This window comes from Candidatus Binatia bacterium, from assembly GCA_026415395.1.
In the GTDB taxonomy this organism is placed as follows: domain Bacteria; phylum Desulfobacterota; class Binatia; order HRBIN30; family HRBIN30; genus HRBIN30.
In genome coordinates, this window is sequence record JAOAHD010000021.1 from 1 (window position 1) to 56,085 (window position 56,085).

The 56,085-nt window shown below is 58.9% G+C and carries 54 protein-coding genes and 1 pseudogene (1 of these 55 only partly in view); 26 read left to right on the forward strand and 29 right to left on the reverse strand.

The annotated features are described in order from the left end of the window. Window positions 1-308: 308 nt before the first annotated feature. Window positions 309-545: a hypothetical protein gene (locus N3C12_15245; GenBank protein MCX8073782.1), complete on the forward strand. Its 237-nt coding sequence runs from the start codon at window positions 309-311 to the stop codon at window positions 543-545. Window positions 546-599: 54 nt separating this feature from the next. Here N3C12_15245 and N3C12_15250 read toward each other — a convergent pair whose 3' ends face one another. Continuing rightward, window positions 600-1,106, reverse strand: coding sequence for a universal stress protein (locus N3C12_15250; protein MCX8073783.1), 507 nt, complete (start codon window positions 1,104-1,106; stop codon window positions 600-602). 39 nt (window positions 1,107-1,145) lie between these two features. Between N3C12_15250 and N3C12_15255 the strand changes: the two genes are divergently transcribed. From N3C12_15255 to N3C12_15280, 6 genes are all read left to right on the forward strand, one after another. Continuing rightward, window positions 1,146-1,865, forward strand: a complete 720-nt coding sequence (locus tag N3C12_15255) for a hypothetical protein (protein MCX8073784.1) — start codon at window positions 1,146-1,148, stop codon at window positions 1,863-1,865. Then, window positions 1,858-3,576 (forward strand): cbb3-type cytochrome c oxidase subunit I, encoded by a 1,719-nt coding sequence (locus N3C12_15260; protein ID MCX8073785.1) that lies wholly within the window; start codon window positions 1,858-1,860, stop codon window positions 3,574-3,576. The genes N3C12_15255 and N3C12_15260 overlap by 8 nt, the downstream gene beginning before the upstream one ends. Before the next feature lie 8 nt (window positions 3,577-3,584). After that, complete coding sequence (locus N3C12_15265; protein MCX8073786.1) at window positions 3,585-4,145, forward strand: cytochrome c oxidase subunit 3; 561 nt, start codon at window positions 3,585-3,587, stop codon at window positions 4,143-4,145. 387 nt (window positions 4,146-4,532) lie between these two features. Next, entirely contained in the window at window positions 4,533-6,323 is a 1,791-nt protein-coding gene (locus N3C12_15270; protein MCX8073787.1) for a PQQ-binding-like beta-propeller repeat protein, read from the forward strand. Between the two features lie 38 nt (window positions 6,324-6,361). After that, complete coding sequence (locus N3C12_15275; protein MCX8073788.1) at window positions 6,362-7,045, forward strand: hypothetical protein; 684 nt, start codon at window positions 6,362-6,364, stop codon at window positions 7,043-7,045. 96 nt (window positions 7,046-7,141) lie between these two features. Further along, on the forward strand, window positions 7,142-8,509 hold the full coding sequence (locus N3C12_15280) for a TrpB-like pyridoxal phosphate-dependent enzyme (protein ID MCX8073789.1): 1,368 nt from the start codon (window positions 7,142-7,144) through the stop codon (window positions 8,507-8,509). Here N3C12_15280 and N3C12_15285 read toward each other — a convergent pair. After that, window positions 8,449-9,981 carry a wax ester/triacylglycerol synthase family O-acyltransferase gene (locus N3C12_15285; protein MCX8073790.1) on the reverse strand — a complete coding sequence of 511 codons (1,533 nt, stop codon included), beginning with the start codon at window positions 9,979-9,981 and terminating at the stop codon, window positions 8,449-8,451. The two genes, N3C12_15280 and N3C12_15285, sit on opposite strands and share 61 nt — an antisense overlap. A 166-nt stretch (window positions 9,982-10,147) precedes the next feature. Between N3C12_15285 and rfbC the strand changes: the two genes are divergently transcribed. Further along, on the forward strand, window positions 10,148-10,702 hold the full coding sequence (rfbC, locus tag N3C12_15290; protein ID MCX8073791.1) for a dTDP-4-dehydrorhamnose 3,5-epimerase: 555 nt from the start codon (window positions 10,148-10,150) through the stop codon (window positions 10,700-10,702). A gap of 1,532 nt (window positions 10,703-12,234) precedes the next feature. Here the strand turns inward: rfbC and N3C12_15295 are convergent. Both N3C12_15295 and N3C12_15300 read right to left on the reverse strand, forming a co-directional pair. Beyond that, window positions 12,235-12,948, reverse strand: coding sequence for an FKBP-type peptidyl-prolyl cis-trans isomerase (locus tag N3C12_15295; protein ID MCX8073792.1), 714 nt, complete (start codon window positions 12,946-12,948; stop codon window positions 12,235-12,237). Window positions 12,949-12,997: 49 nt separating this feature from the next. After that, complete coding sequence (locus tag N3C12_15300; protein ID MCX8073793.1) at window positions 12,998-14,179, reverse strand: RNA polymerase sigma factor RpoD/SigA; 1,182 nt, start codon at window positions 14,177-14,179, stop codon at window positions 12,998-13,000. 248 nt (window positions 14,180-14,427) lie between these two features. Here N3C12_15300 and N3C12_15305 point away from each other — a divergent pair, with 248 nt between their 5' ends. The 5 genes and pseudogenes from N3C12_15305 (at window position 14,428) to N3C12_15325 (ending at window position 18,579) form a co-directional block, all read left to right on the forward strand. Continuing rightward, a complete protein-coding gene (locus N3C12_15305; GenBank protein MCX8073794.1) occupies window positions 14,428-15,303 on the forward strand; it encodes an ACT domain-containing protein in 876 nt (291 codons plus the stop codon). 170 nt (window positions 15,304-15,473) lie between these two features. Then, window positions 15,474-15,758, forward strand: a complete 285-nt coding sequence (locus N3C12_15310; GenBank protein ID MCX8073795.1) for a hypothetical protein — start codon at window positions 15,474-15,476, stop codon at window positions 15,756-15,758. A gap of 250 nt (window positions 15,759-16,008) precedes the next feature. Beyond that, window positions 16,009-17,421 carry a 3-isopropylmalate dehydratase large subunit gene (gene leuC / locus N3C12_15315; protein MCX8073796.1) on the forward strand — a complete coding sequence of 471 codons (1,413 nt, stop codon included), beginning with the start codon at window positions 16,009-16,011 and terminating at the stop codon, window positions 17,419-17,421. An 11-nt stretch (window positions 17,422-17,432) separates the two neighbouring features. Further along, window positions 17,433-18,053 (forward strand): 3-isopropylmalate dehydratase small subunit, encoded by a 621-nt coding sequence (gene leuD / locus N3C12_15320; GenBank protein MCX8073797.1) that lies wholly within the window; start codon window positions 17,433-17,435, stop codon window positions 18,051-18,053. A gap of 28 nt (window positions 18,054-18,081) precedes the next feature. Beyond that, a pseudogene (locus N3C12_15325) lies at window positions 18,082-18,579 on the forward strand (GAF domain-containing protein). Between the two features lie 202 nt (window positions 18,580-18,781). Here the strand turns inward: N3C12_15325 and N3C12_15330 are convergent. The 6 genes from N3C12_15330 to N3C12_15355 form a co-directional block, all read right to left on the reverse strand. After that, window positions 18,782-19,585, reverse strand: a complete 804-nt coding sequence (locus N3C12_15330) for a TlyA family RNA methyltransferase (protein MCX8073798.1) — start codon at window positions 19,583-19,585, stop codon at window positions 18,782-18,784. 9 nt (window positions 19,586-19,594) lie between these two features. Next, on the reverse strand, window positions 19,595-20,488 hold the full coding sequence (locus N3C12_15335; GenBank protein MCX8073799.1) for a polyprenyl synthetase family protein: 894 nt from the start codon (window positions 20,486-20,488) through the stop codon (window positions 19,595-19,597). Between the two features lie 4 nt (window positions 20,489-20,492). Beyond that, window positions 20,493-20,735, reverse strand: coding sequence for an exodeoxyribonuclease VII small subunit (gene xseB, locus N3C12_15340; GenBank protein MCX8073800.1), 243 nt, complete (start codon window positions 20,733-20,735; stop codon window positions 20,493-20,495). 16 nt (window positions 20,736-20,751) lie between these two features. Continuing rightward, entirely contained in the window at window positions 20,752-21,972 is a 1,221-nt protein-coding gene (xseA, locus tag N3C12_15345; GenBank protein MCX8073801.1) for an exodeoxyribonuclease VII large subunit, read from the reverse strand. A 13-nt stretch (window positions 21,973-21,985) separates the two neighbouring features. Then, window positions 21,986-23,137, reverse strand: a complete 1,152-nt coding sequence (locus N3C12_15350) for a hypothetical protein (protein ID MCX8073802.1) — start codon at window positions 23,135-23,137, stop codon at window positions 21,986-21,988. A gap of 106 nt (window positions 23,138-23,243) precedes the next feature. Beyond that, on the reverse strand, window positions 23,244-24,602 hold the full coding sequence (locus N3C12_15355) for a S41 family peptidase (GenBank protein ID MCX8073803.1): 1,359 nt from the start codon (window positions 24,600-24,602) through the stop codon (window positions 23,244-23,246). A gap of 97 nt (window positions 24,603-24,699) precedes the next feature. On the opposite strand from N3C12_15355, the gene N3C12_15360 reads away from it, so the two are divergent. Next, complete coding sequence (locus tag N3C12_15360) at window positions 24,700-25,428, forward strand: hypothetical protein (protein ID MCX8073804.1); 729 nt, start codon at window positions 24,700-24,702, stop codon at window positions 25,426-25,428. Here N3C12_15360 and N3C12_15365 read toward each other — a convergent pair. The 8 genes from N3C12_15365 to queA all read right to left on the reverse strand — a co-directional run bounded on the left by N3C12_15365 (window position 25,376) and on the right by queA (window position 33,362). Then, window positions 25,376-26,080, reverse strand: a complete 705-nt coding sequence (locus N3C12_15365; protein MCX8073805.1) for a class I SAM-dependent methyltransferase — start codon at window positions 26,078-26,080, stop codon at window positions 25,376-25,378. The genes N3C12_15360 and N3C12_15365 overlap by 53 nt on opposite strands. 40 nt (window positions 26,081-26,120) lie before the next feature. Then, window positions 26,121-26,309, reverse strand: coding sequence for a helix-turn-helix domain-containing protein (locus N3C12_15370; protein ID MCX8073806.1), 189 nt, complete (start codon window positions 26,307-26,309; stop codon window positions 26,121-26,123). A 231-nt stretch (window positions 26,310-26,540) separates the two neighbouring features. Then, on the reverse strand, window positions 26,541-28,253 hold the full coding sequence (gene recJ, locus N3C12_15375; GenBank protein MCX8073807.1) for a single-stranded-DNA-specific exonuclease RecJ: 1,713 nt from the start codon (window positions 28,251-28,253) through the stop codon (window positions 26,541-26,543). Window positions 28,254-28,275: 22 nt separating this feature from the next. Then, window positions 28,276-29,193 carry a protein translocase subunit SecF gene (gene secF / locus N3C12_15380; protein MCX8073808.1) on the reverse strand — a complete coding sequence of 306 codons (918 nt, stop codon included), beginning with the start codon at window positions 29,191-29,193 and terminating at the stop codon, window positions 28,276-28,278. A 13-nt stretch (window positions 29,194-29,206) separates the two neighbouring features. After that, window positions 29,207-30,811, reverse strand: a complete 1,605-nt coding sequence (gene secD / locus N3C12_15385; protein MCX8073809.1) for a protein translocase subunit SecD — start codon at window positions 30,809-30,811, stop codon at window positions 29,207-29,209. Next, window positions 30,808-31,161: a preprotein translocase subunit YajC gene (gene yajC, locus N3C12_15390; protein MCX8073810.1), complete on the reverse strand. Its 354-nt coding sequence runs from the start codon at window positions 31,159-31,161 to the stop codon at window positions 30,808-30,810. The genes secD and yajC overlap by 4 nt, the downstream gene beginning before the upstream one ends. Continuing rightward, a complete protein-coding gene (gene tgt / locus N3C12_15395) occupies window positions 31,158-32,309 on the reverse strand; it encodes a tRNA guanosine(34) transglycosylase Tgt (protein MCX8073811.1) in 1,152 nt (383 codons plus the stop codon). The genes yajC and tgt overlap by 4 nt, the downstream gene beginning before the upstream one ends. A 3-nt stretch (window positions 32,310-32,312) precedes the next feature. Next, the gene (queA, locus tag N3C12_15400; protein ID MCX8073812.1) at window positions 32,313-33,362 is read right to left on the reverse strand and encodes a tRNA preQ1(34) S-adenosylmethionine ribosyltransferase-isomerase QueA; all 1,050 of its coding nucleotides are present in this window, start codon (window positions 33,360-33,362) and stop codon (window positions 32,313-32,315) included. A gap of 231 nt (window positions 33,363-33,593) precedes the next feature. Here queA and N3C12_15405 point away from each other — a divergent pair, with 231 nt between their 5' ends. The 4 genes from N3C12_15405 to N3C12_15420 all read left to right on the forward strand — a co-directional run bounded on the left by N3C12_15405 (window position 33,594) and on the right by N3C12_15420 (window position 37,611). Beyond that, window positions 33,594-34,271: a TetR/AcrR family transcriptional regulator gene (locus N3C12_15405; protein ID MCX8073813.1), complete on the forward strand. Its 678-nt coding sequence runs from the start codon at window positions 33,594-33,596 to the stop codon at window positions 34,269-34,271. A gap of 26 nt (window positions 34,272-34,297) precedes the next feature. Then, window positions 34,298-35,371: a ferritin-like domain-containing protein gene (locus tag N3C12_15410; GenBank protein ID MCX8073814.1), complete on the forward strand. Its 1,074-nt coding sequence runs from the start codon at window positions 34,298-34,300 to the stop codon at window positions 35,369-35,371. A gap of 98 nt (window positions 35,372-35,469) precedes the next feature. Further along, window positions 35,470-36,951: an FAD-dependent oxidoreductase gene (locus N3C12_15415; protein MCX8073815.1), complete on the forward strand. Its 1,482-nt coding sequence runs from the start codon at window positions 35,470-35,472 to the stop codon at window positions 36,949-36,951. 111 nt (window positions 36,952-37,062) lie between these two features. Further along, window positions 37,063-37,611 (forward strand): O-acetyl-ADP-ribose deacetylase, encoded by a 549-nt coding sequence (locus N3C12_15420; protein ID MCX8073816.1) that lies wholly within the window; start codon window positions 37,063-37,065, stop codon window positions 37,609-37,611. A gap of 368 nt (window positions 37,612-37,979) precedes the next feature. Here N3C12_15420 and N3C12_15425 read toward each other — a convergent pair whose 3' ends face one another. Further along, window positions 37,980-39,245 carry a DUF1329 domain-containing protein gene (locus N3C12_15425; GenBank protein ID MCX8073817.1) on the reverse strand — a complete coding sequence of 422 codons (1,266 nt, stop codon included), beginning with the start codon at window positions 39,243-39,245 and terminating at the stop codon, window positions 37,980-37,982. 252 nt (window positions 39,246-39,497) lie between these two features. On the opposite strand from N3C12_15425, the gene N3C12_15430 reads away from it, so the two are divergent. Further along, on the forward strand, window positions 39,498-41,495 hold the full coding sequence (locus N3C12_15430; GenBank protein ID MCX8073818.1) for an ATP-binding cassette domain-containing protein: 1,998 nt from the start codon (window positions 39,498-39,500) through the stop codon (window positions 41,493-41,495). Between the two features lie 70 nt (window positions 41,496-41,565). Here the strand turns inward: N3C12_15430 and N3C12_15435 are convergent, their stop codons facing one another. From N3C12_15435 to N3C12_15445, 3 genes are all read right to left on the reverse strand, one after another. Then, on the reverse strand, window positions 41,566-42,918 hold the full coding sequence (locus N3C12_15435) for a WS/DGAT domain-containing protein (GenBank protein ID MCX8073819.1): 1,353 nt from the start codon (window positions 42,916-42,918) through the stop codon (window positions 41,566-41,568). A 137-nt stretch (window positions 42,919-43,055) separates the two neighbouring features. After that, a complete protein-coding gene (locus N3C12_15440; GenBank protein ID MCX8073820.1) occupies window positions 43,056-43,259 on the reverse strand; it encodes a dodecin family protein in 204 nt (67 codons plus the stop codon). A gap of 52 nt (window positions 43,260-43,311) precedes the next feature. Beyond that, on the reverse strand, window positions 43,312-43,515 hold the full coding sequence (locus N3C12_15445) for a dodecin family protein (GenBank protein ID MCX8073821.1): 204 nt from the start codon (window positions 43,513-43,515) through the stop codon (window positions 43,312-43,314). A gap of 200 nt (window positions 43,516-43,715) precedes the next feature. Here N3C12_15445 and N3C12_15450 point away from each other — a divergent pair, with 200 nt between their 5' ends. From N3C12_15450 to N3C12_15465, 4 genes are all read left to right on the forward strand, one after another. Beyond that, window positions 43,716-44,372: a class I SAM-dependent methyltransferase gene (locus N3C12_15450; protein MCX8073822.1), complete on the forward strand. Its 657-nt coding sequence runs from the start codon at window positions 43,716-43,718 to the stop codon at window positions 44,370-44,372. A gap of 65 nt (window positions 44,373-44,437) precedes the next feature. Further along, complete coding sequence (locus N3C12_15455; protein MCX8073823.1) at window positions 44,438-45,454, forward strand: TIGR03617 family F420-dependent LLM class oxidoreductase; 1,017 nt, start codon at window positions 44,438-44,440, stop codon at window positions 45,452-45,454. A 34-nt stretch (window positions 45,455-45,488) separates the two neighbouring features. Continuing rightward, complete coding sequence (locus N3C12_15460; protein MCX8073824.1) at window positions 45,489-45,875, forward strand: nitroreductase family deazaflavin-dependent oxidoreductase; 387 nt, start codon at window positions 45,489-45,491, stop codon at window positions 45,873-45,875. Between the two features lie 41 nt (window positions 45,876-45,916). After that, window positions 45,917-46,801 carry an NAD(P)-dependent oxidoreductase gene (locus tag N3C12_15465; GenBank protein MCX8073825.1) on the forward strand — a complete coding sequence of 295 codons (885 nt, stop codon included), beginning with the start codon at window positions 45,917-45,919 and terminating at the stop codon, window positions 46,799-46,801. A 207-nt stretch (window positions 46,802-47,008) separates the two neighbouring features. Here N3C12_15465 and N3C12_15470 read toward each other — a convergent pair whose 3' ends face one another. After that, window positions 47,009-48,172, reverse strand: coding sequence for an acyl-CoA/acyl-ACP dehydrogenase (locus N3C12_15470; GenBank protein ID MCX8073826.1), 1,164 nt, complete (start codon window positions 48,170-48,172; stop codon window positions 47,009-47,011). Between the two features lie 114 nt (window positions 48,173-48,286). Next, on the reverse strand, window positions 48,287-49,417 hold the full coding sequence (locus tag N3C12_15475; protein MCX8073827.1) for a CoA transferase: 1,131 nt from the start codon (window positions 49,415-49,417) through the stop codon (window positions 48,287-48,289). An 80-nt stretch (window positions 49,418-49,497) separates the two neighbouring features. On the opposite strand from N3C12_15475, the gene queG reads away from it, so the two are divergent. Beyond that, window positions 49,498-50,655 carry a tRNA epoxyqueuosine(34) reductase QueG gene (queG, locus tag N3C12_15480; GenBank protein MCX8073828.1) on the forward strand — a complete coding sequence of 386 codons (1,158 nt, stop codon included), beginning with the start codon at window positions 49,498-49,500 and terminating at the stop codon, window positions 50,653-50,655. Between the two features lie 107 nt (window positions 50,656-50,762). Here the strand turns inward: queG and N3C12_15485 are convergent, their stop codons facing one another. From N3C12_15485 to N3C12_15505, 5 genes are read right to left on the reverse strand one after another with little or no spacing between them, the layout of a single operon-like run. Then, window positions 50,763-51,026: a DUF3553 domain-containing protein gene (locus N3C12_15485; GenBank protein ID MCX8073829.1), complete on the reverse strand. Its 264-nt coding sequence runs from the start codon at window positions 51,024-51,026 to the stop codon at window positions 50,763-50,765. Between the two features lie 39 nt (window positions 51,027-51,065). After that, entirely contained in the window at window positions 51,066-53,291 is a 2,226-nt protein-coding gene (locus N3C12_15490; GenBank protein MCX8073830.1) for a hypothetical protein, read from the reverse strand. 16 nt (window positions 53,292-53,307) lie between these two features. Beyond that, the gene (locus tag N3C12_15495; protein MCX8073831.1) at window positions 53,308-54,153 is read right to left on the reverse strand and encodes a hypothetical protein; all 846 of its coding nucleotides are present in this window, start codon (window positions 54,151-54,153) and stop codon (window positions 53,308-53,310) included. After that, window positions 54,134-54,481, reverse strand: a complete 348-nt coding sequence (locus N3C12_15500; GenBank protein ID MCX8073832.1) for a hypothetical protein — start codon at window positions 54,479-54,481, stop codon at window positions 54,134-54,136. The genes N3C12_15495 and N3C12_15500 overlap by 20 nt, the downstream gene beginning before the upstream one ends. A gap of 28 nt (window positions 54,482-54,509) precedes the next feature. Next, window positions 54,510-54,983, reverse strand: coding sequence for a GspH/FimT family protein (locus tag N3C12_15505; protein ID MCX8073833.1), 474 nt, complete (start codon window positions 54,981-54,983; stop codon window positions 54,510-54,512). A gap of 360 nt (window positions 54,984-55,343) precedes the next feature. On the opposite strand from N3C12_15505, the gene N3C12_15510 reads away from it, so the two are divergent. Together N3C12_15510 and N3C12_15515 are read left to right on the forward strand one after the other, a co-directional pair. After that, window positions 55,344-55,940 (forward strand): molybdenum cofactor guanylyltransferase, encoded by a 597-nt coding sequence (locus N3C12_15510; protein ID MCX8073834.1) that lies wholly within the window; start codon window positions 55,344-55,346, stop codon window positions 55,938-55,940. A 94-nt stretch (window positions 55,941-56,034) separates the two neighbouring features. After that, a protein-coding gene (locus N3C12_15515) for a hypothetical protein (protein MCX8073835.1) crosses the window boundary here: on the forward strand, window positions 56,035-56,085 show its 5' end (the start). It continues 552 nt past the right edge of the window; 51 of the gene's 603 nt are visible here — the first part of the coding sequence; the start codon lies at window positions 56,035-56,037; the stop codon falls past the right edge of the window.

The following is a 56,085-nucleotide window of genomic DNA, read 5'->3' on the forward strand; positions in this document are numbered from 1 at the left end:
CCAACACACTGACACCGACGGAGACTGCGACGCCGACGAATACGGCGACCCCAACAGAGACCGCGACTCCATCCCGGACGGCTACACCGACGTCGACACGGACGCCGACGCCGACACGGACACCGACGCCGACTAATACGCCTACACCGACAAACACGCCGACTGCGACCCAGACGGCGACTCCGACCAACACACTGACACCGACGGAGACTGCGACGCCGACGAATACGGCGACCCCAACAGAGACCGCGACTCCATCCCGGACGGCTACACCGACGCCGACACGGACGCCGACCAATACACCCACGATTACGCCCACCTTCTCGCGATTTGAGAACGAGGCGGGCGACTTTGCCTGCAGCGATGGCTTCGACAACGACGGCGACGGGCTGGTGGACTGTGCAGACCCGAGCTGTGCCACTAGCACGCGGTGCGCCGCTCCGGTTCCGGTCGGTCAGGGTCCGTGGACGGGCGTTATGGCCGGAGTGCTCGCGCTGTTAGGCGTCAGTGCACTCTTGGGCTTGCGCCGCCGCTGGCAAAGCTGAAGACTCGATCCGGTGAGATCTGTGGGGTCCGCCGCAGGTGCCGGACCCCACAGATCATTTGTTCGGACGAGGCACGACGAACAGCGGGCAAAGGGCGTGGCGCACGATTTTTTCTGCCACGCTGCCAATTACCAGATGAGCGATTCCACCACGGCCGCGGGTGGAAAGCACAATGAGATCCGGGTGGATCTCGTCCGCCACCGCACGCAATTTCTCGTAGGGATCGCCGTGGCGAATGTGGAGAACGCGGGTAACCGACGCGGGCAAGCAGCGTTCTGCCACGGCCCGCAGTAAAGATAGGGCTTTGGCTTCTGCGGCGTCGACAACTTGCAGCGGTGGCAGTGCATGGGTGTCGTACAAGTCGTCGAGCGGGTTCACGATCACATGAACCAGGTGCACGGTGCCCCCCGTCGTTTGCGCAAACCAAGCCGCGTGGTGTGCTGCGACGTCGCACTCCGAGGAGAAGTCCACGGGGAGGAGAATCCGTTCGAAATGACCGACTTGCACCACGGGCATTCCGTTACTTGCGATGCGCCGCCATTGCAAGCGGAGCACCTGCATTGAAGCGGGCGCTGCTCTTTGGCAGTGTGCTTCTCCGGCATGGTTGGCTTTTGGTTGGATGCGCGTTGGAGTCTCGGCTGGCCCGAGACAGCTTCGAGCCTCGCGCCACGCGTGGACTCCTTGTTTCTTTGGATCGCGGTTGTCGTAGGCGTTTGGTTCCTGCTGTGCGAGCTGACTTTGATAGTGTTGCTTTGGCGTGCCCGTGCTCGAAGCCGGCAGCGTTCCCTGCCCATCCCACCTCGAGGGAATGAGGGATGGTGGATTGCGGCGCTCGCTGCTGCGGTGTTGGCGTGCGATTTGGCGATCGAAGCTTATGGTCATTCCATTTGGACCGGTGCGGTTGCCGGAGCCCCGCGCGGTGCCTTACCGGTGAGGGTGGAGGGCCGCCAATTTGCCTGGACGGTGCAGCATCCCGGTGCCGACGAGGAGCTGGGAACTGCGGACGACGTCGAACTGCAAAACGAGTTGCACGTCTTGGTGGGGAAGCCGGTGGAACTTCGGCTCCGTTCGGTCGATGTCATTCACAGTTTCTTCCTGCCCTCGATGAGGCTCAAGCAGGACGTTGTTCCCGGCTTGGAGGTCCGGCGTTGGTTTTTGCCGACGCGCGAAGGAACGTTTCCGCTTGTGTGTGCCGAGCTATGTGGCTTCGCTCATTTCCGCATGGGCGGCCACATAGTCGTTCATGATCCAGCCGGTTACGAGCGGTGGCTGAACTCGGCAACGCAAGTGCAAGATTCAGTGGGCTCTGCTGATGGGTAGCCACCAATCGGGTGCGGAGGGAGAGCGAATCGCTCCCTCGCTGCACGGAGAAAGCCACACGAGTTGGGGACAAGAGTTTTGGTGGCGGTGGGTGTTTTCTACCGACCACAAGGTGATCGGCTTGCAGTACTTGGCCATTGCCGTGGTGATGGCCGTTGTCGGCGGGTTTGCGGCATATTTGATGCGCTGGCAACTTGCCTTTCCTGGGAGTACGGCGCCTTTTTACGGGGTGATCGACCCTGCCCCGTACAATGCGTGGCTTACGATGCATGGCACGATCATGATGTTTTTCGTGGCCATGCCGTTGTTGCTCGGTGCATTCGGGAACTACCTGGTCCCGTTAATGGTGGGAGCCGCCGACATGGCGTTCCCGCGCCTCAACATGGTGTCCGTTTGGACGCTGGCCATCGCCAGCGCGATTCTCCTGGCCTCGTTTTTTGTCGAAGAGGGGCCGGCGGCCGCAGGGTGGACGAACTATGTGCCCTTGTCATCGGACCCGACGTACACCGGCGTGGGACTCGGTTTCGACTTGTGGTTGGCAGCAGTGTTCGTGGACTTCGTTGCCGTGCTCATGAGTGGGATCAACGTGCTCACCACAGCGTTCAACATGCGGGCGCCGGGGCTCACGCTGATGAGGTTGCCGTTATTTGTGTGGACGCAGATGGTCGCGGCGATTTTATTTTTGTTTTCCGCCGGCCCGCTCATGGGTGCGATTCTCATGCTGCTGTGTGATCGTCACCTCGGGACGGCGTTTTTCGTCGCGGAAAAGGGCGGTAGCCCACTGTTGTGGCAGCACCTGTTTTGGTTCTTCGGCCATCCTGAGGTGTACGTGATTCTGCTGCCCGCTCTGGGCATTTTTCTCGAAATTTTCCCGACCTTTGCCCGGCGACCGGTGGCGGCTTACCGGCTGATCGTCCTTGCCCTGTGGGTGAGTGCCGCGCTGAGTTTCGTGGTTTGGGCGCACCACATGTTTGTGAGCGGCCTTGACGTGCGCCTCGCCCTCCCGTTCAGTATCACCACGATCATCATTTCCGTTCCCTTTGCGGTGGTGGTGTTCGCCCTGATTGCGACGTTGCGTGGCGGCGTGTTGGTGCCGTCGACGGCGATGCGCTTTGCGGTTGGCGCAGTCGCCACCTTTATCGTCGGTGGGGTCACAGGGATTTTTCTCGGCTCTCCGGCGCTCGACATGTATCTGCACGACACGTACTTCGTCGTCGCGCATTTTCATTACACGTTGTTCCCCTCGGTTGTTCTCGGTGGTTTTGCGGGCCTTTATTATTGGTTTCCGAAAATGACGGGTCGCTTGCTCGACGAGCGCGTGGGTGCCTGGCACTTCTGGCTCACGTTCGTTGCCTTCCAAGCGGTGTTCGTCCCTCTATTCTACGTTGGCGTTCATGGGCACATGCGGCGAGTGTACGATCCCTCGTACTATGAATATTTTCGCCCCCTGATGCCCTTGCACGAGCTCTCGACGGTTGCGGCGATTTTTTTGCTCGCTTTTCAGCTTCTTTTTCTGGGAAACGTTGCGTGGTCCCTGCGGCGTGGCCGAAGTGCTGGAGCTGACCCTTGGGGTGGAACGACGTTGGAGTGGGCGGTGTCGTCGCCGCCCCCGAGTGAAAACTTCTCACAACCGGTTCGCGTTGTCAGAGAGCCTTACGCCTACGTGGATAACGACGGAACGCGGCAGCCGCAGCCGCAGTGGCCTCGGTGAGGGAGCGCATGGAATCTGCCCACGCACCAGCAGGGCTATGGGTGGGGAAGCCCAGCATCACGGGCGTGGCTTGGTTTCTGGCTTCTGAGGCGGCCTTGTTCGGTGGTTTGTTGGCCGCCGTGGTGTATCTTCGGGCGGGGGATCCGGCGTGGGCGGAAGCCGCAACGCACGTATCCCGAGTTGCAGCCGCTGCAGCTACCGCCTGCTTGGTGGTGGTGACGTTGAGCTTGGCACGAGTGGTGGAGACATCTCGGCTGCGGAGGGGCTTCCTGGTTACAGCTATGATCGCCGCCGGGCTGTTCGTTATGGTCAAGGCGATCGATTACTGGACGCACTGGGTTGCCGGTTCTCGACCGCAGGAGAGCGTGTTTTGGGCGAGCTTTTATTTGCTCACTGGGCTCCACGCTCTGCACGTTGTCGGGGGGCTCGGTGCTCTCCTCTACTGTGCGTGGCTACCCTCGCGAGAACGATGTGAGGCGGCGCTGACTTGGACACTGGGTGTCCGTTTGTACTGGTACCTCGTCGACGCTGTTTGGGTGTGCTTGTTGCTCTTGTTTTACCTCTTTTAAATGCGGCCTGTTGGTGAAAAGGTTTTGCCCCCAGGCGTTCGAACAGCGGCGCGGGCAACCCTCTTGGCCCCGAAGGATTGCCCGCGCCGCTTGCGGCCGTTGCCCGCTGCCCCCGATGGTCTGTCTTGCAACGGCGCCACTGTTACTCGGGTGCCTTCAGAACGGTCAAGGCATTTGCTGTGCTAGTTCAAGCACAACCTATCTGTCTGCATGTTTAGGCTCTGTGCTTTTGGGGCTTTGCAACGTTGGGTCAAAGCTGCTCGTCAGGAGCGTTTTCCCGTTGTGAGTGCAAACGCGATGGTTGCAACTGGGACACGAGGCTGGCTGTTGACCAACACAGCCAGATAGGGTAGCGCAACGCGCGTGCCGGCGCGTTGGAGCGAACGATTGATTCAATTTGGCTGCGGCGCTCTGATCGTGGTGTTCGTGGGTTGCGGCAGCGACAGCGAGGCACCCGGTGGATCGACCAGCGGCGCGCAGTTAGCGGATGGCTGGCCGATGTACGGCCGGAATGTTGAGCGGACTTTTTACAACGATGCTGAAGCGCGCATCACGCGCAGCAATGTCGCCTCGATGCGGCTTAAGTGGCGGTACCAAACGGGTGCCATTGTTACTGCTTCACCTACAGTGGCTTGGGTGCACGTTCCTGGAGAGGGCCGGATCAAGGTGGTGTACGTCCCGTCCTGGGACGGTTTTTTGTACGCGTTGCGGGTGAGCAATGGGTCACGACTGTGGTCGTTTGCGATGAAGCCGCACCCGGGGGCGTCGTACCCGCAAGCTTCGTCGCCAACGGTGGCACACGTGGCTGGGGAAGAGCGGGTGTATGTCGGTGGCGGCATGACCATGTACTGCTTGGCGGCGGCGACCGGTGAGCTGCGCTGGTCGTTCGATGCGGGCACTGGCTGCACGACTTGCGGCCCGCGGGTGGAGCGCAATCAGGTAGAGTCGTCGCCGGCTGTGGTGGAAAACCTTGTGGTGTTCGGCATGGACGTGAACGATCGCGCGCCGGGCAAAGGGGGCGTGTTTGCCGTAGATGCAACCGAGGGTCACCTGGTTTGGTATTTCGACGTCGATACTGGCCAGACTTGTCGCCCGTTTGCCTCTGATCGCGTTCGCAAGTTCGACGGTTATCATTCCGCGGAAGAGCTCGGACTTCCTCCTGACTTCTTCACCACCCGGCCCGGCTGTAACTTTAACCGCCGCTGGACAGCGTGTGGCAACGTGTGGTCCTCGTTCGCCGTCGACACTGCGCGCCGGCTTTTGTTTACCGCCTCGAGCAATTGCGACACAGATAACGATCCCGACACGGTGGAGCCTGCGCCGCCGATGCCGCCATTTGAGGAAGCGATCTTTGCGTTGAGTTTCGACGGTGCGCCGGTCTGGCGGTGGCGGCCCCGCGAGGTGGACAATGCCGACCTCGCTTTCGGTGCGGTTCCTAATCTGTTCACCATTCGGTTTGGCGGCTCGCAACGCGATGTGTTGGGAGTGGGCAACAAGGATGGTACGTACTACGTCCTCGACCGAGAGGGGGTGAATAAACTCACGGGGCGCATCGAACCTTATTGGGCACAGCAAGTTGTCCCGGGAGGGGCGATTGGTGGAATCATCGGCAGCGCCGCGGTTGGCGGCGGGGCGATCTTTTTCTCCACGGCAATTGGCGAGTCGTTCAACCGCCCACAGCGCCCGGCCGCTTGGAGCTTGACGGCCAGCGATGGAAGCGTTCGTTGGGCGGATCGCTCGGCGGCGCCGAGTTATGCGGCAACAACAGCGACCCGTGAGGTGGTGTTCATGGGGAGTTTGTTCTCCGGTGTTTACGCGCGCGACGCCGATACCGGCGAAGTGCTGAAACAGTTCTCGCCGCTTGTGCCGGTTGCTTCGGCCGTGACCGTTTTGGACGGAGAGATTTTCTTCGGCGCCGGCATCGGAGACCGGGGCGGAAACCCCGAGGGCGATGCCTACCGTAGCTCGCTGACGCCGAGCGTCGTGAGTGCATACTGCTTGCCGGATTCTCCGGATTGCCCGTCCTCTTTATGCGATGACGGCGACGCCTGCACTTATGATTACCGCAGTGGTGATCAGTGTGTTTCTGAGCGCGCGCCGGACGGGCTGTTTTGTCCCGACCCCACTGTCGGGCCTGGGCGTTGCGTTGATGGCCGCTGTGTGCGGCCGCCCGCGTAGACAAAGTTGAGCGGCGAGCAATCTTTTCGGGAATAGTGATGCCGTTGTTGTCGAGGCCGCGAGCAATCGTTTTCTTACTGGTTTTCGCTTACTCGTTCCCACCCGTATGGGCGAAGGAACATGGGATTACTGGCTTTTCCGGAATGCAGGGGGAGACGTGCGCCGACTCTTGCCACGGGGATGAGCATTCGCCAGCGCTGATGATAGAAGGACCAACACAGGTGACGATCGGCGCCGTGACCAGTTGGCGCTTGCAAGCGCGGCCGGCGGGACCGGCGATGGTGGGTGCAGGTGTGAACGTGGCGGTAGCGGCTGGCGAGTTAGTTCCAGGTGACGGGTTGTACGCTGAGGCAGGTGAACTGACGCATTTGTCGCCGCAACGCAGTGCGGATACGAACCGCGATGCGCGTGTGAGTGCGGGCGATGTGATTGTGCTAGCCGCGTCAATTTTGTCCTCGCGCGGTTTTGGTGCTTGCGTTGCGGGTGACGCAAACGGAGATGGGAAGGAGGACAGAGCTGATTTGGACGCGGTGGTCAGTCGGCTGTTCGTGGGGGCGTTGCCATGGACATGGGAGTTCCAATGGCGGGCGCCGTCGGAGCCGCAAACTGTGCAGTTTTATGCTGCGGTGGTGTCGGCAAATTGTAACGGCACGCGCGGAGGAGATGGAGTGGGCAAACTCCGGTGGGCGGTCGATGTAGTTGCGGAGGGGACAAGCAGGTAAGCCGCTCAGGACGAAGGGGGCAGCGAACTCGAAACCAAGAGTCGCAAGCGTTTCTTGCATTGCGTCGCAAGCGACAATCGGCTTTTTACTCATGCGATGAACAATGCAACGAAAATTCTTTTGCCGGAAGAGCGGTTGCCTACCTCTTGGTACAACATCGTCGCCGATTTGCCGTTGGAGCCCCCACCCGCTTTGCATCCAGGTACGGGAAAGCCGATTATCGCGGAAGAACTTGCTCCGCTTTTTCCTCCAGCGTTGATTGAGCAAGAGTTCAGCCGCCAGCGTGAGGTGCCGATTCCAGAGGAAGTGCGTAGTTTGTATCGCTTGTGGCGGCCCACGCCGTTGTTCCGCGCCTGGCGTTGGGAAAAGATCCTGCGGACTCCGGCGCGCATCTACTACAAGTACGAGGGTGTAAGCCCGGCGGGTTCTCACAAACCGAACACCGCCGTTGCGCAAGCGTTCTACAACCGGCAAGCCGGAATTCGCCGTTTGGCAACCGAAACGGGAGCGGGCCAATGGGGCTCGTCGCTGGCGCTGGCTTGCAACTTTTTTGGCCTCGAATGCCAGGTGTTCATGGTTCGCGTGAGTTACAACCAAAAGCCCTACCGGCGCGCGCTGATGGAGACGTACGGTGCTCATGTGGTGGCAAGTCCGAGCAGTTTGACAAAAGCTGGCCGCGAAGTCCTTGCCCGCGATCCGGAATGCTCGGGCTCATTGGGAATTGCCATCTCCGAGGCGGTGGAGGTGGCCGCCGCAGACCCGCAGACGAACTACGCCTTGGGGAGCGTCTTGAATCATGTGCTGTTGCACCAAACCGTGATCGGCTTGGAGGCTTTAGAGCAATTCGCTGCGATCGGTGAAGAGCCTGACATCGTGGTCGCATGCACAGGGGGCGGATCGAACTTTGCGGGAATTGCGTTTCCCTTCTTGGGCCGAATGTTGCGTGGGGGGCCGCAGGTGGAGATCCGGGCGGTCGAGCCGGCTGCATGCCCCAGCTTGACGAAGGGCAAGTACACGTACGACTTTGGCGATACTGCCCATCTGACGCCGCTGATGAAGATGCACACGCTGGGGAGTTCCTTCGTGCCGCCCGGCATTCACGCCGGTGGGTTGCGTTACCACGGCATGGCGCCTTTGGTGAGCCATGTAGTTGTTCAGGGCCTGGTGAAGGCAGAGGCGGTGCAACAACTAGAAGCCTTCGCTGCCGGTGTGGAGTTTGCGCGGGCGGAAGGGATTGTTCCCGCCCCGGAGGCCAATCATGCAATCGCGGGGGCCCGCCGCGCTGCTTTGCAGTGTCGGGAAGAAGGGCGGGGAAAAGTAATTTTGTTCAACCTTTGCGGCCACGGCCATTTCGACATGCAGGCTTACATGGACTACGCAGCAGGGCGGCTGCAGAACTTCGACTATCCCGACGAAGAAGTGGCAATGGCCTTGGCTGGCTTACCGGCCGTTGGGGTCGACTGAGCTCTCGCCGGGCGCGTCGCGAGGGCGGTACGCTGAGGGCGTGGGGCTTTTTGCTGGCTCACTCGTGCCGCGCGTTCTACTTCGTCAGTCGCTTGCTCGAGGAAGTGATGGAGCAGCTCCGGGTCTGGGATTGCAGAAGGATCCGTGTCGATCCCGATCCCGTAGGTATCGGCGTAGGAAAGTAGAGCAATGGCCAAGGGTAAGCCGATCGTCACTGGCGCGTAAGGGTAAATGGCGTCGATGCGTGCCCCAGCCAAATACCGTAGTTCGGATGGGCCGGGCACGTTCGTGACAATCAGGTTGATTTTGCCTGTCGTAGCTTGGGCTAACGCTCGGATGACAAACGTTGGGGTCAGGGTGAGCACACGCATGAGGAAGGGATAAGCGGCCGCCCGACGGTCGCGCTTGGCGGCGGCTGTTTGCTCCTGGATGCGGGCGAGACGGCGTAGCGGGTCTTCCTCTCCGATGGGGAGCGCGACGTTGCACATGCCCACGCGGTTCCCCAGCAGATGGCGCTCCTCTTCCCGTCGCAGGCTGATGGGAACCATACAATGGAGCTCGTCGACGCTGAGCTTGCGGTGGCGATAGTAACGCCCCACGGCTCCGGCCACGATCGTGAGCATCAGGTCATTTAGCGTAACGCCGAGGGCCTCCTTGATTTTACGAAGGCGGGGCAATGGCATCGTGAGCCCATCCAACCGGCGACCGATTCCGGTGGCCTGTTGCGCTAACGGGTCTGGGGAAGCGGGGGATGTCAGGTCCGAAAGTACGCCCCATAAGCCGCGGGTGGCGGCGCTGATTTGAGCGACGGCGGAAGCTGGGTCGCGAACAGCTCCGAGAAGCAAAGCGGCTGCGGCGCGGAGGTTATCAGTGGTCACCTTCAGGGCCTCGGTTGCCAGACGCGCGGCCCTCATTGGAGCTGGGCGTGGTTGCGAAGGACGGATGCGGGGCAGGGGGATCGATTGATTTCGCTTCGCTTGGGTCAAGGCATCGAAGCCCGTCATAGAGCCTACGCCGTCCATGACGCAGTGATGGACCTTGACCAGCAGGGCTGCGCGCGTTCCTTGGTAGCCGCGAATGTCGTACGCTTCCCATAAAGGACGTGCGGGATCGAGAGGTGAAGCAAACAGAGCGCTAACCAGTTCCAGCAGCTCCTTGCGGCTGCCTGGTGGCGGCAGCTCCAGGTGGCGCAGATGGTAGTGGAGTTCGAAATGAGGGTCGTCGCGCCACTCCGGCAAGGTAAGGCGAAGAGCATCCTCGTACACGCGTTGGCGAAGCCGCGGGATGCGATCGACCCAGCGCAGGAAAGCATGCTCGAGTTTTTCCGTGTGTGGGGCCCGATCGAGAAAGAACAACCCACCCACAACAGGCCGCAGTGCCGGCGTGGCCTCTTCTGCGTACCAGAATAGTGCATCCGAGGGCAGCATACGGCTAGGCAGGGTGACCTCACGCGCGGCTGGTTGCTCGCCCATGGTTCCCTCCTTTCCCCTCGAGAGGATGTGCCGCACAATTTGTACCGTTTACCAGAGGAATGTTATCCAAGGCGCTTTTGGCCTTGGCATCCTATGCTTGGGATCCGAGCTGGGCAAGTGACTGTAACCATTGCAAACGTCGGACGCCGGTGACAAGGGTTTTCTCATGCGCTTGGTGGAGACAGAACTGCCGGGTGTGGTCATTGTCGAGCCCGAGGTCCACCGGGATGAGCGGGGATTCTTTTTAGAGACGTTTCACGGCGAGAAGTACGCCAAGCACGGGTTGCCGAGGGTCTTTGTGCAGGATAATCACTCTCGTTCCGTGCGAGGTACGGTGAGGGGGTTGCACGCGCAACTCCGGCGCCCTCAAGGTAAACTTGTTCGCGTGATTGCTGGTGCAGTTTGGGATGTGGCCGTTGACATTCGGCGAGGCTCCCCGTGGTTCGGGCGTTGGACGGCCGTAACTCTATCGGCGGAAAATTTCCGCCAGCTTTACGTGCCCCCTGGCTTTGCGCACGGGTTCTGCGTGCTGAGCGATGCAGCAGAGGTCGAGTATAAGTGTACAGACTACTATGACCCGGAAGGAGAGCTGCGCTTGGCTTGGAATGATCCTGAGTTGGCCATTCCGTGGCCGGTGCGCGACCCCGTATTGTCGGAGAAGGATCGGACCGCGCGCCCACTGCGAGAGCTTGCGGAAGTTCTACCCCGGTACGTTTCTTGACCCAGGCGGCCTGCTGAAATCGCCGGCCAGCTCCTATTTGGCTTGCAAACAGCTTCTTATCCTTACGCGATCGAACGTTTGGAACGGAGGGAAAGACGCAGCGCTACAAACGCGAAGGCCGCTAAGCTCGCCTCGGTCCCAAGTGTCGCAAGTTAGTGAAAGTCCAGAGACGCACTCCCGTTCACAAGGAACTAGAGCATCTCCGTAGCCGCACACTTCGGTCATTCCCAGTGTCAGCACGCGAGTGCCGCGAGAGACGCAAGCTCCACCTGTGGTCCAGAAAGAAGGGGAAGGCAATCCCCGGGCGGAAGGCGGGACCTCCTCGGTGCAGAAATTCTCATGGCAAGCTCCTATTGCTGTGCCAATCGCCCACCCCGTCGCCAAGATGGTGCTACCTGGCCCTCCGCTGCCGCGAAAAGACACACGTGCAGGCCCGTCGGGCGAAAGTTTCTCGACCTCGAGGTTTACTGCAGGTACGCCGTTGCAGCCAATGACTCCCGCCCCGGCAGTGCCCGGCCCAAACACTGACGTGCAAGGGCGACTTGGTGGGCACGAGGCCGGCGGGGACGCGAAGCCCCCGGTGCAGAAGGTTTTGTATTCGGCTACGCGAATGCAGAAACAAGCCAAGGTGGAGATCGGTATTTGTGCGAATCTGGCCCCCCAACGGCAAAGCTTTCGACCGCACGTCGCGCCCTGCCGAGGGCCAGACGCAGCGACCCTTCGATCGGCAACGGAGCGAACTCTAGTAGGTTACCCTTTATGGCGAGGAAGCTGCCACTGTTTACGTCGCCGGGCTGTGCCGCCCGCAATTCGAGAGGCAGTGTCCGCTCCAGCGTGCAGTTTGCCGCGCAGCCGTCGCCTCCGAAGGTCCAACAGGCCACGCACCGACCTTGTGGACAGTCGCTATGGCGGTTGCATGCCTTGTAGGGATAGGTTCCGCCCTGGCACACCCCGCACCATTCATCGCTGGTACCGAAGCAATCACTGTCGCTTGTGCAGCCAGAGCCCGCCTTACTGGTACCGAGGCAGATGCCGCCATGGTCGCAGTCCTCGTCCCCATCCTCCGCACCGTCGCCACAACGGGGAGTGCAGCCGCTCAGGAGGGAGTGCACAGCTTGCACAACCTCGTTGACAGATACCCGGCGGTCGGCGTTGACGTCGCCTGCGGCACAAGAGCTCGCTGGCGCCTCCTCTAGGACGACACGCAAAACGCTAACAACCTCGTCGACGGTTACCACAGCATCACCGTTGCAGTCACCGGGACAAGATTGCTCGGCTGCGGCCGAAGCAACGGAAGTCAGAACCCACCACGCGCCAGCTCCGACCGCCGTACGCCAGCATTTGCCGTTGCGGGAGAGCCAGTCCATGGGCCACGTCTTTGCCGCGCTGCACGGGCCCGCCAACGCATCGGCTGAGCGAGTCCGACGCGGGCTACCAGCTTTGTACGGCTAGGCGGGAAGCCTAGTCAAAACACGCGACGTAGAAAATTTGCAGGCTGGATCAATTCTGTGGCGCCGGTTCGGGCGTTTTTGTTACTGCTCGATCCCCAGCAGTTCGACCTCGAACACCAGGGTGGCTCCTGGCTTGATCTTCGGAGGCGAACCACGGTCACCGTATGCGAGGTCGGAGGGACACACAAGTTTTGCTTTGCCGCCCACCTTCATCTTCTGAAGCCCCTCACTGAAACAACGGATCACGCCATTGAGCGGGAATGTGGCTGGTTCGCCGCGTTGCACGGAGCTGTCGAACACGGTGCCATCCATGAGCGTGCCAGTGTAGTGAACCTTGACCTTGTCTTCAGCTTTCGGCGCTGCGCCGGTGCCAGGCTGGATCTCGATGAACACCAAGCCGGAATCCGTGCGAACAGCGCCTTTTTCCTTGGCCATTTTTTCCAGGAAGGCTTTTGACTTTTCCTTCTCCTCACTGGCGGCCGCAGCCGCGCGGGCTTGAACCAGTTGCTGCAGTTGGCCCCGATACGCGTCGGGGTCCACCGCCAGGGTCTTGCCCGTGCTGGCGTCTTTAAAACCGGCAAGCACCGTTTCGACCTCAGATGGGGTCAAACGAAAGCTACTGACGTTTTGCGCCAAGAGCGCACCGAGGGCATAAAGGGCCTTCTGCTCGTCAGTTTTCAGTTCGGGGCCAGCCGCATGCGCAATCGATGATGTGAGCGCCGAAAATGCAACCGTCCAGGTCAACACGAATTTTCTCATTCCCGCTCCTTTTGAAAGTTTGAGGCCGAGCCCCAATCTAAAAAACTAGAAAGGGCAGCCTTGCAGGCTGCCCTTTCTAGTTTTGCTAGTCAACGTAGGCACGCAGCCCTTGGCTTTCGCAAATCGGGAGGAGTTGCTTCAGGGCACGGGCCTCAAGTTGGCGGATACGTTCGCGGCTCACGCCGTAAAGACGCCCTACTTCCTCCAGAGTGAGCGGTTGCTGGTCGTTCGTACCAAAGCGCAACCGCAGGATGTTCGCTTCCCGAGGAGGTAGCTGCCGTAAGGCGGCCTCCAGTTGCGCATGGAGATCGCCTTGAGCGGCCTCAGTTTCCGGGTCTTTGCTGTCGCTTGCGAGCAATTCCTCGAGCGTCCGGTCGTCATCTGCGCTCAGGGGGGCGTCGATGGACACGCACTGAAAACTTTGGGTCATCGTTTCTAGCCGTTCAGCATCGACACCGCTGGCTTGCGCCAGGAGCTCCTTGCTCACTTTGCCATCAAATTTGGTTTGTAAGCGTTGGGTCTCCCGGCCGACCTTCCGCCGCAATTGGTTCCAGTGTACGGGCGTACGAATGAGTCCACTGTGCATGTCTCCAGCGCGGCCGATTTGCTGCCAGATCCACCACACAGCGTAGGTGCCAAACTTCACGTCCTTGCGAGGATCGTATTTCTCGACCGCACGAATGAGTCCGAGCGATCCCTCCTGCACCATGTCCAAGAACGACACGCCCGCTCGCCGGTACCGCTTTGCGAAAGAAATCACCAAGCGTAGGTTGGCTTCGATCATGCGGTCCCTAAGCTTGCGGTAGGCGGCCAGCTCTTTCTCGAGCTGCGCCACCATCTCCTTGATCTTCAGCCGATCTCCGTACGGGAAGTCGACCTTGCGGCGCGACTTGAGCTCCTTCTTCGCGAACTCGAGGACCATGACGGTCTCACGTTCACGGAAGTCCTCGCTGGGGTGGATCACACTCCGCCCATGAACGGGAAGAGCGGCGGATACCAGGCGGGGAAAACGCCGCAACAAGCGCCGAATCCGGTTGCGCGCTTTCACGATATCCCGAGCGATGCGCTGCTCTTCCTCCGGCGTGAGGAGCTGCGTATTGCTGACGTCGTGGAAGAAGTGCTCGGGTAGGTCCGACTCCGCTCCACGTTCCGCAGCTTCAACCTCCTCTTCGAGAGCCTCCAAGGGCGGTTCCAGGTCAACTTCTTCGTCTGCACCAGGCTCCTCTGGCTCGAACTTGAAAGCTACCGATCCCGAACTGTTCTTCATAACGCCTTCGACACTCCTTCTCCTATGGGTTCTAGTTACTCACGCGGTAATCTAGACCGGCACGCAGAGTACCCGAGGTGCTCGGCAAACGCAAACTCAACTCAACGGGAAAAAGCATGAAAAATTCTTAATGCCAAGGTGACCATTTGTTGCAGGCGAACCACGGTTGGCGGCTCGGGCTGCGCGGGAGGATAGGCGGACAAGGGCATATTTTGACCGTGCTTTCCTACTTGCTAAAAGGGCGGCGCATGAGCAGCCGGGCGGTGATCTCTGTAATCGGGCGCGACCAAAAAGGGGTGGTGGCGCGCATTTCCACGTATTTAGCCGCGTGCAACATCAACATTGAGGACATCGAGCAGCGGGTCATGGAGGGACTCTTTATCATGACCATGCTGGTCGACCTTTCCGAGTTGAACGTGAACCTCGACGAGTTGGTGTTGGGCTTGAAGCGGATTGGTGAGGAAATCCACATGGAGGTTTCCATCCGTTTGCAGGGGAAGCGTGAGCCCAAACGGGTGGCCGTGTTGGTGAGCCGAGAACCTCACTGCCTTCAACAACTCATCGAAGATCGAAATCACGGCAGGCTTAATGGGGATCTTGTGGTTGTCTTGTCGAACCACGAACTTCTTCGCCCTCTAGCTGAAGAGGCGGGAATTCCGTTTTTCTGGTACCCATCTGCTGACAAGGCTGCTCACGAGGAGTTTCTGTTAGAGAAGCTTGCCGAGTATGGGGCGGATTTGGTCGTGCTTGCTCGCTACATGCAAATCCTTTCCCCGCGGGTCGTCGAGCGATACCGCAATCGAATTATCAACATCCATCCGTCATTGCTGCCTTACCACCCGGGCCCGAATGCCTATCGGCAGGCGTTTGAAGAAGGGGTGCGGGTTTCGGGGTGTACGGCCCACTTCGTTACGGAGCAACTGGACCAAGGCCCCGTCATTCTTCAGGACGTGTTTCACATTCGCGTGGGTGAGGACACCCTGGATGATGTGAAGGCACGCGGTCAACGCCTTGAGGCAAAGGTGTTATCGCAGGCGGTGCAGTTGTTCTTGAACGACCAGTTGGTGGTGAAGGATAAAAAGGTCATCTTTCGCCCCGGGTTAGGGACGGGACAGAGCTCTTGAGGTGCGTTGCCGCCCCTCTGATTGCGCTGCTGCTCTCTGCAGTGGCTTGCCAATCACGGTCAGGCGCACCGGGCGTGCTGACGCTGGCTCCGGCGGGGATGCGCGCAAGCGACGGATGCAAGATTGACGACGACCGAACCAGCTTGCGAATGCGGGCTGGAGCTCGTGCGATGGCAGTGACCTACGCACCCGCGGGGCTCGTGCGGGTGGGGGTTTTTGGGCGCGTTGTTGGCAGCGGAGAGGTGGAGCTGATCGTGTATTTCGACGGAGATTCCGTCGCGAGAAAGAAGTTCAAGGCGGGCACCGAGCTGACTGGCGACAACGCTTTCTTCTTCACGGTCGCGGTCGCGAGGGCGGGTCCCCACTCGTGGGAGTTCGAAGTACGTTCGCCAGGCATTGAGCCTTTCGCTTCTGTAGAGTTTCGGTTTGAAAAGTTCGTGATCACAGTCTCGTGAGCCCCGGGTCGGCCAGTGAACCTGAGCTGGGCGAACGTGGGGGGCCGTTCGTGAATGCCTGTGCGATGGAACCGGGACGGTTGACAGAAAAGAAATCCTAGCAACCCTTGCAGAGCCAACTGTGCGTAACGGGTCGGATGTCCCTGTTTACGAGGGGGCATGCGGAACTAGCGGGTTTCGGGCAAGCTTGGGGTCAAGCAGGTGCGGAGCGTGCGAGCATCCGCTACAGCCCAACGCGTTGAGGCCAGCGATGGGAAAGAGTTTGTTGGAGAAAGTTTGGGAAGCGCACACGGTGCGTGAGTTGCCGTCCGGGCAAACGCAGCTTTTTATCGGTCTGCACTTGGTTCACGAGGTGACCAGCCCCCAGGCGTTCCAAATGTTGCGGGAGCAAGGTTTGAGAGTGCTCTTTCCGGAACGCACCTTCGCGACCGTGGATCATATTATTCCAACCGATACGCGCCAGCGCCCATATGCCGACGCCCAGGCCGAGGGCATGATGACGGCGATTGAGCGCAACTGCGCGGAATTTGGGATCCGGCTCTTTCAGGCGAACAGCGGCTATCAAGGAATCGTGCACGTGCTCGGCCCTGAGCTCGGGCTGACCCAACCGGGCATGACGGTGGCCTGTGGGGACAGCCATACCAGCACTCACGGAGCGTTGGGAACCGTGGCGTTCGGCATCGGAACGAGCCAAGTCCGGGACGTGCTGGCCACTCAGTGCCTAGCAATTCAGCGCCCCAAGGTGCGCCGGATCCTGGTGCGCGGCCGGCTGTTACCGGGTGTGTACGCGAAGGATGTGATTCTCCACATCATCCGCAGACTCGGCGTCAAGGGTGGGGTGGGATACGCGTACGAGTATGCCGGCGAGGTCATCGAGCGGATGTCCATGGAAGAGCGCATGACGGTGTGCAACATGAGCATCGAAGGCGGGGCTCGGCTCGGTTACGTGAACCCGGACGAAACGACGTTCGCCTACCTGCGGGGTCGCGAGTTTGCCCCGCAGGGAGCGGCCTTTGAGCGAGCGCTTTCCTGGTGGCGCAGCATGGCATCGGATCCCGATGCTCGGTACGATGACGAAGTGGAATTCCAAGGTGAGGAGATTGCGCCAACGGTAACGTGGGGCATCAATCCTGGCCAGGCTATTGGGATCGACGAGCGTGTACCGCCCCCGGAGGCGTTTCCGCCCGATGAGAGGGATGTTGTTGAAGATGCCTACCGATACATGGACCTCAAGCCAGGCCAGCCGATTCGTGGAATGCGCATTGATGTTGCCTTTATCGGCTCATGCACAAATGGCCGTTTGTCGGACTTGCGCGAGGCGGCAAAAATCGCCCGGCTGGGCAAGGTGAAGCCGCACGTGAAGGCACTCGTCGTCCCTGGCTCTGAAAGCGTGGCGCGGGCGGCCGAGACCGAAGGTCTCGATGAAGTGTTCCGAGCTGCGGGTTTCGAATGGAGGTTGCCGGGCTGCTCCATGTGCTTGGCGATGAACCCCGACAAGCTCGTCGGGCGACAAGTATGCGCTTCGTCGAGCAATCGGAACTTTAAGGGGCGTCAAGGAAGTCCAGGGGGGCGTACCTTGTTGATGAGCCCCGCGATGGTGGCGGCTGCAGCGATTGCTGGCGAGGTGGTGGACGTACGGGAACTGTTGTCGAGCGGCGGGTGAGGAGACAGCAGATGACAGAACTGATCAGAATCGAGCAGGTGGTTGGTCGCCCGATCCCCTTGCGAGGGAACGACATCGACACCGACCGGATCATTCCCGCGCGGTTTATGAAGGTCGTTACCTTCGACGGATTGGGAGAGTTCCTTTTTTACGACGAACGGTTCGATGCTCAAGGCCGCTCTAAAGGGCACGTTCTGGACGATCCGCGCTTTGCGGCGAAAGGTCCGCGGATCGGGGTGGTGAACAAGAACTTCGGTTGTGGGTCATCACGGGAGCACGCTCCGCAAGCGCTGCTCCGCTGGGGGATCCGTGCATTGGTGGGGGAATCCTTCGCGGACATTTTCTTCGGCAATTGCGTGGCCCTCGGAATGCCGTGCGTTTGCGCCGCGGAAAAAGACATCAATTGGCTGCAGGCAGCGGTGGAGGAAGACCCAGGCCACGAGATTATCGTGAACCTCCAGACCATGCGTGTGGAGTACAAAGGAACCAGTATTCCGGTGGTCATGCCTGAGGGCGCTCGGCGCCAGCTCATCGAGGGCACGTGGGACGCGACTCGGATTTTGTTGCAAGCAGAGGCGCAGATTCGTGAAACGGCGGCTCGCCTTCCGTACGTACGTGGATTTGCAGCGTAAGGGGCTATCCATCGGCGGGTAGGAAACCGTGACCGGTGACGGCGAACAGGATCACCTCCAGAGGGAGCGGCTGCGGCTGCTGTATGAGCTCAATCGTGGCTTGACGACGTTTACCGACCTGCGATCGCTGCTGAGCTACGCCACCGAACAAGGCCGCATTCTCTTTCGCGCTGAAGGTTGCGCCATCTTGATGCTCGATCCGAAGAAAAACGAGTTCTACTTTCCTGTGGCCAGCGATGTCGACATCAAGTCCGAAGCACGCTTAGCGGAGATTCGCTTCCCTGCAGATCGTGGGATTGCGGGATGGGTGCTCCACCACGATCAGGCCGAGTTGGTCATGGATACCTCGCAAGATCCGCGGTTTTTCCGCGGCATCGATGCGCAGACGGAGATGACCACGCGCTCGCTGTTGTGTGCGCCGTTGCGCACTCGGACGGGGAACATCGGGGTCATGGAGGTTGTGAACCCCGCTCCCGAATTCTTGACCGGGAGCGATTTGGAGTTTCTGGAGACAGTTGCTGCCGACGTGGCGGTGGCTTGTGAAAAGGCACAGTTGTACGAGCGCTTGCGTGGGGAGGTGGTTGGCCTGCGGCAGGTCTGTCGTGTTGCGGGGTTGTTGGCCATTGTGGTCGGTGCGCTCGTGGGCGTATCATCCGCCTTTGCGCACTTTGCCCGAGCTTTGCCAGCAGTCGAGTTGTTCACCCGGCCTACGTTTGTGCTCGGGGTGGTCACCGCTTTGGGCGGGGGGCTTCTATCGGCGATCGCTCGCGGTTGGTTGATTCCTCCGGCGGAGAGTGCACCGGTGGAACCCGGGCATGGAGGAAGAATTCCCGGTTCCCCTTTGGGCCGAGCAGTGGCGAAGGACACTCTCCGACAACCGTAAACCCGAGGGCTAGCGCTGCCTCTTTGATGGTCTCCACCGCCTGGCGGTGAAGTTCCGGGTCACGGACAACACCCCCCGATCCCACGTGTTCTCGGCCCACTTCGAACTGCGGCTTGACTAAGAGGACCACGTCACTGCCGGCATCGACGCAGCGCAAGACGTTAGGAAGCACTAACCGTAACGAGATGAACGACACGTCCACGGCTGCAAAGTTTGCGAGTTCTGGCAAGCGTTCTGGAGCGAAGAAGCGAAAGTTCGTGCGTTCAAAAACGGTCACCCGTGGATCATGCCTCAATTTCCACGCGAGTTGCCCGTAGCCTACGTCGATCGCGTACACGTGTGTGGCACCGCGTTGCAGAAGGCAATCGCTAAAACCGCCGGTCGACGCCCCGACGTCCAGACACGTGCGGCCTCGGACATCAATACCGAAGCTGTCGAGGGCAGCTGCGAGTTTAAGCCCGCCACGGCTCACATAGGGGAGGTCTTCGCCCCTCACCTCGATCGGGGCATCCGCATCGACGAAGGAGCCGGCCTTCGTCACTCGCTGTCCCGAAGCATAGACAACTCCAGCCAACACGAGGCGTTGCGCTCGTTCTCGGCTGGGTGCCAGCCCGCGTTCGACGAGGAGCTTGTCGATGCGAACACGCATAAGGAGCCGCTAGGCCACGCTAGCTCGGGCGACAATGAGTTGCGCGATTTGCCGTAGCGGTTCCGCTTCGTCTCCGAAAGAGTCCAACTCTTCCAACGCCTGGCTCAGAAGTTCGCGCACACGCTGTTTCGAGGCGGGTAGCCCGAGCACAGCCGGGAACGTGGCTTTGTGTTGCCGCCGATCCCCGCCGCCAATTTTTCCTGTGACCTGAAGAGAGCCTTCCTCGTCCAGGATGTCGTCGGCAATCTGAAAAGCGAGGCCGAGGAACTCCGCGTAGCGCGACAGTTGTCGCAATTGCCCTGGGCGGGCGCCGCCGAGGATTGCGCCGGCGCGAACAGAGACGCGGATGAGTTCGCCGGTTTTGCGGACGTGAATGTATTCCACGAGCGGCAAATCGGCTTGCCGATCCTGGGCTGCGATGTCAGCGGCTTGGCCTCCAACCAACCCGCGGGGCCCGGCGGCCATGGCAACTTCGGTAAGAACTTGCAATGCACGTCTTTGCCGAACCCCTGCGCTGAGCGCGGCCTCACCCATGATGCGGAACGCTTCCGTGAGCAGGGCATCGCCGGCCAGAATGGCGAGCGCCTCGCCGAATACGATGTGATTTGTTGGTCGCCCCCGGCGAAGTTCGTCGTTGTCCATGGCGGGCAAATCGTCATGGATGAGCGAGTACGTATGAATCATCTCAATGGCGCAGGCAAACGGGAGCACGGTTTCACTGTTGCCGCCAACCGCCTCGCAGGCGGCCAAAGATAAGATGGGCCGCACCCGCTTGCCACCCCCCAGGAGGCTATAGCGCATCGCCTCGACGAGCCGATCCGGCACACTGGTTGCGGGCAGATATCGGTCGAGGGCACGATCGATGAGTCGCCGCTTTTTCTCGAGGTACTGATCGAGCCGCAAGCGTTTACTCCTTCAAGTCACTGTTCAGCGGGGTGAGATTTAGCTCGCCACTGTCTGTGCGCGTGAGCACTTCGATCCGTGCCTCGACCTCCGTTAGGCGCTCGTTGAGTGCTTTGACTAAGCGGATTCCTTCTTCAAAGGCAGCTAAGGCATCCTCCAAGGACATGTCGCCTCGCTCGAGTCGGCGCACAATGTCCTCGAGCGCGTGCATCGTAGCCTCGAATGATTGGAGTGTTTGATCACTCATGAGAACTCGTTTCCCATTAACCTTCAGTTTCGCGCACCAGCGCGTGTGTCCGACCGCGAGCAAATTGAATTTGCACGGCATCTCCCGCGGTTAAACTGGCAGCATCGCGCACGATTGTGCCTGCGGGCAACTTCTTCACGATAGCGTATCCCCGGTTCAGAACTCCCAGCGGACTGAGAGCACTGAGTCGGTCAGCCAGAGCGCGAAGCCGCTGGCGCTCTCGTTCGGTTCTCCGCGTGATTGCGAGTTCCGCACGCTCAGCCAGCTCGTCCAGGCGCAGGCGCAAATTTTCCACCGTGTGGCGAGGGTCGCGCAGGCGATGAGCCAACTGATCGAGCCGTTGCCGGTATAGTTGCAACACACGGGAAAAAGCCGATACGAGCAATCGGCGTTGGTGTTCGATCCGGTTTGCTAGTTCCTTCAGTTCAGGAACCACGAGCGTTGCCGCTGCTGTAGGGGTCGGGGCCCGCACATCTGCAGCCAGATCCGCAATCGTGATGTCGATCTCGTGCCCGACGGCAGACACCACGGGTACGCGGCAGGCCGCAATGGCTCGCGCGACGACCTCGTCATTGAATGCCCAAAGGTCCTCCTTGGAACCACCGCCGCGCCCGACGATGATGACGTCCACCGCGGGGACCTCTTGCAAATCGCGTAAGGCTGCGACGATTTCCGTCGGAGCTTCCTTGCCTTGAACACGCACCGGGCGGATGATGACCCGCACGTGGGGAAACCGGCGATGGAGCACCGTGAGGATATCGCGAATCGCGGCGCCGGTCAGTGCGGTCACGATGCCGATGCAGCGCGGGAGAGGCGGTAGCGGGCGTTTGCGCTGTGGATCGAACAGGCCCTCCGCATGGAGCCGCTGCTTGAGCTGCTCGAGAGCAAGTTGCACGCTGCCGATGCCCACCGGTTCCATGAATTCTACGTAAAGCTGCAAGTGACCGCGGGGTTCGTAGAGGCTCACGTGCCCGCGTACGAGCACCTTAAGGCCGTCCTCCGGTTTAAACGCGAGTCCTCGATTGGCTCCCTTGAACATAACGGCGGCGATTTGGGCGCCCTCGTCCTTGATAACGAAGTAGAAGTGGCCGGAAGAGGGCACCTTGAAATTCGAGATCTCCCCGACCACCCACACCGTATCAATGTGTGTTTCCAAAGTTTCACGGATGAGTTGCGTGAGCTCGCTGACGCTGAGAAACGGGGTAGAACCGGCCCGCGGGGCCTCGGCGAACGTCATTGGGCGCTTCGTATCAAAATTGCCTCTCGAACGACAGACCACGCTGCACGAGCGAGATCGCGTCGACCAATTCGATCCCGGTCCCCGTCAACTGTCCGAATTCGGTGCGGAGCGCGGTTAAACAAGCCGAGCTGGCCGGAAGGACTTCGATGAGTTCGCCGAGGGATTGAGCCCGGGCCACCGCACTGGCGATGCGCGCTCGGCACCAGTTGGGGTCACTCCCGAGCTCGTTCTCCCGTGACCAGGAGAAGCGAAAGCAGCCTCTACCAGCCATGAAAAAAGCGGCGCACGGGTCGTCAGAGCTCGGCGTCAAGTCCCCCCACAACACGACGTAAGAGCTCGGGAGTGTTTCGACCCAGCGTTTTACTGCACCCAGGAACTGCTCGGCATGCGGAGGCGCGAAGAGCAAGACTCCCGACGCATGGGGAAACTGTTGTGCGAGCCTGGCGAAGTAATGTTCGAGGCTGGCCGCTCGAGCGCTGCGCGCCGAAACGGCTAGCGCCTCCTGCAGATCCGCTTGTGCGGTTCGGTCGCTGTGCTCCACGGCACCTGATTCGGTTTCCAACTCGACTTCGACCAGAGTAGGAACCTCCGCAAGCCGAAGCTGCTCGCTAACAATGTCCCCGAATGCTGCGGGCGGCCTCACGGCATAGGTGAGTCGCACGCCCAGAGCAAGAAACTGGCGCGCAAGATGCACATCGTCGCCTAGGTGAGCGAGTACGATGGCGAGCCGCGGTGGTCGGTCGATCCAACGGAATCGGAAGGTATGGGTTCGCAAGCCTCCGATGCCAAGCCAAACCTCCAGACTGTGAGGTCGGTCTTCGATATGAAGGGTCAAGTCTGGAAAGTCGCGTTGGAGCTCTTCAAAGGGGCGCAGGAGGGGGGCAATGTTGGTCGTGCGAGGCAGAGAAAATTCGTAAAGGCGATGGACCCATTGGCGACTGCCCTCACCAAAGTTCTCTTCGGTTGGAGTTGGGAGCACGAGAGGGAAGGGCATCTCGTTCAGCCTTAGCGTTACACGGGCAATTGCCCCCAACATCGCAGTCTGGTCGGGGGCCGGTGTTGAAGATGCAATTGTTGGAGCCTTTTGCCGCTGGCCGGTACGGGTGTTCGAACGATCCGGAACTGTGAGATCGGCGTACACAATGAGCCCGAAGGCGAGCATCAGGATCCAACGGAATGGCGCAAGGACGTCAACCAGTCGCCTCGAGGTGTGCACAGGGCGGTTTTAACGTGGCAGGCAAACGCAGCAAGAAGAGGCGCGAGTGTGATTATGGCGTGCGTCCGGCCACTACCGTTTTGAACACGTTCCAGCTTTTGAGCAATTCGAGCGCGCGATCCAACTGTGGGTCACGGCCTAACTCGCCTTCGCGGACCTGCAAGGCTTCCGGAACCTCCTGTGGTTCCTCCGTTTCTTCTTCGTTGGGTGGAGACTCTTCTCGATCGTGCGGGGAACGGAGGTGCCGTGGTAAGTTCTCCTCCCGAATCCGGGGCAGCGACGGTCCGCCAGCAGCGGCGAGGGTCGTCGGATTGTCGAGGACAATGTCCGGCGTGATTCCGGTCGCTTGGATCGATCTTCCGTTTGGCGTGTAGTACCGTGCGGTGGTGAGGCGGATGGCCGAGTTTTCCTCGAGCGGCAGGATCGTTTGTACGGAGCCTTTGCCAAAGGTTTGTGTCCCCAAGATCAAGGCGCGGCGATGATCTTGTAGGGCTCCGGCAACAATTTCCGAGGCGCTGGCACTGCCGCTGTTGACCAACACAATCATCGGAAAATCCGTGCGCGATCCCTGCTTATGGGCAAAGTATTTCTGCTTTTGCGATTCCAAACGGCCATCGGTGTAGACCACGAGGCCAGAGTCGATGAATTCGTCGGCCACTTTGATTGCCTGAGTGAGTAAGCCTCCGGGGTTGTTGCGGAGGTCCAGGATCAGGCCTGAAAGCGGCCCGCCGTTATCCTGTTCGAGTTTCGCGAGTGCCTTTTGCAAGTCATCGTCGGTCCGCTCTTGAAACTGCGTGATCCGCACGTATGCGTACCCTTTCTCGAGGAGGCGGGACTTCACGCTTTGAATTTTGATGACTTCGCGGGTCAGCGTGAGTTCGATTGGTTTCACCACTCCCTCGCGCCGCAAAGTGAGGCGCACCTTAGTCCCGGGCGCGCCACGCATGCGCCGCACGGCCTCGGTTAGCGGCATGTCCTTGGTGAACTCTTCGTCGATTTTGATGATTTGATCGCCCGGTTTGATTCCGGCCCGGTAGGCGGGGGTATCTTCGATGGGGGAGACAACCGTCAGGACGTTGTTACGGATCGTAATCTCGATCCCAAGGCCACCGAACGTGCCGCGCGTATCGACTTGGAGCTCCTTGTAGGATTCGGGCGGGAGGTAAGCGCTGTGTGGGTCTAAGGCGGTTAGCATTCCGGTAATTGCGCCTTCGATTAATTGTTTGGTGGTGACGGGATCGACGTAATTACGCTGTACCAAGGTGAGGACGTTGGTGAACACCTCGATACTGTCGTAGGCGTCCTTGGCGACGGCGGACACGCGGCTCGCGCTGTAAGACAACAAGTAAATTGTGCCTCCGAGGACGATAGCCCAGACGATTTTTGTCAACCAACCAGTGTGTTGTTTCATGTAAGCGAGCGCCCTTTCTCCGAGAACGGATAGCAGCTGACTTATAACCGAAGGTGTTGCTGCACACAATTTGTCTTCCAGGAGTTGGACCATCCAGATGCATGCAGCGCTAGTATGTGCTGAGCCGTTAATCGGTTTGCTCGAGCGCGTGGCTTCTTCGCTGGTCTTCGCCTCTCATTGGGCTGCGAGAAAAAACCGTTTGGCCACGTGGTTGAACGCGCTAAACTGCAACGCTGCCATGACGCAACATTCGAGGTTGTTTCAACGAAATCTCACGGAGTTCTTTCGCGAATTGCTGCAGCGTGCGATGGAGGCGCAAGCAGTAAGGTCGAGCGAGGACGTTGAATTCTACCTCGTGACGCTGCTTGAGCACTTCGCCCATCCCCGTCGCCGCTTTGATGATCGGCCTCTAGCTCTTGATTACTTGGAGTCTTTCCACGCACCATTACCGCATCGTTACGGGAAGCTGAAACACGTGGGCGACACGGCCCTGTTTATGGCCGGGCTATTCCTCGAGGCACTGCACCGGAAAATTGTCAGCTCTGACTACTACACTGAGTTAGGGCGCACGGCGTATTCGCAACTCGCGCGTTTGGGTGGAGCAGCCGGCCCCCGCTCGCGGGATTTGTTTGCCGAACTTGCGGACCGCTTCCCCGAGCTCGTCCGTGTCCTAGCGGAAATTAGTTTTCGCGACTTGTTTCCAGGAGACGAGCACGCACTCAGAGCCTACACCCGGTGGTTGTACACCCGTAGCGAGCTCGATGCTCACTGGCTCATGAAGCAGGGGCTAATTCCGTACGCTCCCACGAAACGGACGACTCACTAGCTCGCGACCCGACCACCAGAGGTGCCTTTGCGTTACGGGCAACGAGAATGGTGAACAACGAGCGCCGACTTGTCTTGTAGAGCTCGATCACTTCTAGTGGCAGCCCGACCAGGACGTCGCGTAGGTCCAATGTATGCCACCCAAGTCGTAACGTTACTGGCTCCATGAGCCGATCGAGCGCTGCAAAGAAGCGGTTAGGACTCCGGAAGTGATTCACGATCGCCAGGGTACCCTGCGGCCGCAGAACTCGTAGAATTTCCGTCATCAGCTTGCGGGCATCCGGCACTACGCTTACGACATGAAAAGCGGTGACAAAGTCGAAAGAGTCGTCCTCGAACTTAAGATTCAGGGCGTCCATCTGGAGCAGCTTGATGTGGCGCCAGCCATGCCGCCGCAGCTTATCCTCCGCCTTGTCAAGCATATCTGCCGCTAGGTCGATCCCGACCACTTCGGCGTGCTCAGGATAGGCGTCGAGCGATAAGCCCGTTCCCACTCCGACTTCTAGCACGCGCGCTCCAGGAGGGATTTCCAGCGAGCGAATGACCCGATGGATCCGCGGAGCGAAAATCCGAGTGAAGATGAAGTCGTACAAATAGGATAGTTCAGCGTACAGCTTGCTCTCATGGGCCTGCGCACTCTCGAAGGACCGCATCCGCTACCCCTCAGTCGTCACGTGGTTGTGATTCGGCCGGTCATGCGGCCGTATTGCCGCGCAACTCGCTCTTGAAAGCAGCGACGTCGCGCTTCCGAAACCGCCACTGGCGCCCCTTTTTGAATGCGGGCAAGATACTTTTTCGAGCAAATTCGTTAACCGTATCCGGACTCAAATCGAGGATGCGGGCCACTTCCTTACTGGTCAAGATCGCATCGTCTTTTTCCATGGTCTGAACCCCCGGGGGCTAACGTGAAATGCTTCCCAACAGGATGACCCGTCCCGGCTAACACGGGGGTATCCAGCAGTCAAGCAAGGGCGTTTCCGTTTAGGTCCTCCGGGAGAATCAAACGACAAATTCAGTACTTAAGGTCGCGCCTCGGTCCGAAACTCGAGCGGGCCAGCGGCAAGTTTTGCGAGGCAGGTGCAGGCAAGCCTACGACGGTGCGGGTAAGGAGTGCTAGTGACGCGTGGGGCGAATCCCAACGAGTCGGAGTTGCAACGGACCGGCCGTGGAGCCCCCGCCCAGGTCGCAGGTGAACAGCACGTCATAGGCTGTATCCGAGGGTGGCGGTGGTTCGTGTCCCCATTGAAACCATCGAGCGGGAAATGCCCGGCCATTTTGCTCGATGAACAGGCTTAAGTGGCCCGTGCCAAACGGGCGCGAGGAGCGAAGACGCACGTTACGCGCGAAAAACACGGGTTCAGGGTTGGCGGGACCAAACGGTTCCAGAGCACAAAGAGCTTCGGTCACGCTGCCCGGATCGAACTCGGAAAGGTTCACTTCGGCATCAGCGTAAATCGGGAGCACGCGTGACTGAGGAAGCTGCGCCTGGACCGCCTCGTCGAAGTTCGATGCGAAGTCGGAGATCTTTTCCGCGGCGATCGTAAAGCCCGCTGCCATGGGATGGCCTCCAAAGCCAAGAAGATGCGACGCGCAATCCGCTAAGGCGCGGTAACAGTTCACACCAGCGATACCCCGGACCGAACCGCGGCCGACTTCCGATTCCGGGTCGATCGCGATCAACGCCGCAGGCCGTTTGAAGCGTTGCACCAGCCGTGCCGCGACAATCCCGACCACGCCTGGATGCCAAGTCGAGCTTGCGAGCACGATCGCGGCGCGCTCGCTGCAGCGAGGATCGTTGCGACATAGGGCCAAAGCTTCCTGAAGCGTTGCAGACTCAAGGGCTTGCCGCTCGCGGTTCGTTGCGTCTAAGCACTTGGCTAATTCGATCGCCCGGTCCGCGTCTTCGGTTGTCAACAAGTTGAACGAAACGAGGGCCGAGGTGAGTCGGCCGGAGGAGTTCAAGCGGGGGGCCAAGCGAAAGGAAACGGCTGCACTGTTGACGTGCTCGATTCTAGCGATCGACTTGAGCGCTGCGATACCAACGCGATGCCCGCGGGCGAGAGCATCTAATCCGTGCCGTACCAGGACGCGGTTCTCTTGCTCCAGCGGCATGATGTCGGCAATCGTGCCCAATGTGACCAAATCGAGTAGCTCCCGAAGGCTTGGCGGTGCGGCTTTGCCGTCCTCGCGCAGCCGGCCTCGAACGCCCCAGGCTAGGTAAAAAGCGATCCCGGCGCCGCAGAGACCCGCAAAGGGAAAGCCGCAATCCGGAGCCGCAGGATTAAGGGTGGCAAAGGCGGGCAACGGGCGAGGGGGGACTTGATGGTGGTCGCAAACGATTGTCTCCATCTTCAGCGACTGGGCAAACCGAATCTCTTCTTCGTTTGCCGCGCCACAATCGACGGTGATCAGGAGACTCGCACCGCGAGCGTGGAGGGCCCGGATCGCTTCTGAGTTAAGACCGTAGCCCTCGCGTAGTCGATCAGGGACGTGCACGATGGGATCGAGGCCGAGATCGCGGAAGAAGCAATAGAGAACGGCGGTGCCACTTACGCCGTCGAGGTCGTAATCTCCGTACAGTGCGACGGTTTCCTTGCGAGCGATGGCCCGCCGCACGCGCTCGACCGCCTTGTCCATGTCGCGGAACAAGAACGGTGAGCGTAAGCCGTCGCGTAGCCGCGGATTCAAGAACGCTCCAGCCGCTTCGACGGTGGTATAGCCCCGCTGGACCAGTAGGCGCGATAAAAGCGGCGAGACACCAAGTTCCTTTTGCAAAAGGGTCTCAAGAGCTGGCTCCCCACGACGCAAAAACCACCGCTCCGTCATGTTGAGCGCAGATTACCCCTCGCTATCGCGTGGCGGCAAACCCCGGCCTTTGCAGATAGAGAACGATCGGACTCGAAATAAAAATGGAAGAATACGTCCCGATTGTGAATCCGACGAGGAGCGTAAACGCAAAGCCGTTAATCACCTTACCGCCGAGGAAGAACAGGGCGAGGAGCACGAGGAGAGCTGTTCCGGTCGTCAAGATCGTGCGACTGAGTGTCTCGTTGATGCTGCGGTTGATGATCTTATCCAGCGGGTCTCGCCGGTTTTTGCGTAGGTTCTCGCGAATTCGGTCAGACACGATAACGGTATCGTTTACGGAGAATCCAACAACAGTGAGCAACGCGGCGACGATCGTGAGATCGAACTCATAGTTTGCCAAGGACAGCGCCCCGACAGTGATCAGCACGTCGTGAAGCAGCGCCACTGCTGCGCCAATGCCGAAGCGGAGCTCAAAGCGGATCCAGATGTAAATGCCCATCATAATGGTGGCCGCGATGACGGCAAAGATCGCGCGCCACCGTAACTCGCTTCCCACGCGTGGCCCGACTGTTTCGATGCGTTGGATTTCCCACGCGTCTCCGCCGAATCGCGACTCGAGTGCGGAGGTAATCTGCGCGCTGAAATCGCTCAGATGTTCGCCTTTGACGGGCACCCGAATCAGGAACTCCGACCCACCTGCTCCGTTACGGCTGAAATCTTGAATCGAGGCGTCTCCTAGCTCTAAACTCGCAATCGCCTTTCTGACCTCGTCCGTTTTCGTAGCTTCCTTGAAGCGAACCTGAACGAGGGTTCCTCCGGCGAAGTCGATTCCGTAGTTCGGCCCTCCGTGAGCAATGAGGGAGACGATCCCGATGAGGATTAGCGCCCACGAGAAAAATAGCGCGCGCTTGAAGTTCCCCACGAAATTGAAGTTGGTACCAGGCTTGATGAGTTCCACAGGACACCCCTCCTCAAATACTCACCCGTTCGAGGCGCCGGTAGGTTAGCAACCAGTCGTAGACGATGCGCGTACCGACAACCGCGGTAAAAACCGAGGTAACGATGCCGAGGCACAGCGTGACCGCAAACCCCTTGATGGGCCCCGCCCCGAACTGGAACAAAATCAAGCCAGACAGAAAAGTGGTGATATTCGAATCGAGGATGGCCGGTAGGGCACGCTCGTAACCCGCTTCGATCGCGGCCCGGGCTGTTCTTCCTAGGCGAAGTTCTTCGCGGATTCGCTCGTTAATGAGCACGTTGGCGTCGACCGCCATACCCAAGGTCAGCACGATGCCTGCAATGCCGGGCAAGGTGAGGGTCGCTTGTAAGGCGGAGAGGGCGGCCAGGAGAAGCACCACGTTCAGCACGAGTGCGAGATCTGCCAGCAAGCCCGCGAAGCGGTAGTAGATGATCATGAAGGCGACAACCAGGGAGCCGCCAACGATGAAAGACACGACCCCTTGCCGAATCGAATCTCGGCCTAATGTCGGCCCCACAGTTCGCTCTTCGGCAATGTGCACGGGTGCTGGGAGCGCGCCCGCGCGCAGCACGATCGCTAAATCGCGTGCCTCTTTGATGTCGAAATTTCCCGTAATGGATGCTCGCCCGCCGGGAATCCGTTCTTGGATGACCGGAGCAGAATAAACGGTGTTATCTAGAATGATGGCAAGCCGGCGCTTGACGTTGGCTGCTGTGACTTCCTCGAACTGCTTCGCTCCGCGCGGCGTTAGCTCCAAAGCAACGTAAGGACCTTCGAGTTGCGAGCCGGGACGCACCTGTGCATCAGCGATCGCATCGCCGGTCAGCAGCACCTTGGACTCGACCAGGTATTTGGTTTTTTCCACCCTGCGGCCGATCCGTTCGCCTCCATACCCGGGCAAAATCTCTAAACCGGGCGGGAGAGGCTTTTGGCCACTGAGGTATGCTTCCGCGTCGGGTACCTCTGCGAGTAGCTTGAATTCGAGCACCGCAGTGCGTCCAATGAGTGCCTTCGCCCGTTGCGGGTCTTGGATTCCAGGGAGCTGGACTACGATCTCTTGCGAGCCCTGGCGCTGGATAATCGGCTCGGCAACTCCGAATTGATCGATTCGGTTGCGAATTGTCTCCAGCGCCTGTTCCACCGTGAACTCCCGCAGGCGGCGTTCTTCGCTTACGGTTAGGCGGAGAGAGAAGATCGCTATCCCGTCTTCGGTTCGCGAGTCGGCAATGGTGAGGTCTGGGAAGTTCTCGCGCAATAAAGATTCGAAGGCACTGCGGTCCGCTCCGGATGGGAGCCTCACCACGATCGTTTTATCTTTTCTTTGGATCTCGTCAGTGGCAAGTTGTTTTTCTTGCGTTTGGCGCCGTAGCTCATCGGCTGTTCGCTCTAAGGTATTTTCAACGGCTTTGTCGACGTCCACGGTTAGAACTAGGTGAGTGCCGCCTTGCAGATCGAGGCCCAGCCGAATCTTGTTCGTCGGCAGAAATCGTTTCCACCAATCGGGTAGATTCTCGGTAAACGAGGGGAGCAGGTAAACGGTGGCGGCTGCGAGCAAAAGGATGACACCAACGATGCGATACCAGAGACTCGCTTTCACTTCTGACCGTCCTTTTCTTTCCCTTTATCTTTGGCCTTTTCTGGAGTGTTGGCGCGCACAAGTCCAGCGACGTAAGAGCGCTCCACGCGTACCCGTACGTTAGGTGCGACTTCCAGGGTTAGGACCCGGTCGCTGACTTGTACAATACGGCCAATGAGCCCGCCGTTCGTGACCACTTCGTCGTTGACCTTAAGGGAGGCCAGCATCTTCTGATGCTCGCGTTGCTTTTGTTGTTGGGGCCGAATGAGCAAGAAGTAGAAAACGATGAAGATCAGCAGCAGCGGAAATAGGCTGGCAAGCAGCGAGGGCCCCGCAGGAGCCCCACTTTGAGCCCAGGCGATCCCATTCACGGCTCGTACTCCTGCTCAAGCCGCGGGATGGTGGCCGCGGCCCAGGAAACGAAGCTTTGGTTTGTAATGGCGGTCTGCATGTCGCGCATCAACCTTTGGTAGAAGTAAAGATTATGGGTGGTTGCCAGCGTCGCGGCCAAGATCTCTTTGGAAAGAGAGAGGTGCCGTAAGTAGCCACGGCTAAAGTTTGCGCAGGTGTAGCAGGCACAGAGCGGATCGGGCGGGTCATTGTCCTTTTGGAAGCGGGAAAGACGAATATTGAGCCGGCCGAAGGAGGTGAAAAGCAGCCCGTTCCGAGCGTTTCGCGTCGGGAGCACACAGTCGAACAAGTCGTACCCCATGCCGACGAAACGGATCAGATCCTCCGGATAGCCCACTCCCATTAGGTAGCGCGGCCGATCGCGAGGTAGCTCCTCTGCCGTCGCCGCCGCTACATCTCTCGTCACGCTACGCTCCTCCCCCACACTGAGGCCGCCCACCGCATAGCCAGGAAACTGCAGAGCGACAAGTTCCTGCGCATGCCACTTGCGGATGTCGATGAAAACACCCCCCTGGACGATCCCGAAAACCAGCGGGCCGTCGGGATCGCTTACCCGCTGGCTCCGCTCAGCCCAGGCGAGCGAGCGCCGCGTTGCCTCCTCCACGAGCGTTCGCGGGGCTCCGGCGGGCGGGCATTCGTCTAGCACCATCGCGATGTCGACTCCCAGGTCGCTCTGGAGGTTGATGACTTTCTCGGGAGTGAAGAGGACTTCCTGCCCGTCGATGTGGCTACGGAACCGCACCCCCTCGTCGCTAACTTTGCGCAACGGGGCGAGGCTGTAGATCTGATAGCCGCCACTATCGGTGAGAATCGGCCCACTCCAGCCCATGAACTGGTGTAGGCCGCCTAACGCCCGCACCACCTCCACACCGGGCCGGAGCGCGAGGTGGTAGGTATTTGCCAGCACAATCTGAACTCCGACAACGCGGAGCTCGCGCGGCGTCATCGCCTTTACGGTTGCTTGGGTGGCCACCGGCATAAATGCGGGAGTAGAAACTTCCCCGTGTGGCGTCGTGAGCACGCCGCACCGAGCCGCTCCATCCTGCGCTGTGACGCGAAAGCACTCCTTGGGAGTGGGTGAGGCGAACAACGGACTCACTGGATTCATAAGTTACAAAACCAGCATCGCGTCGCCGTAACTGTAGAAGCGGTAACGATGCTTTATCGCCTCGGCATACGACTCCAGAATCAACTCCCGGCCTGCGAAGGCTGCGACCAGAAGAATTAACGTCGAACCCGGAAGGTGAAAGTTCGTGAACAAGGCGTTGATGACCTGGAAATGGTAGCCAGGTACGATAAAGCGGTCAGCCCAAAGTACCCCCGACCTCACAAACATCGGCTCGCCTATTGCTGCAGATTCCAGAGCTCGTGTGGTTGTGGTGCCGATGGCAACCACACGTTTTCCTTCTAATTTTGCTGCTCGGATTGCCTCGGCAGTCTCCGTAGGAATCTCGCACCATTCCGGCTCCATGCGGTGAAGTCGAACGTCGTCGACCCGAATCGGTATGAACGTCCCCGGACCAACATGCAACGTGATCCGCGCTAGCTGGACCCCCCGAGTGAGCAGGTTTGCCACCAATGCGGGTGTAAAGTGGAGGCCGGCTGTAGGCGCAGCCACAGATCCCGGTACGCGCGCGAAGATGGTTTGGTATCGTTCAGCGTCTGCCGCTGAAGGACCGACTGGTCGTCGGATGTAAGGCGGCAACGGTACCTGACCGTGGCAGTTCAGGAACGTCAACACGTCGGTATGTCCATGCCAGGCGACCACATATCGACCGGGCCCTTGCCGCTCGATGATCTCAACCTCGGTTGATGGTTCCAGCGTCAAGCGCACCCCCGGCTGGAGGTCGCGTGCGGGTTTACCTAGGCAGAGCCAAACCGGAGGAGAGCTGCCAGGTGTGTTGAGAGCCCTCACGAACAATAACTCTCCGCGCCGACCTTTGGGTGTACGGAGTGGCACGCGGGCGGGAATCACGCGCGTATCGTTTACGACCACGAGGTCTCCAGGGTTTAGAAAAGCAGGCAGCTCGCTCACGCGTGCGTGGGTTCGCGTTCCACGCGTGCGCTCCACTACCATGAGTCGCGCGTCGTCGCGGTTCGGAGCCGGCTCTTGTGCGATGAGTTCTGTGGGCAGTGAAAACTCGAAGTCACCTCGCCGAATGACTGGGCTCTGCTGAGAGTCGCTTTTGATTTCCATATGGGAACGAAAACGGCGTGCCGAACGCCCCGGTGGTCGGAATGAAGGTCTTTTAGGGCGTCCGGAAGTAGCGGCAATAAACACAGCCGCCACTCACGGTCAAGGAGCAGCCCACCTGTTGACTTGCGCGACAACCTCGGGTAAGGTCCGACCGACCGGTCGGGCAAGATTGCTTTCGGAATCGAATTCGTAGCGGTGAGACGCAAAATGGAGGTGGTTGCGAGTGTAACTGAACCGTCATCGAGAGAGAAAATTCTGGATGCCGCGGAGTTACTGTTCGCGCAGCGGGGGTTTGCCGGAGTAGGGATGCGTGAAGTGGCGGAGGCTGTGGGCCTCAGCAAGTCTTCTCTCTTTCATCACTTCCGGACGAAGGTGGAGCTTTACGCAGCGGTTGCGGCCCGAATCCTTGCTGCGTTTGAGGAACGGACCGCTGAGATTGTTGCGGCGCCCGGAGATGCGCTGGAGCGCTTTGACCGTTGGTTGGACGCCATGATCGATACCCTGGCGGAGCGTCCGACCCGGGCTCGTTTGCTCTTGCGCTCGCTGTTTGAAGACGACGATTTGGCTGGTGAAAGTGAAGGAGAAAAGGAGGTGGATGCCATCATCCATCGGCTATTTGCCAGCGTTGGGCATCTGCTTCGGGAGGGAATGGAGCGTGGCTTGTTCCGGGTCGCCAGCATACCCCACCTACTGCAGAGCCTGATTGGCTTACTGGTGTATCATTTTGCTTCGGGAGAATTTGGCGAGACGTTGTTGCGGCAGTCCCTTTTTGCTCCGGCTGCCGTGGAGAAGCGGAAGCAAGAGGTGAAGGCGTTATTGTACTCGGGGATGTTGGTTGGAACGGCAACGCGAAAAGCGTTGCGTAAGCTTTGAACGTTAGCGAACGAGGGAGGAAGGTTATGGAGAAGCTGCTGGCAGACCACCGGCGTCAACTAGGTGATTTCGAAATCGTTGAATTCGTGGACGAACAAGAGATTGCCCGGTTGCGCGAGAAGCTTGACGTCCCGGTGCCCTTGGAGCTCCATTGGAGTTGGGAATACGGGTCGGAGGTCGAAGAGCTCCGGGCACTGTACGAACGGGGGAAACGCGGTCAATGGAACGCAGAGACGGATATTGACTGGAGTATTCCGTTCCCGCGCGATGAGTGGTTTGTTCCCCGTGAAAATGCTCTCCTTTTGCCAACGCTACTAACGATGATGGGGGCAGACGAGGAAACTTGCCGTCAGGCGGCGTTCGACGAGTTCACGCATCTGATCTCTCAGTTGTTGCACGGAGAGCAGGCGGCGCTCCAGTTGTGTGGTCAATTGACCAATGCTTGCCCCACGATCGATCAAAAGTTTTACGCCGCTTCTCAGGTGGCGGACGAAGCTCGTCACGTCGAGGTGCTGGCAAAGTTCATCGAACGGAAGTTAGGCACGATTTATCCGATCGACCCTACGCTCAAAGTCTTGCTCGATCGCCTGCTCGAGGCACCGACGTGGAAGATGAAGACCCTCGGTATGCAGACCCTGTTCGAGGGGATGGCTGTGGCCATTTTCGACCAAATCGTAAGGGCGGCGACCAATCCTCTCGTCAAGGATATCCTTCGCAGAGTGCAAATTGACGAAGCGAGGCACGCAGCGTTTGGGGTATTGACGATGCGGCGCGTGGTTCAAGAGGCCACCGAGGAAGAAATGGCAGAGATGGAAGATTTCGCGTTTGCGATCTTGGAGACGCTGAACGCGAACCAGCAACTGGACTTCCTTCGCCAAGCGGCGCCGAAGTATGGCCTGGATCCGGAAGCTGTCGTCCAGTCGTTACATGCTATGCCGCAGTGGGCTCAGTTGAACAGCGAAGTTTATATGCACACAGTGATCCCCAATCTCTGGCGCCTGGGTTTGATTACGGAGCGTACCGAGGAGAAATACCGGAAGGCGGGAATCCTATGGGGCGACCGCTTCGAGGCTCGTCACCAGCTTCCCTTAGCGAGCTAACCGAAGCACATTAGGAATCTGCGTGCACTGCGTGCGGTATAGCGGTGCACGCAGATTGATGGTTTTTAGCGGGTCACGGCTCGAGAACGGCGCTGGCGATGTTCTTGTCGGGGTATCGAGTGGGGGTGATTGGAGCGGGGGTGGCTGGCCTCGCGTGCGCTTACATGCTCGCGCGAGAAGGGGCCGAAGTGGTGGTTTTTGAACGCGACCCCCCGCCCCCGGAGGATCCGGAACTGGCCTTTTCGAGTTGGAAGCGACTGGGCGCCAGTCAGGTGCGGCACTCCCATGTCTTTTTGGGCCGGCTGCGTGTTCTGCTGCGGGATCACTATCCCGAGCTCCTTCAGGAGTTGCTGCGCGCGGGCTTTAGGGAGATGCGACCAATTGACAACCCGCCGCCGGCGTTACGGGGGCGCTTAGAGCCTGAACCTGGCGACGACGATCTTGTGGCTCTGGCGGGGCGGCGGGTCACGTTCGAGTGGGTACTGCGGCGAGTGATAGGGGAAAACCCGAGAGTTCAGATCGAGACCGATTCGAAAGTGTTGGGTTTGCTTGCGGTGCCGACGGTGCCGCCACAAGTCTGCGGAGTGCTCGTGGATCGTGGCCGCAGTCGCGAAGCGGCGATTCGTTTCCACTTTGTTGTCGACGCCTCAGGCCGCCACTCAACGATCCCGCGGTGGCTCCAGAAAATTGGCTGTCGGCCGGTCGTCGAGCAACAGGAAGAGTCCGGCATTGTTTATTACACCCGATTTTACCGGCGTCGCGCTGGCTCCGAGGAACCAAAGCCTGGGCAAGACCCATGGGTCGCGGACTGGGACTGGCTAAAGTTCGCGCTCTTTCCAGCGGAAGGTGGGGTGTTTTCGATCACCTTGGCGGTGCCCCTTGTGGAGCCGCGCTTAAAAATCCTGAGCCGCGCAGCGGTCTTTGATCGCATTGTGAGAGCGATTCCGGGGCTACGAGACTGGGTTGATCCTGATGTTGCCGAACCTTACGCGGCGGCGCCTCGCGAGGTGGAGGCAATGGGTGGCTTGATGAACCGTAGGCGGCGGTTTGTCGATGCCGACGGCTTAATTGTGTCGCGGCTGTTTGTCATCGGGGACGCGGCGTATTGCACAAACCCGCTGTATGGTCGGGGCTGTGCCCAAGCGTTTCTTCACGCCCACCTTCTTCTTGAGGCCCTTCGCGAGGCTGGGGGCGACCCGCAGGTGGCAGCGACCCAGTTGGACGAGTTGGCCCAGCAGCAACTCAGCCCCTTCTACCGCGCCTCGGTTGTGGCGGATCGCGATGCGGTGCGACGAGCTCTGGGCAAACCGCCCGTGCGATTTCTGGACCGTGTACAGGAAGGATTCTTCCGTGACGGCGTTGCGGTCGCTATGCGGACGGACCCGGTCGTGTACCGGGCGTTTCTCCGCATGATCAACATGTTTGAGACGCCCGAGCAGGCATTTCTTCAGCCGGAGGTCGTGGCACGAACGCTTTGGGTAATGAGCCAGGGCGAGGCGTTCCGAAGACGGCATGGGTGGCGTCCCCCCCCGGCGCGGGACCGTTACTTGATGGAAATCGGCATTCCCTCTCGTGAATAGGATGCGAGGCGTGGCCTCGTCAACGGTAAGCCTTGGCGAAGGGGTGCATTGCATTCGCCTGGCAACCTGAAATTTTAACTTGAGAGTCAAGTCTTCAGGAGGAGGTCTCCCATGCGGCGGGCAAAAATTGGTCAGGCAGTCATCGAGCTTGTGCAAGGGGACATCACACAACAAGACACCCAAGCCATTGTGAACGCCGCAAACCGATCCTTGCGCGGCGGTGGGGGCGTTGATGGAGCAATTCACCGAGCAGGGGGCCCGCAAATCTTAGAGGAGTGTAAAAAGCTCGGCGGATGTGAGACCGGGGATGCCAAGACCACCACTGGCGGGCGATTGAAGGCTAAGTACGTAATCCACGCGGTCGGACCGATTTACCGGGGTGGTACCCATAACGAAGCGGAACTCTTGGCGAGCGCTTACCGGCGGTCGCTGGAAGAAGCAGCTGCCCACAAAGTCACCTCGGTAGCGTTTCCTTCGATCAGTACGGGAGCCTACGACTACCCAGTCGAGGAGGCGGCGAGGATCGCGTTGAGGACCGTTGCCGAAAACTTGCCGAGGTTTCCGGGAATCAAACTAGTCCGGTTCGTATTGTTCACGCCGAAGGATCTGAGCGTGTATGAATCCGCGCTGAACGAGGTGTTAGGAGGGGAGGGAGCGTAGCGATCCTTCTCGATTGTGCAGCGGACAAAAGGGTCCGCCCGCGAAAAGCGAGGAATCGGTCTCTGGTCGCGTCCGGGGACTGGGAACCGAGGCGACGGCACCCAACGAGAAGGGACCTGCTCGGCGGTAGCCATGTGAAGGTCGACGAGAGCGAACCACCTCTCGGACGTGGGGACTAGGGCAGGGTGATCCGTGGCCTGCCCGTTTCACTTCGCGCGGAACTGACCGTGGCACCGCTTGCTTTCGTTTTTGGAGAGCCGAACAGTCTCGGAGAAGGCGATGGTACTCGAGTTCGTTCTGCTGCAAAGGGCTTGGTACCGCGGGAAAAGCGGAGCGGCCGTGCGCTGAGGCAAGGTAGGGCTAGTGCGTCAATGAGCCGACTCGATCAAATGGGCAATGGTAAAAAATTCCTCGGTGAGCCCGGTCTTCTCTCCTTGGTTGAAATACCATCCCTGCTCACCTGGATACCGGTGGCTCGGCAGCGCCGCCCGGGTGGCGTGGTTGAGCTGAATGTCGACCATGGTGATGCTAGGTCCGAAGGGCATTTCGTCTGCGTATTCGATGCCATTGGGGAGAACCTGTCGTCGAAAAGCATACTGATTGATCCACACCTTCCAGAGTTGGCCGGATCGGTCGAATATGTCGCTGAACACGATGAGAAAGGTTTCCTGATCTACGAAGAGAACCCGTTTCCCGTAAGCGTACTGTGGTAGCTTAGGTTTGCCCTCTACGACCCAGACCTTTCGTTTTTCCCAGGCGTCGCAAAAGACGAAGTCTCCCGGACCATCGCAGTAGCGAACCGGAAAGTCTTCCGAGTGGAAGGAGCCTAGGACTTCCTGCTCGCCCAAAAGCCGCCACTCGAACCACGGAATCTGCCCAGCATACCCGCCGTAGCTGTCGATGTCGGTATCTTGCCCGAACAGGGCATCGGAACGCTGTGCACTGGAAAGGCGCCGAACACGGCGCAACGAGGGCAAATATAGCCAAGTATCGTCTTGCCGATCGGGGTCCAGATATCGAATGGAGGTCACGCCAACCCCTTTGAGATCGAATGGCTCAAGGATCGGGTGCATCGACGCTTTGTACCGCACGCGTTCGGGGTTGGGGAGCTCAGGTTTCGGGTCGACGATCAATCGCCCATTGTAAAAGAGCGTTCGGAAGTGGTCGAGGAGGTAATGCCGTTCGACCGTCATGCCGGCATCTTTGTTCAGTGGCCCGGTGTCGGCGTCGAAATTCCGCAGGTCGCTATCATCCGTGACAAAGGGTTTGTAGTCGTAGTTCCACATGATCTTGAGAGCCACCTGCGGGTCGTTGGGATCCAAGTGAGGAAAGGGTAAGCCGGCAACGTAGTTCTCGAGACGTCGTCCATCCGGCGACAGGCGGACTTGACCACTATAACGTTCGGTTGCTTCCCGATACTCGCGATTCCACTCGATTTTACGGTAGGGAACAACCTTGATCTTGAGGCCGTGTTTCACGCACCAGCGAACTCCGGGGGAAACGAGGTGGCCGAGTTTCTCCACATTCTCATGAGTAATGAGATCACCCGGTTGTACATCTGCAGGCGCGGAATTGATCCTGAGGAAAAGAGCGCCCGCGATGAAGAGACCTAGAATCAAAGTCCGCAGAGTCATGGTTACGGCTCTCCTCAAGATACAGCCGACGATTCAACCTCCCGCATGCGGTGGGCTTGCAGCGCGAAAAACGTGCCGTTCGTAATGGAACGTGAGGATCGCGGAAGTCGGCAACGTCTTTTCAGCCTGTAATCACCGTTTTCAGGGACTCCGTCTCGACTTTGCGATCGCTGAGGGCGTGCGGGTCGTTGGCATTACCTCTAATTGAGTCGCTTGTTCCGGGTCAGTTGCGTAGCTAGACGAGGATTTCCTGTGGTTACCGTATCCGAGCTCTCGAAGCAGTTCGGTTCGCAGCTTGTGTTAGATCGCGTCGACTGGTTTGTGCCTCATGGAGCGCGGATCGCCTTGGTCGGGGCGAACGGCTCCGGAAAATCTACTCTCTTGCGGCTATTGGCTGGGCGAATGGAGCCCGATTCGGGGCGAATTTTAATCGCTCGTGGTGTACGAGTGGGCTACCTGGAACAAGAAGTAGGGGTCTTTGAACAGCGCACGGTTCTCGAGGCAGTTCTCGACGCATTTTCTGACCTGGCAGAGTTGGAAAAGCGGTGCCGTGAGCTGGAAGATCTCTTAGCTTCCACCGATCCAGGGCTGCCGGCGTACGGAGCGTTACTCGACGAGTACGGAAAGCTGCGGGACGAGTGGGATAGGAGAGGAGCTTACGATCTCGAGGCGCGGGCGCGTGCTGTTTTGGTCGGCCTCGGCTTTTGTCAGGCTGATCTCGAGCGACCCTGCCACGAATTTTCTGGCGGATGGCAAATGCGGATCGCATTGGCCAAGCTGTTGGTGTACGAACCGGAGCTCTTGTTGCTCGATGAGCCGACTAACCATTTGGACTTGGATGCGAGAAATTGGTTGGAAGAGTTTCTTCGCAGCTATCCGCACAGTTTCGTGCTTGTGGCGCACGATCGGTACTTCATGGACGCGTGTTGCAGCCAGGTAAGCGAGGTCGCACGCGGGAAGCTGTCTGACTATTCGTGTCCTTACAGCGAATATTTGGTCCAGCGAGAAGAGCGGGTTCGGCAGCAGGAGGAAGCATACCGCTTGCAACAGGAGGAGATTGCCCGGATCCAAGCCTTCATCAGTCGTTTCCGGTATCAAGCATCGAAAGCGGCCCTCGTCCAAAGTCGCATTAAGCAGCTAGAAAAAATGCAGCGTCTCGAGCCGCCGGAGGGCTTCCGCACAGTGCGGTTCCGTTTCCCGCAGCCTCCGCGGAGTGGTAGGATTGTTCTCGATTTGCGGGGAATCAACAAGACGTATGGGACAAAAGCGGTCTATCGTGATCTGTGCGTGACCTTGGAGCGGGGGCGTAAAGTCGCCATCGTTGGGCCAAACGGGGCGGGCAAATCGACCTTGATGAGAATCCTGGCCGGGGTCGAGGCACCCGACGGCGGAGTACGTCGCGTCGGGCACAACGTGGCAATCAGTTATTTCGCGCAGGATCGGGATGTGGGTCTGGCTGGCGAACAGTCGGTTCTTGACTTCGTGACCTCGCGGGCTCCGATGGACATTGTTCCGCAGGTGCGGACCTTGCTCGGCGCGTTTCTGTTCAGTGGAGATGCGGTCTATAAGCCCGTGCGCGCGTTAAGTGGCGGAGAGCGGAGCAGGCTGGCCTTGGCGCTCCTGCTGTTGCAGCCTACGAACTGCCTGCTCCTCGATGAGCCGACCAACCACCTCGACCTTTCTGCAAAAGAAGTTTTGCTCGAGGCATTGCGCGGTTATGAGGGCACGTTAGTTTTCGTCGCCCACGACCGGTATTTTTTGGACCAGCTTCCTGAAGAGATCTGGGAGGTAAGTAATGGCTCGCTGGTGCGTTACCTCGGGAATTACGAAGATTACTTAAGGAAGAAATCTGCCGAATCGATGCCGGCGGCTGAAAGTTCTGACTGCCGATCTTGGCTCTTGCACGCGAAGAAAACCATCACGGAGGAGCGGCCCCCTGATGGAGTGGAACAGCGCCGCCTTCAGCGTGAGCTACGAAAGCGGATTCGGGAGATCGAGGAGGTGGAGGCGGAGATTGCCGCAAAAGAAGCTGCTCTCGAAGCCTTGCGTCAGCGTATCAGCGAACCAACTTTCTACACAACGTGCCCGGATCCACACGCGAGCTACAGCGAGTTCGCCCGTGTTCAAGCGGAAATCGAGCGGCTCTACGGTAAACTGGTACGTCTCGAAGAGGCGCAGACTCGATTGGCGGCTGCGCTTGCTACCCAGGATGGTTTCAACCGCATGCAGAACAACGGAGGCCGGGCGTAGTCGGTTCGAGGTGTCCGGGCTGAGCTCCTTAGCCCCGCGAGCTTTGACTCCGTGGGGGCCCGCTCTATGTCTAGCCGGTCTTCTTGATAAGGAGGGCGGACTCGGTCAGGTCGTTTAATGCCTTGCGTGCCTCAGCGGCGATTTCTCCCGCCTGTAAACCGGTTTCTTGATCGACGCTGACGCACGCAGATAGTTCTGTGGCGTAACTCTGCACCGCGATGACCACACGAACGTCGAGTGCCAGGGGTGCCATGGAAACAACGTGGGCGACCTCCTTCCCGGCGATGTAACGGCGCTCCCGAAGGCCCGGCAGTTCTAAACAGATTGCGTTTACCGGAGCTGCTTTTGGCAGGACGCTAGATAGAACGTCAAACACGGCAGGGGGCAGCTCCCGGATCAATGCCAGCATCTGCCGAAACTGTTCGGGGACCTGCAGTGCTCGCAATAGGTCCAACTCGGCGCTGACACGACGTAAACGCTCCACGGGGTCGGACACATTTAGAGGCAGTCTTGCCACGCCAAGCGTTGTTCGAGTACCCGTTCGCTGTGCGTCTTGCTCCGATCCGCTTGTAAGGGGCACGCACACGGAGAGATATGCGTCATCGGGGAGTGCTACTTGTTTGTGCAGCACGGCTGCGATTCCACCGATAATGCACGACAGAATAATTTCGAGGGCGCTGCCTCCAACACGACCCCGAATTTGGCGGATCTCGTGTGCCGGACAGGTGATCAGGTCAAAGGTTGTCCGCCCAGTCAATGGGCCGTTGAGCCGCGGGATTGCCGGGGCTGGTGTCAACCAGGTGCGAAGTGCGTTCAGTGAACTGTCAAGGAATAACCGAATATCTTCGGCCGCGGCCAGCGGATTGCGGATAAGTCGAGGCAGCACACTGAGCAGGGGGAGGCCGCCGGCTGTGCCCTCGACCTGTTGGTTTACCGGAGGTGCTTCTGGCGGCGGAGGGCTTGGCTGCGGGGCAAGAACCGCGTTGACAAAGGCGGCTTCGTTCGCCCATGGCAGGATCCCGCGATGGACACGCAGGAGGATGCTGCTCGGCCCGCTGCGTGGCGGCTGCAGCAAGTGGACCTCCCACAGAGGACGCTCATAATTCCAAGGCGACTGGAGAAGCCGGCTGTACGCTGCCAACGCATGCTCGATTTGCGCGCCTCTTATCGTTGTGAGTCGCACGTGGTTCTGTAGAGAAAACTGTTGATCCTCTTCCCATTGAGGACGACCGAGCGGCCGTCGAGAAGATAGTCGCTCCCGAGCATGGGGGATCGCGCCGAGCCGCTCCGCGATGTAGGCTTTAAGCCGCGGTAAGGAGAGTCGACCTGCGAGGACGCACAACCATGCCAGTTGAGCCGGTGAGGTCGGCTTATCGAGGGCAAAAAATAACCGTTCGAGGTTGGTGAGAGCTTGTACCGTCACGCCACCAAACAAGCCCGCTTCGTCAGAATACGTGTGCGCTGCCGCTTCCCGAAAAAAGATTCGTTTTTGCCTGCGCTCAGCGGCCACAGTGGAAACACGCCCCTAGGGATTGTGGGGCGAACTGCCTTGTTGCTCCTTCAGTTCTCGAGAATGAAAGTCACCAAGACTGTCGATCGGTACTCCACGATCTTGCCGTTCTCGATGTGAGCATTTTCTTTCAGCACTTCGAGGCCGGTGATTCCCCGCAACGTTTTGTTTGCACGCTCCAGAGCGTTGCGGACAGCATCCTCCCAGCTATGTGGCGACGCGCCAATAATTTGAGTCTGGCGGGCTACTGCCATGATTTCCCTCCTTGCCGTTGTTGGCCAACTTGTGCGGTTCGTTTCCTCGCCCCTAGGATTCCAGAACAAAGATCACCTTCATGTCGACGCGGTATTCAATGATGCGTCCTTGGTCGACCTTGACGCGCTTCCCCAAGACCTCAATGCCCGTAATGCCACGCAAAGTTTTTGCGGCGCGCCGTACACCCTCGATTACAGCGTCCTGAAAACCGTTTGGCGACGAGGCCCGGATCTCTGTCACCCGAGCTACAGCCATGTAGCGCCTCCTTTCAGGCGAGTTGCCACTCGCGCTTCAAAAGTGCTTACTACTCCCATTTCGTGCAGCCGGCAACTGGCATGTGCAGATGTTGCATCGGTGACACCGTGCGTTGCGCTGCCGCAATTTAGCGCAATGCATTAGTTGGCTTGGGACTCGGCAACCCGCAAGCTATTCGCAGTGAAAGGGAGGTTAAACCGATGGACAAGTTCACCAGCTTGAACTCGGAGTTGTATCGATACCTGCTGGATCATTGCTCCCCGCGACCGCCAATTCTCGACGAACTCGCCGCCGAAACGGCGGAGCGTTTGGGGCCACTAGCATTGATGCAAATCTCTCCGGAGCAAGGTGCATTCATGAGCTTGCTCGTCCGCCTGATGGGCGTCCGCAGCGCACTGGAGATTGGCACTTTTACAGGGTACAGCGCCTTATGTGTGGCGATGGCCTTGCCTGAAGACGGCAGATTACTCTGTTGCGACCTGAACGAAGAATGGACGGCGATGGCGCGACGGTATTGGGACAAGGCAGGAGTGGGCCACAAAATTCAACTAAGGCTAGGACCTGCATTGGAGACGCTTCGACAGCTGCCTGAGCAAGAGTTATTCGACTTTGCGTTCGTGGACGCGGATAAGGCAAGCTACCCGGCGTATTTCGAAGAAGTTTTGCGGCGGTTGCGGTCGAACGGTGTGATCGTATTCGACAATGTTCTATGGATGGGAGCGGTGGCAGATCCCTCGGTTACGGACCCAGAGACGGTCGCCCTGCGCGAGCTCAATGCGGCGCTGGCGAAGGATCCACGAGTTGAAGTGGTTATGCTTCCCGTTGCCGACGGGATCACGTTGGCGCGCAAGCGTTAGGCATTCTTGGGCGGCTAGCTTGATCCAACGTTGCGTTTCGGCATTGTTGCGGTTGGAGGTGCGACGTGAAAATCGACACTGGTTTGCTGGCGGCCTCTCTCGGTGATGTACCCAAGGCTGCCAAGGAAGCGGAGGCTCTGGGCTTTGACGGATTGTGGACAGCGGAGGCGCAACACGACCCATTTCTCCCGCTGGCGTTGGCTGCCGAACATACGGAAAGAGTCGAACTCGGGACGGCGATAGCTGTAGCGTTTCCTCGTAGCCCCATGGTGTTTGCTCAGATCGCTTGGGATTTGCAGGCACTCTCGCGCGGACGCTTCATCCTAGGCTTGGGTACCCAAGTGAAGGGCCACAACGAACGGCGCTTTGGCGTGAAATGGGAGCACCCGGGCCCGAAGTTGCGTGAGATGATCCAAATGATCCATGCGATTTGGGACTGCTGGCAAAACGGGACCCCCCCAAGCTTCGAGGGGCGCTTCTACAACTTCACGTTGATGACGCCGTTTTTTAATCCCGGTCCGATTTCGTATCCGAAGCCGAAGATTTTTATCGCTGGAGTAAACCAGTACATGTGTCGGCTCGCAGGGGAGCTGTGCGATGGTTTCCACGTTCATCCCTTTCACTCCATTCGTTATCTGGACGCGGTAATTCTGCCGAACATATCCGCCGGTTTGGCGAAGGCGGGACGCAAGCGTTCGCAAATCGAGCTGAGTACGAGCGCTTTTGTGGTGACCGGTCGGAACCGTGACGAACTCGAGGCGGCCAAGGGACCAGTGAAGCAACAAATCGCATTTTACGCGTCGACTCCTGCTTACATCGGGGTGCTGGAAGTTCATGGGTGGGGCGAAGTCGGGCGGCGACTGACCGACTTATCGAAGAGGGGGAAGTGGGCGGAGATGGCGAATGAAATTACCGAAGAAATGCTCGCCGAGTATGCAGTAGTTGCCTTACGGGACGAGCTCGTGGACAAGCTGAAAGCGAAGTACCACGGTTACCTGGATCGAATGAGTTTTTATTTTCCGCTCAGCGGCAGCGATGCTGGCTTCTGGCGGGAGGTGATCAACGCGCTTCGAGAAGCGTGAGGCGTTCGGCGCTCGTTTCCTGCGCAGGTGGTAAATGGTGTTGGGAACCAACGATTTGCCTCCTGAGATTCTCAAGTCTCGCGTGATGCGGCTAACCACCGTCGGTCGTAAGTCGGGCAAGCCCCGCTCCGTGAAGGTGTGGTTTGTGCCGGTCGGGGGAGACGAGATCGCCGTGCAGCACGCGCGTGCTCCTGCACCCCACTGGTACCGCAATATTGAGCAGAATCCGAATGTCACGCTTGACTTTGGCAGTCTTGTTGTACGCGGGCGTGCCATTCCGGTTACCGACCCTAAGGAGGTGGAGGAAATATTGCGGAGGGTACGCGAAAAGTATGGGTTGTTGGCGCGACTCCTCCAGCTATTCGGCACCAAGGGGGCGGTGGCCGTCCGGATCAAGCTGGCGGGCGAAGGCAATCGGTAGACTTATCCCTGGCAAACGTCGGGCCGACTGGGGAGAAGGACGTGAAACGGATCGGATGGATCGGGCTAGGCATCATGGGACTGCCAATGGCCTCGAACCTGCTGCGGGCCGGTTTTGAGGTCGTCGCTTATAACCGCTCGCAGGCAAAGGTGGCGTCATTGAAGAATTTGGGTGGGGTCGCTGCTTCCTCCCCGGCCGAGGTGGCAGCCTCAACAGAGGCGACGATTTTGATGCTGCCTGACGCGCCGGATGAGGAAGAAGTTTTGTTTGGTCGGGCTGGCGTCGTCGAAGGCGCAATGCCTGGGCACGTCGTCATTGACATGGCGACGATCTCGCCAAACGCCTCGCGCTTGTTTGCGCAGCGGCTTGCTCAGCGCGGGATTGAGATGTTGGATGCCCCAGTTTCAGGTGGGCAAACAGGCGCCCGCGAAGCCACGCTCGTGATTATGGTCGGGGGCAACAAGGATGTGTTCGCTCGTTGTGTCCACATCTTCGAGGCCTTGGGGCGGAAAGTGGTTTACATGGGCCCGCACGGATTCGGCCAAATGACCAAACTGTGCAATCAGGTTGCGGGCGTGCTTACGCTTCAGTCGGTCGTGGAAGCGCTCTTCCTTGCCCGGGCTGGTGGATTGGATCCACATCGAGTGATCGAGGTCCTGAGTGCCGGATCTGCGGACTCGTGGAACCTCCGAAATCAGGGTCCCAAAATGCTGAGACGAGATTTCGCACCTGGTTTCTATGTGCGTTTGCAGCAGAAGGATTTACGTATCGCCCTGGAGATGGCGGGTGAGTTAGCAGTCCCACTACCTGGGACAGCGCTGGTTCGTGAACTCTTCCGCTCTGTGGAGGCAAATGGCGGAGCGGAGTTAGGAGTTCAGTCTTTGGTCACCGCGCTAGAGCATTTGGCTGGCCGCTCTTTGAGTTGACTCCCCAGCCACGCGGTTGGAGGCGTCCGGCTCGCAGATCGCGTGGTTTTTGCTCCATGCAAGTCGGCAAGGTGGAATGCCGGACCAACGCCAGTGCGCCTTCTGAGAAACGTCGCTGCGTTCGCGTCAGGCTATCGGAGGTCCAGGCGGTCCTTCTGCTCGAAGCAGGTGGAGCAGGCTTGCCGGCGGACTCTGAATAGCGAAGACTCAGCCGGACTGTTCCGATAGCTGCGGTTTATCGAGTACCTCGCGAGCAACGAGCTCGCGGTTCCAGGTCGCGTCGCCGAATGTGACCTCGCTCCCCTTGGCGCGCTTAAAGTACAGATGCATGTCGTGCTCCCAGGTGAAACCAATGCCGCCATGGATTTGAATTCCCTCGCCAGCAACCGTTCGGTACGCGTCAGAGCAGTATGCCTTAGCCATGCTGGCGGCCAGGTGGGCGTCCGCCGTGTTGTTGGCCACGGCCCAAGCAGCGTAGTATGTGGCAGACTTTGAGCTTTCGACCTGAACCAACATGTTCGCGCATTTGTGTTGGATAGCCTGAAAGCTCCCGATGGGCCGCCCAAACTGCTCCCGAACTTTTGCGTAAGCCACGCTCATTTCCAGAACCTTTTCCATCCCGCCGCACATCTCGGCGCAAAGCCCGACCTTGGCACGGTCGGCCACCTTTTCGAGAAGCTCCCACCCAGTTCCCCCATCGGCCAGAACAGCAGTGGCCGGGACCCGAACGGCCCGAAACTCGACCTCACATAGTTTCCTGGTTTGATCCATGGTCTTCATGACTCGCGTTCGGATTCCAGGCCGATCGCTTTCGACGACAAGCAGGACAATTCCATGCTCGTCGGTTCCACCGTCGGATCTTGCCGCGACCACCATCCAGTCTGCATTATGTGCGTCGTGAACAAATAACTTTGTGCCCTCGAGGACGAATTCGGCTCCCTCTCGCTTGGCGGGAAGCAATACGCCCGAGGGTTCCCAGGACCCAGTTTCTTCGAGCCACGCGAGCGTTGCGCGGTGATTCCCTCGACAAATTTCGGGGAGCAGCCGCTTCTTCTGCTCTTCGTTACCGCCCAGGAGAACGGCCATACCCCCGAGCAGCACTGTGGGAAAGAACGGTCCGGGCAGTACAACTCTGCCCATTTCTTCCAGGACGACGGTGAGATCCACCATGTCGAGCCCGGCGCCGCCATATTGTTCTGGGAAGATGAGACCCAGCCACCCGAGCTCGGCCATCTGGCGCCATTTCTCTGGAAGATACCCGGCGTCGCTCTCCATCATTGCTCGCGCATAACTCGTGGGGCACTCCGCCTCGAGAAACTCGCGTGCGCTTCGGCGAAGTAGTTCCTGCTCCTCGCTGAACCCAAAGTCCATGGCCTCTCCTCAGCTGTAGACCAGTCTTATGTGAACGATTGTTCGTTGGTCTCTTACGCTAGCGGAGATGACGAATCAACCTGCGCGAAGCAGCGTCGAGCTCCGGAAAGAGCGTTACACGACGCCGTCTCTTCGCAGCCGTTCGATCTCCTCAGGGTTGAAACCCAGAGAGCTCAAAACTTCTGAGGTGTGGCTTCCAAAAGAGGGTGGCATTTGGGGCTGACGCGGCGGCGTGTCCGACAGTTTGATCGGACAGGCGAGAAGCAACTTACCATCCGTGTATTCCACGACGCCTCGGTGGCGAACTTGGGGATCGTTCAACGCCTCTTCAATGTCGTTCACGGGTCCGAAGCAAATATCCACATCGCCGAGTTCGCGCAGCCACTCGTCTCTCGTCTTCTCGCGAAAGCGCTGGCGCAGAGCATTGAAGATCTCCTCTCTCCGTTGCCCTTCGGCAAACTGGTCCGGAATGAACTCGCTGAGACCCAGCTTGTTGCACAAGTTTGCCCAGAAGTGCGGCTCAAGTGCACCGACGGTGACGTACTTGTCGTCTTTCGTTTGATACACCGCGTAACAGGGATAGTAGCCCGTGAGTTGCGTTCGGCCTCGCTCTGGTTGCGTGCCTTTCACGAGAAACATCAAAATGTGGAAAACGTTCCACACCACGCTCCCATCGAGCATCGAGATATCGACATACTGCCCTTTACCTGTCTGTTGTCTCGCCAGCAGGGCGGCCAAAATACCGACAGTGCCCATGAGGGCCCCGCCGCCAATGTCGGCTACTTGAACTGGCAGAATCGTTGGCGGTTGACCCGCAGCCCCGGATACACTTAGGACTCCGGCGTAGCCAAGGTAGTTGAGATCGTGGCCGACCTTATCTCGGTACGGTCCGTCCTGACCGTACCCGGAGATCGAACAATAAATTAGCCGTGGGTTGATGGTTGATAGCGTTGCGTAATCGATCCCGAGCCGTTGGGTGACGCCAGGACGAAACCCCTCGAGGACAATATCAGCCTCGCGGGCCAGCCGCAGGAAAATCTCCCTCCCCTCGGCCGTCTTCAAGTTCAAGGTCATACTCCGCTTGTTCCGCTGAATTAGCGGGATCCCAATTCCGAGAGGGTCGTTCGGGGCACAGATGGTCAGCACATCGACCCCGAGATCCGCCAACAGCATAGAACAAAAGGGCCCAGGAAGTTGGCGGGATAAGTCCAAACACTTCAGGCCTCTCAGCGGTGGCGCACTCATTGATCCTCCCGACGAATTGCAATGTATTCGATGCAGCTCCTGCTAACTAGGAGCCAACTCACAGGCAAGCACGGGCTGGGATGAGCTGGAGAGTGGAAGGCGAGACCATTCGGTTGTTGGCGAAAGAAGTTGGGTTTCCTGTGTGTCGCATTGCGGAAGCTTCCCATGCACCGCATGCGGGCGCTTTTGAGGCATGGTTGGAGAGGGGTGCGCACGCAGGGATGTCCTACCTAGAACGCACACGCATACAACGCATTAATCCGCAGGAGGTGATGCAGGGAGCTCGTTCGGTCATCGTCTTGGGCTGGCCGTACAAGCTGGGTTTCGGAGGTTTGCCGACCTGGCGAGAGGAGCTTCGAGGGCGAATCGCGGCATACGCTTTAGGCCCCGACTACCATGCCGTGCTGCAGAGCAGGCTTCAGGCTTTGTGCGCAAAGATTCATTCCCGTTGGCCCGAGGCTGCGTGCTACGCGTCGGTGGACAGTGGCCCAGTCTTGGAGCGAGATTGGGGCTGGGCTTCGGGCCTAGGTTGGTTCGGCAAGAATACAAATATTCTCCACCGCGATTTCGGATCGGCTCTATTTCTTGCAGTGATTCTGACAGACTTAGAGATCGAACCAGATTTACCCTCTGTCGCGCGTTGCGGTCGTTGTATCCGATGCCTTCCTGCTTGTCCGACTGGTGCGTTGGATGAGCAGTACCATTTAGACTCACGGCTGTGCATCTCTTACTGGACGATTGAACATCGGGGACCAATTCCGCGGGTGATGCGTTCCAAACTCGGTGAGTGGGTCTTCGGTTGCGATGTATGCCAAGACGTTTGCCCGTGGAATCAAAAGCGAGCTCGTGTGGATGGAGTCGCTTCTCTTCGTGACCTATATCCGTTTCTCCCGGACTTGCTCTTGTTGAGTGACGACAGCTTTCGTGCCCGTTACCGTCACACAGCACTGTGGCGCGCCAAGCGCGAGGGTATCGCTCGTAACGCAGCGATCGTTTTAGGAAATTCGCGAAATCCGGACGCAATACCGTTTCTCCGCCGCAGCTTGGCTCATGACCCCAGTCCTGTGGTGCGCGCTCATGCGGCTTGGGCGCTCGGCCAAATCGGTACGGACCCTGCACTCGACTGTTTACGGTCGTTCTGCTCGAGGGAAACAGCCCCGGAGGTCCTTGACGAGATCAAAGTCGCCCTTCTGGGGTCGGATTCAGACGACGGGAGTGGCTCCCAAGGGCGATGTTGAGGTCGAAGGCAACGCAACCCACATTAAGCGAGTAAGGTATTTTCTAACCCCGAGGGGTCGACCGCGAAGCCTGCTTGCCCAGATTAGAGTTAGCGGCTGCCAGGCATTTAGGATTGGCGCAGTCGGCGGGCACCAGCAGGTCCTTGACCTTTACACTTTCGGACCCCGAAGTAGTAGCAACAGAGGTCGTGGTCGAGGTCGTTGTGAAAAGTTCTGCGTTGGCCGTCTTCGAAATCAATGCGAACGAGGCAAGTGCCCCCTTCGAGGCTCGAAGTCATTTCCTCGACAACGACCCCTAGTCCCCAGTCTTCATGCTTGAGATGCAGAACCTGATCTCCGAGGCGCAGGAACAAACGTTTCGCCGATGCCATCACGGGGGAATGTTCCCATATTTGGGTGGAACAAGCAAATCATAAGAAATCTTCGGTAAATAGGACTTGCTGGACGTACACGAAGCGAGGGGTTAGTGGGGGCAGGTTTGCCGCATTGTTGAAGAATGGGTCGTAGTTCCAATTGCGGGTGGGCGGATCGTAAATATTGCAACCGCTAGTCAGGCTGCCGCCGGTTCCGCACCAGGCTCCGTTCACATGTTGGGGTGTGCCCAAGCTAACAAAGGAACCCCGATAGTAGAAAGTTGCTGAAGACCAGCTTTCATGAAACCGAGGGTAATTTTCGAGGCCGCCGTTATAACTGCCAGCTCGGGTATCGTCCACCCCGGCAAGGAAAGCAGCGTGCACCCAAGTGGTTGTGGCTAAGCGGCTCGCATCGGTGAGCGACTTATTACTTTGGCAATCGTTCATGCAACCGGCGGTATTGAAGTAAGCATTGGAGAGAATATTGATTGTGTCCGCCAAGATGGCTGCGGGTTGCTTCGGTAAGTTGGACGATGGAGCTCCCGGTGCCCCATAAGGGGATGGCGCGTTGTTGCCTTGATTGAAATCCCCTTGCACGTAGATGGCTTGATCGGAGACGACGGTAATTCCGGTCGGGTCCTGGCCCGGCCCCGGGCTGGTCGGAAACCACAAGTTGCGGGAACCGAAAATGCGAACTCCGTAGTTGTTTGCGTTTGCTCCGGAGGCGGGACCGACCACAGTGAAATAGAAGATCAGTCCACCGTCGGATGTGTCTCCGTTATCGAAGAGCTTACTTCCAGCCGGTTGGTAACGGTTCCACTGCAGCAGGTCAGCTACGTTGACATTCAATAGGTACATCCATTTCTTTTCGCGCCAGTTGTAAAAGCCGCCTCGGCGGTAGTCGAGATCGCCGAGCATCCCCGGCCTGCCGCCCGCGCCAACAAAATTATTGCTCCCGTACGTGCGATTGAAGGGGCTCGCATTTAGGGATTGCCCCCCGTTGTTGCAAGCACCTGTTCCCGCTGGACAACCGATGTAACGTGTCGTTGAGTAACCAGTGCCTGACGCGTTCAACTGCGGGTAGCAGGACGGGTTGGTGTTATTGCAATTGGGCGCAGTGTTGCTGCACGTGCACGTCGTGCCGCCCGAGAGCTGAAAACCGGTAACGGGCACCTCGGTGTAGAAAATGGGTCGTGTTCCCGCTAGCGGGCCTGTGAGGCTGGAGGGCGCTCCGTTTGCATAAACACCGCCTGTCAGTGGGTCAGACATAAAAGCCCAGAGCAGAGCGGTTTTCGTTGCATCTTGATTCCCGTTGGCATCTTGTACTTCGATGCGCGCGGGAAGCAGTGGGCCTCCCGGTAATTGCCCGGGACTATTGAGAACTAGGGCGATCCGTAGATCGGCTCGCGACCAGAACACGCCGGTCCCCTGTGGAGGCCGGCTGATGATTCCTGGTTGGGGCACAGAGATGCTCTCCATGCCTGATACAATGCTGCCTTTCCATTGTGCCAAAGTTGCCGATGGGACTTCAGAAGTTGCACTACCCGCGCAGGGCAGCGTCAAGGGATCCAGATCTCCAAGTGGTGCGGCCACATCTTCCAACTTGTCGATGATCACGGTGCCTTGGCAAATGGGTTGATCTTTCCTTCCGCGGAAAATCTTCCCTCGCGCAGAAACTTGCACAGTGGTCACGCCGTTAGAAGGGTCATCTTCGATTATTAGGGTGTTTCCAGAGCCGAGGTAAAGGTTACCGTTTGTGTGGACGCGCCCCCGCAAATTCATGTTCGGCCCAGGTAGAATTTCGAGATCTCGCTCATAGAACGCAACGAATTGAAATAGGGGAATGTTACCGACCAGGAACTCGGCGCCGATCGACGCTTCTTCGTCGGCGTTCGCAATATTCTTCGCCTTGGCCCGTACGGTGTAGCCATATTCGAGCGAGTTCAAGCCGGCGAAGAGCTGCCCGGCCGGGATGGTGATGCTTTTGGGGTTCCCAGCCTTTTCCACAAGCTGGTAGACGACGTCGCGGTTCGCCCAGGTCATCGACCGGGGGCTGAAGTCAGAACCAGCGGGAACCTGGTAATCGAGAAACTTCTGCTTGAATTCTCCCATGCCCCGATTAAGCGCGGACTCCGCGGCATGGAAGCCGACGATGCTTTGGGCAAACGATCCCTGGAGCTGGGTGTCCACGACTACTTTTGACGCGAGCGTCGCAACAAGTGCAGACAAGAAGAACAAGGCGATTAAGATGCCGAGAAGCGCAAGGCCCTTTTGTGATTTCATGGGATGCACTTCCCCCTCACGGCAGAAGGTTCCGTGGTTTGATGTTCACGCTGGCCTCCCTCGTTAGAAATGCGTTAGTTGGACCACGCCGGTCAGAGCGGACTCTGATTTCAGCGATCACTTGCTCCACCAGGCGCCATTCGTCCTCGTTGGCGGGTAGATCGACGTTATCGCAGGGGGGGCAATTCCGCCGAAGCTGGTAACGAAAACTGAGTTTTTCAACACCAACAGCAAAGGGTTGGGCTGGCTGCACCCCGACCTGTAGCATCAACTCAGGTGTGTCGCCCCACGGGGCCGCCCAGTGGTTGATGAAGTAGCGACGCTCATCGATGGCGTAGACCCCCGCCCCGGCTGCGTAATCCACCGAGAAGCTTGTGGTTTTGGTAAGGCGGGAGTTTACTTGATCGACGGCGGTGACTGTGAAGTAGTCTCCACTGCCGGCCGGACCTCTGATGTAGGCTCGGCCACCGACAGTGAAGCCGTCCACGGATTCTACCGGGATCGTGTTGCTATTGCGCGGCAAGGCCTGGGTGGTAGTCGTGCGAATGCATGACAGGTCGCTGCGCACCTGGCCCGTACGAATCCAGATGGAGTCCTCGTCGCCGTCATTCGTGCCATCCAGGGCAATAAAGTCACCAGTTACAGGGAGACAGGCCCCTGCCAGACGGATGTCGCGGATTAAAGTATCCAGTACAGCACGGAGGTTGATGGAGGCGTCAGTTAAGAGTTCTTGTTGGGTTGCGGTTCGCCGCGTGGCGGAAAGCAATCCCGAACTCACGCTCACCGCGAGGACGGTAACTGTCACTGCGACGAGTAGTTCGAGCAAGGAATTGCCGTTCTGGTTAGCGGCGTATTTTCGCATAAGCCGTAGAAACCGTTACTTGCTGTGGCCCTCTAGGATCGGTCCACGTTACATTGACGGCGATTGTCTTCGTCTGCGGTGCTGCCGCGTCGTTACTGACGGTGGTAGCAATCGTATACACCGTCGTGCCGACAGTTTCCGTCCGAGACTTAGGGGACAGTTGGTCGTAGTCTGCAGCTCGCATCGCTTCGAGCTCCTGCTCGGCGAGTGTGTAGGCGTACGTGCGTTGGTGTGCCCAGGTCGTGCGCCGGATGTGATCGGTGAGAAAGGACCCAACCGCAGCTAGAACGATGGCAAACAGCCCTAGAGAGGCCATTGCCTCTGCCAACGAAGCTCCGCGCTGGCGTTTCGCACGATCAGTATTCCTTGTATGCTTGACCAGATGGCCACACCGAGATCGCATGGGACGAACCTCTTGTATCGCCGAAGTACGTGAACAGGACGTAAGGGTTGTCCAGATCTGTGAAGGCGATTTGCAGCCCCCGCGTGTTGAACTTTAGATGTGACCCGGTATCCGTATTCATCCACCAGCTTACTCCCGGGGGTAAAACGACATCGCGGAGCACCTGATCCAGAACCCAGGAATTCCCACTTAGTTTGAGGCGTCGGACCTGGTAACGGTTGCTCGCGACACGATGGACGCAGACGTGGCTACCGGTGACAATGGCTTTGGCGCGCGCAAACCTGACGTCGCTGAGGAATTGTTCGACGGCCTGGTTTGTGCGGGCCGGCAAGAGTTCGATCCGAGGCAACGCTGTGAGCAGCAGTACGCCGATGATGGCGATGTACGTCACCAGTTCGACGAGCGAAAAGCCATGAGCTGAGCGCATCAATACGCTGGCTTCGCAATCTTCGTTCCACTGGGTAAAGCGACATTAGCCCCATCACGGCTAGTCTGAGCAGGAAAAATAGAGTGGCGTTTAGTTAACGCATGGTGACCACTTGTCGGTAGCAGAGCGAAAGTTACGCACTCGACGGCGCGGTGCTCCTCGCTTGGTCGGATCTGTCTTCGTCCCTCGGGGATCCGGGGCCTGGGCACGTTGCGGTCTTAGCTATGCGAGGTTCTCTGTGCGGGTAGTTGCAGCATCAAGGGGACTCGATTCGGGGGTGTTGTACTTGACTGCTCTCGTGCGCCGCCGTATGGTTCCCACCATCTGGCGATCCAAGGGATTCACAGCCGCAGGGGTAGCATGCGCATTAGTTGCGTTAGCGCGGTAATTCTGGCTGGGGGCCGCAGCAGCCGGATGGGTGGGTTGGACAAGGCATTCATGCGCGTGGGCGGAAAGCCTGCCATAGAACGCACCGTTGGGCTTCTCCAGGAGTTGTTTGAAGAGATCATCGTGGTGACAAACAACCCTGAGAAGTACGCTCGCTTGTGCGGTGTCCATTTGACGCGAGACGTCTTCCTAGGCAAGGGGCCATTGGCTGGTTTCCATGCCGGGCTTGCCCGGGCTCGTTACCCCTACTGCTTTGTCGTGGCATGCGACATGCCGTTCCTAAGGCGAGAGCCGATCACTTTTCTTCACTCGCTTACCAGGGGCTTCGATGCCGTGGTGCCCGTTTGGGAAGGGGACGTTGAGCCATTGCACGCATTTTACGCAACAAGACTGGTGGACTTGGCGGGATCACTGCTGACCTCCGGCTCCTATGGCCTGAGATCGCTACTCTCCCGAATTACGGTTAGATACGTGGATGAGGAAGAAATGCGTGCGGTTCCCGGATCGGAAGAAGCTTTTCGAAACGTCAACACGCCCGCAGACGCACTCCGCTACGCAGTGGAGTTGTGATCTACGCGCACAACAAGCAAAAGCGGTGAGTGGCTCCGTCGCCAGTGAATCGAAACTCCGTCGCGCTCGAATCTCTCAACGTACTGGTTGGCCTATGACCAAGGATGAGGTATTGCGGAAAACTCTGGAGGATTGGACCTCGGGG

What these genes read in the sequence shown, in the direction of transcription:
- N3C12_15260 (MCX8073785.1), top strand. Translation starts at nt 1,858, where the DNA reads ATGGGTAGCCACCAATCGGGTGCGGAGGGAGAGCGAATCGCTCCCTCG.
- N3C12_15425 (MCX8073817.1), bottom strand. Translation starts at nt 39,245, where the DNA reads ATGACTCTGCGGACTTTGATTCTAGGTCTCTTCATCGCGGGCGCTCTT.
- N3C12_15420 (MCX8073816.1), top strand. Translation starts at nt 37,063, where the DNA reads ATGCGGCGGGCAAAAATTGGTCAGGCAGTCATCGAGCTTGTGCAAGGG.
- N3C12_15470 (MCX8073826.1), bottom strand. Translation starts at nt 48,172, where the DNA reads ATGGACTTTGGGTTCAGCGAGGAGCAGGAACTACTTCGCCGAAGCGCA.
- recJ (MCX8073807.1), bottom strand. Translation starts at nt 28,253, where the DNA reads ATGACGGAGCGGTGGTTTTTGCGTCGTGGGGAGCCAGCTCTTGAGACC.
- N3C12_15440 (MCX8073820.1), bottom strand. Translation starts at nt 43,259, where the DNA reads ATGGCAGTAGCCCGCCAGACTCAAATTATTGGCGCGTCGCCACATAGC.
- leuD (MCX8073797.1), top strand. Translation starts at nt 17,433, where the DNA reads ATGACAGAACTGATCAGAATCGAGCAGGTGGTTGGTCGCCCGATCCCC.
- N3C12_15355 (MCX8073803.1), bottom strand. Translation starts at nt 24,602, where the DNA reads ATGAAACAACACACTGGTTGGTTGACAAAAATCGTCTGGGCTATCGTC.
- leuC (MCX8073796.1), top strand. Translation starts at nt 16,009, where the DNA reads ATGGGAAAGAGTTTGTTGGAGAAAGTTTGGGAAGCGCACACGGTGCGT.
- N3C12_15410 (MCX8073814.1), top strand. Translation starts at nt 34,298, where the DNA reads ATGGAGAAGCTGCTGGCAGACCACCGGCGTCAACTAGGTGATTTCGAA.
- N3C12_15300 (MCX8073793.1), bottom strand. Translation starts at nt 14,179, where the DNA reads ATGAAGAACAGTTCGGGATCGGTAGCTTTCAAGTTCGAGCCAGAGGAG.
- N3C12_15495 (MCX8073831.1), bottom strand. Translation starts at nt 54,153, where the DNA reads ATGCGAAAATACGCCGCTAACCAGAACGGCAATTCCTTGCTCGAACTA.
- N3C12_15445 (MCX8073821.1), bottom strand. Translation starts at nt 43,515, where the DNA reads ATGGCTGTAGCTCGGGTGACAGAGATCCGGGCCTCGTCGCCAAACGGT.
- N3C12_15330 (MCX8073798.1), bottom strand. Translation starts at nt 19,585, where the DNA reads ATGCGTGTTCGCATCGACAAGCTCCTCGTCGAACGCGGGCTGGCACCC.
- N3C12_15485 (MCX8073829.1), bottom strand. Translation starts at nt 51,026, where the DNA reads ATGGCATCGGCGAAACGTTTGTTCCTGCGCCTCGGAGATCAGGTTCTG.
- N3C12_15305 (MCX8073794.1), top strand. Translation starts at nt 14,428, where the DNA reads ATGAGCAGCCGGGCGGTGATCTCTGTAATCGGGCGCGACCAAAAAGGG.
- N3C12_15370 (MCX8073806.1), bottom strand. Translation starts at nt 26,309, where the DNA reads ATGGAAAAAGACGATGCGATCTTGACCAGTAAGGAAGTGGCCCGCATC.
- xseB (MCX8073800.1), bottom strand. Translation starts at nt 20,735, where the DNA reads ATGAGTGATCAAACACTCCAATCATTCGAGGCTACGATGCACGCGCTC.
- N3C12_15510 (MCX8073834.1), top strand. Translation starts at nt 55,344, where the DNA reads ATGCGCATTAGTTGCGTTAGCGCGGTAATTCTGGCTGGGGGCCGCAGC.
- N3C12_15350 (MCX8073802.1), bottom strand. Translation starts at nt 23,137, where the DNA reads ATGCTCGCCTTCGGGCTCATTGTGTACGCCGATCTCACAGTTCCGGAT.
- N3C12_15280 (MCX8073789.1), top strand. Translation starts at nt 7,142, where the DNA reads ATGAACAATGCAACGAAAATTCTTTTGCCGGAAGAGCGGTTGCCTACC.
- N3C12_15360 (MCX8073804.1), top strand. Translation starts at nt 24,700, where the DNA reads ATGCATGCAGCGCTAGTATGTGCTGAGCCGTTAATCGGTTTGCTCGAG.
- N3C12_15505 (MCX8073833.1), bottom strand. Translation starts at nt 54,983, where the DNA reads ATGCGCTCAGCTCATGGCTTTTCGCTCGTCGAACTGGTGACGTACATC.
- N3C12_15310 (MCX8073795.1), top strand. Translation starts at nt 15,474, where the DNA reads ATGGCAGTGACCTACGCACCCGCGGGGCTCGTGCGGGTGGGGGTTTTT.
- N3C12_15285 (MCX8073790.1), bottom strand. Translation starts at nt 9,981, where the DNA reads ATGGGCGAGCAACCAGCCGCGCGTGAGGTCACCCTGCCTAGCCGTATG.
- N3C12_15460 (MCX8073824.1), top strand. Translation starts at nt 45,489, where the DNA reads ATGGTGTTGGGAACCAACGATTTGCCTCCTGAGATTCTCAAGTCTCGC.
- queG (MCX8073828.1), top strand. Translation starts at nt 49,498, where the DNA reads ATGAGCTGGAGAGTGGAAGGCGAGACCATTCGGTTGTTGGCGAAAGAA.
- N3C12_15415 (MCX8073815.1), top strand. Translation starts at nt 35,470, where the DNA reads ATGTTCTTGTCGGGGTATCGAGTGGGGGTGATTGGAGCGGGGGTGGCT.
- N3C12_15275 (MCX8073788.1), top strand. Translation starts at nt 6,362, where the DNA reads ATGCCGTTGTTGTCGAGGCCGCGAGCAATCGTTTTCTTACTGGTTTTC.
- N3C12_15255 (MCX8073784.1), top strand. Translation starts at nt 1,146, where the DNA reads ATGGTTGGCTTTTGGTTGGATGCGCGTTGGAGTCTCGGCTGGCCCGAG.
- tgt (MCX8073811.1), bottom strand. Translation starts at nt 32,309, where the DNA reads ATGAATCCAGTGAGTCCGTTGTTCGCCTCACCCACTCCCAAGGAGTGC.
- N3C12_15250 (MCX8073783.1), bottom strand. Translation starts at nt 1,106, where the DNA reads ATGCAGGTGCTCCGCTTGCAATGGCGGCGCATCGCAAGTAACGGAATG.
- N3C12_15450 (MCX8073822.1), top strand. Translation starts at nt 43,716, where the DNA reads ATGGACAAGTTCACCAGCTTGAACTCGGAGTTGTATCGATACCTGCTG.
- N3C12_15475 (MCX8073827.1), bottom strand. Translation starts at nt 49,417, where the DNA reads ATGAGTGCGCCACCGCTGAGAGGCCTGAAGTGTTTGGACTTATCCCGC.
- N3C12_15265 (MCX8073786.1), top strand. Translation starts at nt 3,585, where the DNA reads ATGGAATCTGCCCACGCACCAGCAGGGCTATGGGTGGGGAAGCCCAGC.
- rfbC (MCX8073791.1), top strand. Translation starts at nt 10,148, where the DNA reads ATGCGCTTGGTGGAGACAGAACTGCCGGGTGTGGTCATTGTCGAGCCC.
- N3C12_15365 (MCX8073805.1), bottom strand. Translation starts at nt 26,080, where the DNA reads ATGCGGTCCTTCGAGAGTGCGCAGGCCCATGAGAGCAAGCTGTACGCT.
- xseA (MCX8073801.1), bottom strand. Translation starts at nt 21,972, where the DNA reads ATGACGTTCGCCGAGGCCCCGCGGGCCGGTTCTACCCCGTTTCTCAGC.
- N3C12_15490 (MCX8073830.1), bottom strand. Translation starts at nt 53,291, where the DNA reads ATGAAATCACAAAAGGGCCTTGCGCTTCTCGGCATCTTAATCGCCTTG.